This window comes from Dyadobacter sp. HNCC25DJ183, assembly GCF_056895175.1.
Window position 1 is genome coordinate 1 of the sequence record NZ_JBXHAP010000006.1, and the last position, 57,671, is coordinate 57,671.

50 protein-coding genes (1 of these 50 running past the window's edge) are annotated in these 57,671 nt (G+C 46.9%); 31 read left to right on the plus strand and 19 right to left on the minus strand.

The window, feature by feature from the left end; translation table 11 throughout:
• Positions 1 to 136: 136 nt before the first annotated feature.
• From AC1XTG_RS15735 to AC1XTG_RS15745, 3 genes are read right to left on the minus strand one after another with little or no spacing between them, the layout of a single operon-like run.
• Positions 137 to 3,571, minus strand: a complete 3,435-nt coding sequence (locus tag AC1XTG_RS15735) for a DUF7133 domain-containing protein (protein WP_484842600.1) — start codon at positions 3,569 to 3,571, stop codon at positions 137 to 139.
• Positions 3,572 to 3,608: 37 nt separating this feature from the next.
• Positions 3,609 to 3,947 carry a HigA family addiction module antitoxin gene (locus tag AC1XTG_RS15740; RefSeq protein WP_484842601.1) on the minus strand — a complete coding sequence of 113 codons (339 nt, stop codon included), beginning with the start codon at positions 3,945 to 3,947 and terminating at the stop codon, positions 3,609 to 3,611.
• 6 nt (positions 3,948 to 3,953) lie between these two features.
• Positions 3,954 to 4,232 (minus strand): type II toxin-antitoxin system RelE/ParE family toxin, encoded by a 279-nt coding sequence (locus AC1XTG_RS15745; RefSeq protein ID WP_484842602.1) that lies wholly within the window; start codon positions 4,230 to 4,232, stop codon positions 3,954 to 3,956.
• Between the two features lie 163 nt (positions 4,233 to 4,395).
• On the opposite strand from AC1XTG_RS15745, the gene AC1XTG_RS15750 reads away from it, so the two are divergent.
• Both AC1XTG_RS15750 and AC1XTG_RS15755 read left to right on the plus strand, forming a co-directional pair.
• A complete protein-coding gene (locus AC1XTG_RS15750; protein ID WP_484842603.1) occupies positions 4,396 to 5,700 on the plus strand; it encodes a hemolysin family protein in 1,305 nt (434 codons plus the stop codon).
• 17 nt (positions 5,701 to 5,717) lie between these two features.
• Positions 5,718 to 6,128, plus strand: coding sequence for a hypothetical protein (locus AC1XTG_RS15755; protein ID WP_484842604.1), 411 nt, complete (start codon positions 5,718 to 5,720; stop codon positions 6,126 to 6,128).
• Here the strand turns inward: AC1XTG_RS15755 and AC1XTG_RS15760 are convergent, their stop codons facing one another.
• The 8 genes from AC1XTG_RS15760 to atpA form a co-directional block, all read right to left on the minus strand.
• On the minus strand, positions 6,129 to 6,818 hold the full coding sequence (locus AC1XTG_RS15760; protein WP_484842605.1) for an SDR family NAD(P)-dependent oxidoreductase: 690 nt from the start codon (positions 6,816 to 6,818) through the stop codon (positions 6,129 to 6,131). It lies immediately after the preceding gene.
• Positions 6,819 to 6,840: 22 nt separating this feature from the next.
• On the minus strand, positions 6,841 to 7,704 hold the full coding sequence (gene galU / locus AC1XTG_RS15765; RefSeq protein WP_056280752.1) for a UTP--glucose-1-phosphate uridylyltransferase GalU: 864 nt from the start codon (positions 7,702 to 7,704) through the stop codon (positions 6,841 to 6,843).
• A 159-nt stretch (positions 7,705 to 7,863) separates the two neighbouring features.
• Positions 7,864 to 8,859 carry a mevalonate kinase family protein gene (locus tag AC1XTG_RS15770; protein WP_484842874.1) on the minus strand — a complete coding sequence of 332 codons (996 nt, stop codon included), beginning with the start codon at positions 8,857 to 8,859 and terminating at the stop codon, positions 7,864 to 7,866.
• A gap of 176 nt (positions 8,860 to 9,035) precedes the next feature.
• The gene (locus AC1XTG_RS15775; RefSeq protein ID WP_056280754.1) at positions 9,036 to 9,563 is read right to left on the minus strand and encodes a YceI family protein; all 528 of its coding nucleotides are present in this window, start codon (positions 9,561 to 9,563) and stop codon (positions 9,036 to 9,038) included.
• 125 nt (positions 9,564 to 9,688) lie between these two features.
• Positions 9,689 to 10,420, minus strand: coding sequence for an outer membrane lipoprotein-sorting protein (locus tag AC1XTG_RS15780; RefSeq protein ID WP_484842606.1), 732 nt, complete (start codon positions 10,418 to 10,420; stop codon positions 9,689 to 9,691).
• An 87-nt stretch (positions 10,421 to 10,507) separates the two neighbouring features.
• Complete coding sequence (locus tag AC1XTG_RS15785) at positions 10,508 to 10,744, minus strand: DUF433 domain-containing protein (protein ID WP_484842607.1); 237 nt, start codon at positions 10,742 to 10,744, stop codon at positions 10,508 to 10,510.
• 110 nt (positions 10,745 to 10,854) lie between these two features.
• Positions 10,855 to 11,739 carry an ATP synthase F1 subunit gamma gene (gene atpG, locus AC1XTG_RS15790; RefSeq protein WP_056280758.1) on the minus strand — a complete coding sequence of 295 codons (885 nt, stop codon included), beginning with the start codon at positions 11,737 to 11,739 and terminating at the stop codon, positions 10,855 to 10,857.
• 85 nt (positions 11,740 to 11,824) lie between these two features.
• Positions 11,825 to 13,402, minus strand: coding sequence for a F0F1 ATP synthase subunit alpha (atpA, locus tag AC1XTG_RS15795; protein WP_484842608.1), 1,578 nt, complete (start codon positions 13,400 to 13,402; stop codon positions 11,825 to 11,827).
• Positions 13,403 to 13,704: 302 nt separating this feature from the next.
• Between atpA and bamJ the strand changes: the two genes are divergently transcribed.
• The 5 genes from bamJ (at position 13,705) to AC1XTG_RS15820 (ending at position 18,862) form a co-directional block, all read left to right on the plus strand.
• Positions 13,705 to 14,463 (plus strand): BamJ family beta-barrel-assembly machinery protein, encoded by a 759-nt coding sequence (bamJ, locus tag AC1XTG_RS15800; RefSeq protein WP_484842609.1) that lies wholly within the window; start codon positions 13,705 to 13,707, stop codon positions 14,461 to 14,463.
• A 14-nt stretch (positions 14,464 to 14,477) separates the two neighbouring features.
• Complete coding sequence (locus AC1XTG_RS15805; protein WP_484842610.1) at positions 14,478 to 16,601, plus strand: carboxy terminal-processing peptidase; 2,124 nt, start codon at positions 14,478 to 14,480, stop codon at positions 16,599 to 16,601.
• Between the two features lie 154 nt (positions 16,602 to 16,755).
• A complete protein-coding gene (locus tag AC1XTG_RS15810) occupies positions 16,756 to 17,535 on the plus strand; it encodes a 3-hydroxyacyl-CoA dehydrogenase (RefSeq protein ID WP_484842611.1) in 780 nt (259 codons plus the stop codon).
• Positions 17,536 to 18,032: 497 nt separating this feature from the next.
• A complete protein-coding gene (locus AC1XTG_RS15815; protein ID WP_157474572.1) occupies positions 18,033 to 18,191 on the plus strand; it encodes a hypothetical protein in 159 nt (52 codons plus the stop codon).
• 131 nt (positions 18,192 to 18,322) lie between these two features.
• Positions 18,323 to 18,862 carry a 5' nucleotidase, NT5C type gene (locus tag AC1XTG_RS15820; RefSeq protein ID WP_056280771.1) on the plus strand — a complete coding sequence of 180 codons (540 nt, stop codon included), beginning with the start codon at positions 18,323 to 18,325 and terminating at the stop codon, positions 18,860 to 18,862.
• A gap of 12 nt (positions 18,863 to 18,874) precedes the next feature.
• On the opposite strand, the gene uvrB is transcribed toward AC1XTG_RS15820, so the two are convergent.
• Complete coding sequence (uvrB, locus tag AC1XTG_RS15825; protein WP_484842612.1) at positions 18,875 to 20,893, minus strand: excinuclease ABC subunit UvrB; 2,019 nt, start codon at positions 20,891 to 20,893, stop codon at positions 18,875 to 18,877.
• Positions 20,894 to 20,969: 76 nt separating this feature from the next.
• Positions 20,970 to 21,821 carry a cupin-like domain-containing protein gene (locus AC1XTG_RS15830; RefSeq protein WP_484842613.1) on the minus strand — a complete coding sequence of 284 codons (852 nt, stop codon included), beginning with the start codon at positions 21,819 to 21,821 and terminating at the stop codon, positions 20,970 to 20,972.
• 208 nt (positions 21,822 to 22,029) lie between these two features.
• On the opposite strand from AC1XTG_RS15830, the gene AC1XTG_RS15835 reads away from it, so the two are divergent.
• The 7 genes from AC1XTG_RS15835 (at position 22,030) to AC1XTG_RS15865 (ending at position 28,679) form a co-directional block, all read left to right on the plus strand.
• On the plus strand, positions 22,030 to 22,839 hold the full coding sequence (locus AC1XTG_RS15835; RefSeq protein WP_484842614.1) for a DUF6597 domain-containing transcriptional factor: 810 nt from the start codon (positions 22,030 to 22,032) through the stop codon (positions 22,837 to 22,839).
• A 67-nt stretch (positions 22,840 to 22,906) separates the two neighbouring features.
• Positions 22,907 to 23,293, plus strand: a complete 387-nt coding sequence (locus AC1XTG_RS15840; protein ID WP_484842615.1) for a VOC family protein — start codon at positions 22,907 to 22,909, stop codon at positions 23,291 to 23,293.
• Positions 23,294 to 23,362: 69 nt separating this feature from the next.
• Positions 23,363 to 23,701, plus strand: a complete 339-nt coding sequence (locus tag AC1XTG_RS15845) for an avidin-fold protein (RefSeq protein ID WP_484842616.1) — start codon at positions 23,363 to 23,365, stop codon at positions 23,699 to 23,701.
• Positions 23,702 to 23,722: 21 nt separating this feature from the next.
• Positions 23,723 to 24,259 (plus strand): YceI family protein, encoded by a 537-nt coding sequence (locus tag AC1XTG_RS15850; protein ID WP_484842617.1) that lies wholly within the window; start codon positions 23,723 to 23,725, stop codon positions 24,257 to 24,259.
• A gap of 132 nt (positions 24,260 to 24,391) precedes the next feature.
• Complete coding sequence (locus AC1XTG_RS15855; protein WP_484842618.1) at positions 24,392 to 26,659, plus strand: TonB-dependent receptor; 2,268 nt, start codon at positions 24,392 to 24,394, stop codon at positions 26,657 to 26,659.
• A 30-nt stretch (positions 26,660 to 26,689) separates the two neighbouring features.
• Complete coding sequence (locus AC1XTG_RS15860) at positions 26,690 to 28,084, plus strand: HmuY family protein (protein WP_056280784.1); 1,395 nt, start codon at positions 26,690 to 26,692, stop codon at positions 28,082 to 28,084.
• 19 nt (positions 28,085 to 28,103) lie between these two features.
• Positions 28,104 to 28,679, plus strand: a complete 576-nt coding sequence (locus AC1XTG_RS15865) for an HmuY family protein (protein ID WP_484842619.1) — start codon at positions 28,104 to 28,106, stop codon at positions 28,677 to 28,679.
• Here AC1XTG_RS15865 and AC1XTG_RS15870 read toward each other — a convergent pair whose 3' ends face one another.
• Both AC1XTG_RS15870 and AC1XTG_RS15875 read right to left on the minus strand, forming a co-directional pair.
• Positions 28,680 to 29,303: a YdeI/OmpD-associated family protein gene (locus tag AC1XTG_RS15870; protein WP_484842620.1), complete on the minus strand. Its 624-nt coding sequence runs from the start codon at positions 29,301 to 29,303 to the stop codon at positions 28,680 to 28,682.
• A gap of 19 nt (positions 29,304 to 29,322) precedes the next feature.
• Complete coding sequence (locus tag AC1XTG_RS15875) at positions 29,323 to 29,916, minus strand: GNAT family N-acetyltransferase (RefSeq protein ID WP_056280789.1); 594 nt, start codon at positions 29,914 to 29,916, stop codon at positions 29,323 to 29,325.
• A 315-nt stretch (positions 29,917 to 30,231) separates the two neighbouring features.
• On the opposite strand from AC1XTG_RS15875, the gene AC1XTG_RS15880 reads away from it, so the two are divergent.
• The 4 genes from AC1XTG_RS15880 (at position 30,232) to AC1XTG_RS15895 (ending at position 36,662) form a co-directional block, all read left to right on the plus strand.
• The gene (locus tag AC1XTG_RS15880; RefSeq protein ID WP_056280790.1) at positions 30,232 to 30,654 is read left to right on the plus strand and encodes a hypothetical protein; all 423 of its coding nucleotides are present in this window, start codon (positions 30,232 to 30,234) and stop codon (positions 30,652 to 30,654) included.
• A 162-nt stretch (positions 30,655 to 30,816) separates the two neighbouring features.
• Positions 30,817 to 31,965 (plus strand): efflux RND transporter periplasmic adaptor subunit, encoded by a 1,149-nt coding sequence (locus tag AC1XTG_RS15885; RefSeq protein WP_056280792.1) that lies wholly within the window; start codon positions 30,817 to 30,819, stop codon positions 31,963 to 31,965.
• Between the two features lie 30 nt (positions 31,966 to 31,995).
• Positions 31,996 to 35,151, plus strand: a complete 3,156-nt coding sequence (locus tag AC1XTG_RS15890; RefSeq protein WP_484842621.1) for an efflux RND transporter permease subunit — start codon at positions 31,996 to 31,998, stop codon at positions 35,149 to 35,151.
• 65 nt (positions 35,152 to 35,216) lie between these two features.
• Complete coding sequence (locus tag AC1XTG_RS15895) at positions 35,217 to 36,662, plus strand: efflux transporter outer membrane subunit (RefSeq protein WP_484842622.1); 1,446 nt, start codon at positions 35,217 to 35,219, stop codon at positions 36,660 to 36,662.
• Between the two features lie 76 nt (positions 36,663 to 36,738).
• Here AC1XTG_RS15895 and ileS read toward each other — a convergent pair whose 3' ends face one another.
• Positions 36,739 to 40,185 (minus strand): isoleucine--tRNA ligase, encoded by a 3,447-nt coding sequence (ileS, locus tag AC1XTG_RS15900; RefSeq protein ID WP_484842623.1) that lies wholly within the window; start codon positions 40,183 to 40,185, stop codon positions 36,739 to 36,741.
• 177 nt (positions 40,186 to 40,362) lie between these two features.
• On the opposite strand from ileS, the gene AC1XTG_RS15905 reads away from it, so the two are divergent.
• Entirely contained in the window at positions 40,363 to 41,529 is a 1,167-nt protein-coding gene (locus AC1XTG_RS15905; RefSeq protein ID WP_056280797.1) for a PepSY-associated TM helix domain-containing protein, read from the plus strand.
• Here the strand turns inward: AC1XTG_RS15905 and AC1XTG_RS15910 are convergent, their stop codons facing one another.
• Positions 41,530 to 42,345, minus strand: coding sequence for a glycoside hydrolase family 16 protein (locus tag AC1XTG_RS15910; protein ID WP_056280800.1), 816 nt, complete (start codon positions 42,343 to 42,345; stop codon positions 41,530 to 41,532).
• Positions 42,346 to 42,487: 142 nt separating this feature from the next.
• Between AC1XTG_RS15910 and AC1XTG_RS15915 the strand changes: the two genes are divergently transcribed.
• From AC1XTG_RS15915 to AC1XTG_RS15950, 8 genes are all read left to right on the plus strand, one after another.
• Positions 42,488 to 43,501 (plus strand): bile acid:sodium symporter family protein, encoded by a 1,014-nt coding sequence (locus AC1XTG_RS15915; protein ID WP_056280802.1) that lies wholly within the window; start codon positions 42,488 to 42,490, stop codon positions 43,499 to 43,501.
• An 11-nt stretch (positions 43,502 to 43,512) separates the two neighbouring features.
• A complete protein-coding gene (locus AC1XTG_RS15920) occupies positions 43,513 to 44,142 on the plus strand; it encodes a DUF4230 domain-containing protein (RefSeq protein ID WP_484842624.1) in 630 nt (209 codons plus the stop codon).
• Positions 44,143 to 44,165: 23 nt separating this feature from the next.
• Entirely contained in the window at positions 44,166 to 45,542 is a 1,377-nt protein-coding gene (locus AC1XTG_RS15925) for a glutamine synthetase family protein (protein ID WP_056280806.1), read from the plus strand.
• A 29-nt stretch (positions 45,543 to 45,571) separates the two neighbouring features.
• On the plus strand, positions 45,572 to 46,033 hold the full coding sequence (gene tnpA, locus AC1XTG_RS15930; protein WP_056280808.1) for an IS200/IS605 family transposase: 462 nt from the start codon (positions 45,572 to 45,574) through the stop codon (positions 46,031 to 46,033).
• Between the two features lie 854 nt (positions 46,034 to 46,887).
• On the plus strand, positions 46,888 to 47,661 hold the full coding sequence (locus AC1XTG_RS15935; RefSeq protein ID WP_484842625.1) for a glucose 1-dehydrogenase: 774 nt from the start codon (positions 46,888 to 46,890) through the stop codon (positions 47,659 to 47,661).
• A 123-nt stretch (positions 47,662 to 47,784) separates the two neighbouring features.
• On the plus strand, positions 47,785 to 49,173 hold the full coding sequence (locus AC1XTG_RS15940; protein ID WP_484842626.1) for an aldehyde dehydrogenase family protein: 1,389 nt from the start codon (positions 47,785 to 47,787) through the stop codon (positions 49,171 to 49,173).
• A 5-nt stretch (positions 49,174 to 49,178) separates the two neighbouring features.
• Positions 49,179 to 49,880: a glutamine amidotransferase-related protein gene (locus tag AC1XTG_RS15945; protein WP_484842627.1), complete on the plus strand. Its 702-nt coding sequence runs from the start codon at positions 49,179 to 49,181 to the stop codon at positions 49,878 to 49,880.
• Between the two features lie 57 nt (positions 49,881 to 49,937).
• Positions 49,938 to 50,453: a phosphoribosyltransferase family protein gene (locus AC1XTG_RS15950; RefSeq protein ID WP_484842628.1), complete on the plus strand. Its 516-nt coding sequence runs from the start codon at positions 49,938 to 49,940 to the stop codon at positions 50,451 to 50,453.
• Between the two features lie 154 nt (positions 50,454 to 50,607).
• On the opposite strand, the gene AC1XTG_RS15955 is transcribed toward AC1XTG_RS15950, so the two are convergent.
• Positions 50,608 to 52,554, minus strand: coding sequence for a KUP/HAK/KT family potassium transporter (locus AC1XTG_RS15955; RefSeq protein ID WP_484842629.1), 1,947 nt, complete (start codon positions 52,552 to 52,554; stop codon positions 50,608 to 50,610).
• A gap of 86 nt (positions 52,555 to 52,640) precedes the next feature.
• Positions 52,641 to 53,990 (minus strand): Nramp family divalent metal transporter, encoded by a 1,350-nt coding sequence (locus tag AC1XTG_RS15960; RefSeq protein WP_409012508.1) that lies wholly within the window; start codon positions 53,988 to 53,990, stop codon positions 52,641 to 52,643.
• Positions 53,991 to 54,144: 154 nt separating this feature from the next.
• Between AC1XTG_RS15960 and AC1XTG_RS15965 the strand changes: the two genes are divergently transcribed.
• The 4 genes from AC1XTG_RS15965 to AC1XTG_RS15980 all read left to right on the plus strand — a co-directional run.
• Positions 54,145 to 54,807 carry a metal-dependent transcriptional regulator gene (locus AC1XTG_RS15965; RefSeq protein WP_056280822.1) on the plus strand — a complete coding sequence of 221 codons (663 nt, stop codon included), beginning with the start codon at positions 54,145 to 54,147 and terminating at the stop codon, positions 54,805 to 54,807.
• A gap of 13 nt (positions 54,808 to 54,820) precedes the next feature.
• A complete protein-coding gene (locus tag AC1XTG_RS15970; protein ID WP_056280824.1) occupies positions 54,821 to 55,903 on the plus strand; it encodes an LptF/LptG family permease in 1,083 nt (360 codons plus the stop codon).
• A gap of 2 nt (positions 55,904 to 55,905) precedes the next feature.
• Positions 55,906 to 56,829 (plus strand): DMT family transporter, encoded by a 924-nt coding sequence (locus AC1XTG_RS15975; protein WP_484842630.1) that lies wholly within the window; start codon positions 55,906 to 55,908, stop codon positions 56,827 to 56,829.
• A gap of 85 nt (positions 56,830 to 56,914) precedes the next feature.
• Positions 56,915 to 57,671, plus strand: the 5' portion of a protein-coding gene (locus tag AC1XTG_RS15980; protein ID WP_484842631.1) for a glycosyltransferase family 2 protein. 194 nt of this gene lie beyond the right edge of the window; 757 of the gene's 951 nt are visible here — the first part of the coding sequence; it begins with the start codon at positions 56,915 to 56,917; its stop codon lies off the right edge, out of view.

Sequence of the window (57,671 nt, forward strand, 5' to 3'; positions counted from 1 at the left end):
GCGTTCGCCGAACATAACTTTCTTCTGTTTCCATATCGATGCGTTTTTTCTGTATCGATATTTCAGGACGAGACATATGAAAGAAAAAGACTGCCTGATTCGTTTCAGGCAGCCTCTTTTGCTTTATTCAACTCCTTTATCTCTTCAATCCCGACAAAAATTCAACTACATCGCGGATTTCCCTTTTTGACATAATTGTTCCCATTGGCGGCATGCTTGAAGGTACATTCTCCCTTTTTGCGATACGCGCCGTGGCAATTTTGAGCGGCTCGGCTTCGGAAGTTTTCAGTATCAGTTCATGCTCATTTTCCTGCGCAAGTACGCCTGCAGCTGTTGTACCATCCTTCAAAGTCAGGATTACCATTCCGTAACCTGGTGATAAACGCGCACTCGGCTCGATCAACGCCTGCAATATCTGCTCGCGTGAAAGTACGTTTCCGATGTTCGAAAGAGATGGCCCAACTTCGCCACCTTGTCCGCCGATCGAGTGGCAGCGCACGCATTCTGCGGCTGAGCTTGTCAGGAAGTACCGACGGCCCAGCTGCGCATTTCCGCCAAATAGTGCATCCTGGTAATCGGCAACGGTAGCACCTTTGGAACGCATTGGAGCCAGTTTCGAAATCAATGCGGTCGATTTTGTTGAGTCAATGGCCTCTCCAAGATCAAGCGCGAGACTTGGCGGAAGTTTCTTGGCTTCCATTCTGCCGATCAGATCATTCAGGATTGTTTCGGTTTTAGCGACTGGCAGGCTGCCCAGTACTTTCAGCATCTGCTGTTGCTCTCTCAAGCTGCCTTTTTCAAAGATCTGGTTTGAAATGTCAGTCAATGTTTCCTTTGACATATTCACACTTCCTACCATTCCCAATGCAGCAGTACGAACATCGGCGTCAGCATCTGACATTCCTTTTTTCATTACCGCGTCCATTCCTGTATAATTCAGCTTATTCAATGCAACCAGCATTGCCGCGCGCACCTTTGAATCCTTATTCTCATTCAGGATTTTGACCAAACTTTCATTGCTGTCAGAAATGTTCAGGTTTGTCAGGATCTGCGAAGTAGCAATTAATATAGTCGGGTCGCTTTCCTGCAATAGGTCAGCAATGATCGGCTGTATTTTGGCTTTAATAGCAGCGGGATCTCGGGTGATAACGCCCCGGTAACGTCCGTCCACACGGTCCATTACTGACGGACTTGCCCAGCTACCCAATGTTGCCAGCGCTTCTGCCCTTATTTCCTTGTCAACATCTTTTCTTTTCGTAAATGCGATCAGATCGTTCAGTTGAGCCTCTCCGCCTACTCTTAGTGCGGCATTGATCGCGCGGCGAAGCAGCGGCTCAGACTTAAATCTTTTCTCGTTTAAAGTACCTGCAAGCGCCGGCAATGCACCCGGGATAGAAAGATCATCATTGATCGCGCGCGCTGCCTCTGCTACGATGTACTCATCCTTATCCTGCAGGAAAATACTGATACCATCATTTTTCATCCTGCGAAGTACCAGTACCGCAGCAGTACGCACCGATTTTTCAGGATTGTTGGCTAATGCAAGGATCGGCTGGACTTCTCCAATGCGCGATAATGCAAGCACAGCAGCGTGGCGCAGGTACACATCTTCATCATTGTTAGCCTTGGTCATGCTGATCAGTGGCGCAACTCCGTCTTTGTACTTGATCCTTCCGATCGCCTGCGCAGCATAAAACTGTACACGCGGGTTTTTACTCGACAGCATTGGTACCAGCATCGGGCCGGCTTCCGCAATGCGTGCATCGCCCAGTACTTTGGCTGCCTGTACGGTAACCTCTTCGTCAGAATCTTTCAGTAATGTCATCAATACATTGGCGTAAGATTTGTCCTCTCTTGCCAATTGCCCCATCCCCCAAATCCCGTGAATGCGGCCAAACTGGTTTTCTTTTTGTGCAATTGCTTTGTTCAAGACCGCCGCACCTTTCGCGCCGCGTGAAGCCAGCTCGAACTGCGACTTCTGCCTGATCCGCATATCCTGATTTGACAACAGCTTCAATAACATATCGTCATTTTGCTGTGCATAATCAAGCTGCATGAATTTCTTGGTCTCTGCGCGAAGTGCTTTCAGGTCGTTCTTTTCTTCTGTTACATCCAGTTTCCAGACGCGCCCGTAATTTTTGGTATCCCATCCATTGATCCAGTCGGCCACGTACAAGGCGCCATCAGGACCGAAACGAATGCCGGTTGGAAGAATACCCGACAAGATATTTTTCTCTCCATTCAGCACGAAAGATGCGCCTTTTGGTTTGAGTCCGAAAGCCCAGATCGGCGAGCGGGCCGGATTACCTACGAATTCTACAAGGAAAAACTTGTTCTTCCATTCGGAGCCGAGCGCAGTTCCCGGGTTGTATTGCATTCCTGTTGGTCCATTGTGGAAATTCTGGATAGGAGGGATAATGTAAGCCGCCTGACCTTCCCAGCGTGGTTTGAAGAGTTGTTCGTCCATCCACACTTTATAGCTGTTGTTTTTCGGATCGGTATACTTTCCGTACTGCCAGTTGGAGCGCCAACCTGCATCAGATCCTTCCACTACGTGCACCAAACGCTCGCTTTCGCCCGGGTGGTCACCGTCGTTGTCCGAGCTAATCAGGTTACCATATTCGTCAAATACAAATTCATGCGTATTTCTCAAACCGTGTGCAAAAACTTCAAAGTCACTTCCATCCGGATTGGAACGTGCAATGATACCTGAGTTAGGATGCTCGTGTTTTACACCTTCTTTGGTCGTAATGTTGGCACCGATATCACCAATGTTCCAGTAGATCTTTCCGTCTGGCCCCTCAATCGGATTGGACATACCGTGACCACCGAAACCGATATGTACCCCGTATCCGTGACTGATTGAAGTCTTTTCATCGAGGACACCGTCGCCGTTTGTATCCCTTAATCTCCAAAGATCAGGCGCGATAGCAACGAATGCATCTTTGGCGCGGATCAGCACACCGCCTGCCACGTCTGACACTTCTTCAAAAAAGTCGTCAAGAATGCGCGTTGATTTGTCGGCAATACCGTCATTGTCCGTATCCTGAATTTTCCAGACCTCGTCTTTTTCAACTGCAAGATCTTTCCAATCGTGAGATCCGTCGCCATTCAGGTCTTTCAGCCAGCTGTTTTCCTTGCTTTTATCGGGTGCAAAAGTACTGCGTAAAAACGCGCGGCGCTCTTCTACAGTTTGCAACCCAATGGAAGCGGTCATCCAGTTCTGGTGACCGCGGATATCGAATTCTGAGTTCTTCTGGCGGTTGGTACGGTTGAGGTATACTGCACCCCAATCGTCAACTGCAATCGCAACCGGGTCGGGAGCGAGGGAATCGGAAGCCCAGAGATCCAGTTTCAGTCCGTCTCCGAGCTTCACCGAGGTTTTTTCACGAATTTCTTTGGCTCTGGCCTTTCCCGTTGCCGCATCTTCTTTCACAACTACTGCTGTGCTGTTGGTCTTGGTAGTTTTACCGAAAGATCCGGAAGGCGACATTTTCATACACGAAACCACCACAACAGTAGTCCCGGCCAGGAGTAGTAAAGGTTTTTTTAGTTTGATTTTAGAGATCATTGAGCTTGGTTCATTAACTATTATTCTTGATTTTCTTTTATGATGCTGACCGAAACTGTTCTCTGCTGCGAGGCAAAAAGTGTTTTATATCTGCACGGTTTATTTTCTTTTCTGCATGCCAAAGTTCATAATCTCTTTGAAGCTTCAACCAAAATTCAGGAGCGGAGCCAAATGCTTCCGATAAGCGTACAGCCATTTCGGAACTAACTCCCTGATGCTCATTTAAGATATTTGAGAGCGTTTTTGCTGTTATACCAAGCCCTTCTGCAATCTGGCGAATCGTGAGATCACGTCCAGTCTCTTGCTTAATTCCTTCAATTACATCCCTTATCATTGAGCCCGGATGTGGGGGCATCATACCGCGTTTCATCATCATTTTAACTTAGTGGTAATCGAGATAATCTACTTCCGAAGCATTTCCATCTTCAAACCGAAAAATAATCCTCCAATTACCGTTGATTCTTACAGACCAGTAATTTCGTAAAGAGCCCTTCAACGGATGCAATGCCCAGCCTACAACATCCATGTCTTCGATCGAGCTGGCTTCATCTAGTCGGTACAAAATTCTTCTTATCCGTTCAATGTGGTGTGCTTGCAACTTGGCAGGATTATCGCTTTCAAAGAATAATCGCAAACCTTTATGCCTGAAATGAATGATCATGCTTTGTTCAAAAGTAACACATAAGGTTATGTGTTACAATCAAAAGAAAAAGATCGAAAAGGATTCTGCTCACTTTGCATGCGGGCACCTTCAATTTCTCAATGGAACAATTTTTTGTTAACATGCGGGATAAACGAACATAGAAACGTCTACTCCAAAATTAATGGCTATACAGGTTTTAATAACGTTGGTGCTTGTGCTTCTCAATGGGTTTTTTGTTGCAGCTGAGTTTGCAATAGTCAAGATCCGGGCTTCCCAGTTGGAGCAAAAGGCACAGGAGGGAAATAAAATGGCGATTTTGTCTAAACAAATCGTAGCCAACCTCGACGGTTACCTGGCCGCTACCCAGTTCGGGATTACCCTGGCAAGTCTTGGATTGGGCTGGATAGGGGAGCCTGTCGTCTCCAAAATCCTGATCGGCGCCATGGAGCTTGTCGGTATCTCACTGGATCCTGTGCTCGCACACCAGATCGCATTGCCTACTGCATTTGCTATTATCACCGTACTTCACATTGTTTTCGGCGAGCTTGCGCCTAAGTCCATCGCCATTCAGAGACCCGAGGCAACTACATTGGTTTTGTCGTATCCATTGCACGTATTCTTTTTGATTTTCAGACCGATCGTCTGGATGCTGAACGGCATTGCCAACTTTATCCTGAAAACAATCGGTATCACACCATCCCATGGAAGCGACGTGCATAGCAGCGACGAACTCCGGTATCTGGTTCAGCAGCAGAAAGAAAGTGGAATGATCGAAGCTGCCGATTACGATCTGATCAAGAATGCATTCGATTTTTCAGAGCGGCTGGCGCGGCAGGTTATGATTCCGCGTCCGCAGATCGTAGGCGTTGATATCAACGATTTTGATGAAGAAAAGCTGGAAAAGATCATTGAAGAAGGTTACTCAAGAATTCCCGTTTATGAAGATACCCTCGATCAGATCGTGGGCGTGCTGCATTTAAAAGATCTGCTGTTGAAAATGCGGCAGGGAAAGGATATCGTACTCCAGGAGCTGGTAAGACCAATTTCCACCGTACATGGTTCAAAACCGATTGGTGCATTACTTCGGGATTTTCAGGTTAACCGCCAGCAAATGGCCGCTATTGTTAATGAATATGGCGGGATCGACGGGATTATCACAATGGAAGATATACTGGAAGAACTGGTCGGCGAAATCCAGGATGAATACGATAACGAAACGCCGATCATCAAAAATGAGGGTGATAAGAGCTTCATTGTACTCGGTTCTATTTCCATTGAAGACCTGAACGAACGTTTGCCGCACGATTTGTCAAAAGGAAGTGAATACGAGACTTTGGCAGGTTATCTGATCTGGAAATTTGGCAGGATACCTTCTGTCAGCGAGAAATTCAAGACCCGCAATTATGAATTTACTGTCCTAAAAAAACAGCGGAGTACGATTACGCAGGTGAAAATTGCATTGCTGGATAATCAAAGTGTCATTTGATATACTAACCTGAAACTATGAAAAGCTACGTACTTATTGTTTGTGTCCTTCTTGCCGCAATATTGTATGTCCCGAAAGCAAATGCGCAGAAGTCTAAGAAGGGGGATAGTTTCCCAACATACGAGCAAATCCGGGGAGACCGGCGCGAGATATTTGACCACGTTGCTCCAGTGCAGGTGGTGGATCAGAATGTTGCCGGAGAAACAGGAAAGCTGCACGTTCCGGTTACATTGCGGCGCTTTGATGCATTTGGCTACCCGCCCGACAGCACGATCTATTACTTAAACGGGAGAAAGATCAAAAGCCAGAAAGCGGCAGAGGCGGAGCTTAGGGAAAAAGCCGGGAATGTGGAGCGGGTCTTGATCGGTGAAGTTGACAAAAAAGGAATGCGTGTGATCGAGATTGATTACGAGCTTAAAAAAGAGTAATCAAGCCTGATGGTATAGTTTTAACACCGTTTCCTTCATTTTACTTCCGGTTTCGCTCAGGATAAATGCGATACTTTCCGCCATATCTTCGGGAGAGATCCACTTTGTAAAGTCAGAACCAGGCATTGCTTCCCGGTTATCGGGCGTGTCAATGATACTTGGAACAACGACCGAAGCGGAGATATTGCTTTTCTTGCTTTCTGCATTGATCACATCCGCCGTTTGAAAAAGCAACGATTTTGATAAAGAATAAGCAAAACTGCCTGCGCCCTGATCAGGTACAAGCGCCGGCCGGGCACCGACCAGAATGAACTGTCCTCCGCCATTTTCCTCAAAATGCGCTTTAAGAGGTTTAATCAGGTTGAATGCAGTCAGGAAATTCATGCTGATCATCTTCTCGATATCCTGCACTGTGGTCGTTTCCAGTTTTCCGGGAGCAAATCCGCCGGCCAGTAAAACGGCTGCATAGATCCTGCCAGCTTTCGCTATTGCATTTGCAGCAAATGCTTCTGCCTGTTCAGGCTTAGTGAGATCAGCTTCGTAAGTTGAAACAAAAGCCGGATCAAAGTCGCCGGCTTTTGTTGTATTTCTCAAATTGATATGCAAACCATAACCCAGACTGATCAGTTTCCCGGCAACTACTTTGCCCAGATTGCCAGTTGCTCCGCTTACAATGATTTGTTTTCCCATAATCAATCAGAATAGTTCTGGTTTATTTTTCAAGAATGCGGATCAGGAATTCGCGGAAAGGTTCTGCAAACTCTTTTCTTTTCAATGCAAATTCAACCGTTGTTTTGAGATAATCCAGCTTGTCACCGATATCGTGGCGCTTGCCTTCAATGTGGTGCGCATAAATATTTTCACGCTTCAAAAGTAGCAGCAGTGAGTCTGTAAGCTGAATTTCGTTGTTCTTTCCTTTGGGAGTTTGCTCAATGGTATTAAAAATTTCAGGAGTCAGAATGTACCGGCCTGCAATCGCCAGGTTCGAAGGAGCAGATTCGATCGCAGGTTTCTCAACCAGCGTAGAAAGCTCCATGATGGAGTCGCTTAACGTTTTTCCGCCTACAATTCCGTACCGGTTAACCTTATTGGCCGGTACCTGTTCCACTGCGATTACCGAACCTCCGTATTGCTCGTAAGTGTCCATCAGCTGCTGCGTGACAGGAATAACCGAATCCATGATCGTATCCCCAAGCAAAACCGCAAACGGTTCATTGCCCACGTGGTGACGTGCATAATAAATTGCATCGCCCAAGCCATTTGCTTCCTTTTGGCGGACAAAATGCACATTTGCCATATCTGCCAATCGGCGCATTTCATTAAACCAAAGCAGGTCTTCTTTTTCTTCCAGCCTCGTTTCCAGCTCTACGTTCCGGTCAAAATGGTCTTCGATGGCCCGCTTACCCTTTCCCGAAATGATCAGAATATCTTCTATACCGGAATCAACAGCCTCTTGAACTACATATTGGATGGTCGGGATGTCGATAATGGGAAGCATTTCCTTCGGCATCGATTTGGTAGCTGGTAAAAACCGGGTTCCAAGTCCGGCAGCAGGTATTACGGCTTTGCGAATCATATGTTGGCTTTCGGCCGTCGGCTTTCGGCTTCCGGCTTTTTTAAGTGATAAGTATCTGCCTATGCAGGCGTATTTTCTATGAAATTATAAGTAAAGAGCTTCGAACCAGATATTCTTAGCTGATAGCTGATAGCTGATAGCTGATAGCTGATAGCTGATTTAAACTACAAACGGCTTAATGACACGCGCATTATGCTTTTTTAATTGTACAAAAAGCTGGTTGAGCATATCGTCGTCGCGGTAAATGCCAATGATTGTGCCTCCGGATCCGGCAAATTTAGCTGACGCGCCACAAGCTCTGGCCGCATTGATCAGCCTTTTATTTGAGTCGGGTACATTGTAAATCTGACAGCGAAGATCAAAGTTTTCATTCATCAACTGGTGCAGGTCATCGGCCCTGCCTTCCAGCAAAGCTTGTCGTCCCTGTTCAGCTTTTCCGGCAATCTGCCCCAGGATATCGATAACGTGCGCTTCTCCGCGGTCGAATCTTGTGCGGACATCGCTGTGTACCTTGCCCGAAACCTTGCTGAGATTGGTGTTATAGGCGACATAAAGTTTGGGCAGGAGTTCCGGATTAATGCGTTCATAAAGTCCGTGGCCATTTTGTTCGATCATTGTTTTGTCGAAATCCATATACACACAACCTTCGTAACATTGGATAACCCGATCCTGCAACCCGGCGGTAATGCCCAGTTCTTCGGTTTCGGTGACCATAACAAGCTGCGGCAGGATTTCCAGTGGGATTTCAACCTTATAGAACTGCATCAAAGCGCGGAAAAGCGCAACGACAATCGCGCTGGAACCCGACATCCCCACCTGTCTCGGAATGGATGAGCGGTAGCGCACTGTGAAGTTCCTGTTCGGCAGCCTGATTCCCTGCTCTTCGCAGTAATCGCCAAATTTCTTGATGCCTGCTTTGATTAATGGAATACCACCATTATAACCCAGCATACTTACTGTGTCACGCAGGTGGAAAATGCTACGGAATGTGCTCAGATCCTGCGGCTGGGCTTCTATATGTAGTTCCGGAGATTCGTAGAGCGAAATGGAGGCACCGAAGTTCCTGACCGAAATGGAAATCGTTTTTCCGAAAAAACCGTCAGATGGATTGCCCAGTAGCCCTGCCCGGGCGTAAGCGCGTGTCTCAATGATCAAGGTGAAGTCTTTTTTTGCCAAAAGTAATAACTTATTGACGATACAAAGACGTTTTACCCCTATACGAAATTTGCATTGTGGTAAAATCCGTGTCTGGTTATCTCAACAGGCTGAAATAAAAAAGCGGGACAAATAAATGTCCACGCTTGTTGAAGAGACTGGTTTACTGATATATCTTATTGCTTAACTACCTGGATGTTAGCGATCAATTTAACTTCATCACCAACAACCACGCCGCCAGCTTCTGTGACTGCACTCCATTCCAGGCCAAATTCCTTACGGTTGATTTTGCCTGTTACTTCAAAACCGGATTTATTATTTCCGTAAAAGTCTGTCATGTTACCACCGTACTCTACCGCGAATTCAAAAGGTTTGGTAATCCCTTTTACAGACAGATCTCCTTTAAGTGTGTAGCTCTCAGATCCTGTTTTGGCAAGTTTGCCGGTAAAGGAAAGTTTAGGGTGTTTTTCCGATTCGAAAAAATCACCTGACTTCAAGTGCTCGTCGCGCTGCGCCTGGTTGGTGTCAACGCTCGCAGTATCTGCTGAAAAGTTAACGGTCGCTCCGTCAAAGTCTTCGGTCTCAGTTTCCACTGATCCTTCAAAGGTTCTGAAATAACCTGTAACTGTTGAAATTACAAGGTGTTTTACCTTAAACTGAATTTCTGAATGTGTTGGGTCAATCACCCATTTTGTGGTAGCCATAACAGTAATGTTTTTGATGTATGTAATAACATTTAATGTATATACATGTAAATATGAATAATAGTTTCAAACACACAAAAAAATCCCGAACAATGTCCGGGATTTTTTTGTGATGTCTTACCAGGTTACTTCGGCATTTCGAAAATCGCGGGGTCAATTTTTGGGTTCACTTCTAGAGTCTTGATGTGCAATGCCATCTTAGTGCCAGGCATTGCGGATGTTGAAACCTCCGAAGTAAAGGGGTAGTATATTCCATCCACTTGCCGGAAGTCAGACTGCATGTTTTCAGACTCAATATCCTGGCCGTTAATATTCGTCTTCGCCACAATTTTCAGGATGTAAAATGTGTCTTTGGAGATATAGTTAACTCTTTTTACACCATTTTTCAAGGTCATCGTCACCTTGTATACCTTCGCACTAGCTAAATCTTCCTCTCCATCCAATGTCAGCTGGTAGCCTTTCTGTTTGTAGTTATATAAACCTGTAATATCAGTTTCCGAAGCCATTGACTTCACGGCTTCTTCGGGCAATGCAGTTGGTTTTGTCTCGCCTGTCATCGGGTTAATCGCCCAGCCGGTATTTCCATTAATGGCCTGCACAATAGTAGAACCTTGTACCACAGTCTCGCTTCTGAAAGCCTGGTTCTGAACGATAGTGGTATTGATAGGTACTTTCATGTTCATCACATCCATTTCGGCCGTGATTTTCATGCTTTGCAATTTGGACAGCTTATCCTCACCACCCATTGCATTAATGTGTTTCGAAACAATTTCATCTACATTCTGCGCCTGAACACTCGTAAAAATGCCAGAGAGAATCAGGAGCATGAATATGGTTTTAACTAGTCTGTTGGTCATGATTTAAATGGTTTGTTGTTAATGAAATGCAGAGATCCCTTCCGAGACTTATGTAACCTGCTTTTTGTCTCCCCTTAGACTATCATATCACGCAGCTACCGGATAGCTTGCAAAGGATCGTCCCGCCATTTGTGCGGCAAATTGGAGACATGCATCTATATCCTCGTTCTCCAGCGAAGGGAATTCATATAGAATAACGTCTCTACTATCGCCCGCAGCCAAATGTTCCAATACTGTCTGCACAGTAATTCTCTTGCTGCGGATTGTAGGTTTACCATTGCACAAATCCGGATTCACAGTAATCCTGTTGATTAAATCGACCATATTCCTGTCATTTTTCTTAGGTATAGCGAGGTATATTTACAAATATAGCAACAAAAAAACGAGCGAACAGTGCTTGTTCGCTCGTTTGAATTGGTGCAGTTTACTGCTATTTAGTTCTTCAATGCTTCGGCACCACCTACGATTTCAAGGATTTCCTTGGTAATCGCCGCCTGGCGGGTACGGTTGTAAACCAGTCTGAGATCTTTCAGAAGCTCCTGCGCATTTTCAGTTGCTTTGTCCATTGCCGTCATCCTTGCGCCCTGTTCAGAAGCGTTTGATTCCAAAACAGCACGGTACAGCTGGATTTTCAATGACTTTGGAATAAGCTCGGTTAAAATCTCTTCCTCAGTAGGTTCGAAGATATAGTTAACCTCAGCTTTTGTCGTTTTAGCGCTTTTATCTTCATTTGGGATCGGCAGGTACCTGTCTGCGTGAATGATCTGCGTTGCTACGTTTTTAAATTCATTGTACACAAGGTCCACTGCATCAAAGCGTCCGTCGGTGAATGCTTTCATGATCTCCTCGGCCGCCAGTTTTACGTTAGTAAAGCTTAGTCTTCCAAAAAGGTCTGTGTAACCAATATTAACAAGAAGTCCGCGACGGCTCAGCGATTCAGCGCCTTTCTTGCCAATTGCGAAAATCTCAACATTTCCTTTGCGTGCCTGCTCGGCATACCTCTGCTCGATCAGCGCAAGTGTTGCTTTGATGATGTTGGTGTTGAATGCACCGCACAGTCCGCGATCGGAGGTGATCACTACAATCAAAACCTTCTCCACCGGACGTACTGTTTTCAATGGGCTATCCCCGGAACTTTCGGCTCCGGCAGAAACAGTTGCGAGCATTTCACTCAGTTTCTGGGCATAAGGACGCATTTGTAAGATACCATCCTGAGCCCTGCGCAGTTTTGCCGCAGCAACCATCTTCATTGCTTTGGTGATCTGCTGCGTAGAGTTAACCGACACAATGCGGCTACGTACTTCTTTTAAGCTTGCCATTATTTGGAAGTTTAAAACATATCCGGTCGATGCCGGGGGTTGATATTTGGAAAAGGGAGCAGAGATCCTGCTCCCTTTTCAAGACTTAGTGATATTTAACAGCAACTTCTCTGGCTACTTTTTCGATCACGTCAGTAACGCTGTTGTCCAGCTTACCTGCACGCAATGCAGCAAGTGCCTCTTTGTGCTGGCCGCTAAGAACAGTGAGGAAGTCTGTCTCAAACTCTTTCACTTTGTTCACGTCCACTGAATCCAGCAATCCTTTTGTAGAAGCATATACGGTAGCAACCTGCATTTCAACAGGAACTGGTGCATATTGAGGCTGTTTCAAAACTTCCTGGTTACGACGACCACGGTCGATCGCAAGCTTGGTAGCAGCATCAAGGTCAGATCCGAATTTCGCAAAAGCTTCAAGCTCGCGGAACTGCGCCTGGTCCAGTTTAAGGGTACCAGATACTTTCTTCATTGATTTGATCTGAGCATTACCACCCACACGTGATACCGAGATACCTACGTTGATCGCAGGACGGATACCAGAGTTGAACAGGTTGGATTCAAGGAAGATCTGCCCGTCAGTAATCGAAATTACGTTGGTAGGAATGTAAGCAGAAACGTCACCAGCCTGTGTTTCGATAATTGGAAGGGCTGTGAGTGAACCACCACCTTTTACCACATTTTTCAATGAAGGAGGAAGGTCGTTCATGTTTCTAGCGATGCTGTCATCAGCGATGATTTTTGCAGCACGTTCCAAAAGGCGGCTATGCAGATAGAATACGTCTCCTGGATAAGCTTCACGGCCCGGAGGACGACGAAGCAGCAGGGAAACTTCGCGGTAAGCTACCGCTTGTTTTGAAAGGTCATCGTAAATAACCAAAGCAGGACGACCTGTATCACGGAAATATTCACCAATCGCAGCACCTGTAAATGGCGCATAAAATTGCATTGGCGAAGGATCAGAAGCACCGGCTGCGACGATTACGGTGTAATCCATTGCACCATACTTGCGAAGTGTAGCTTCAATTCCTTTGATAGTGGAAGCTTTCTGACCGCAGGCTACGTAAATACAGTAAACCGGCTCGCCTTTGTCGAAGTATTCTTTTTGATTGATAATCGTATCGATTGCCACAGCTGTTTTACCAGTCTGACGGTCACCGATAATCAGCTCGCGCTGACCGCGGCCGATGGGGATCATCGCGTCGATCGCTTTGATACCTGTCTGCAGAGGCTCAGTTACCGGCTGACGGTAAATAACACCAGGCGCTTTACGCTCGATAGGCATTTCGTAAACTTCCCCCAGAATAGGGCCGTTTCCGTCAATAGGTTCAGCGAGGGTATTTACAACACGGCCTATGATTCCGTCACCCACTTTTACAGAGGCGATTTCTTTCGTACGCTTTACTGTTGCACCTTCCTTAATGTCGCTGAAATCTCCAAGCAATACGGCGCCGACATTATCTTCTTCCAGGTTAAGAGCCAAGGCTTTCAGCCCTGTTTCGAACACAAGCAGCTCACCTGCCTGTACCTGAGAGAGACCATAAATACGGGCAACACCGTCACCAACCTGAAGAACTGTCCCTACTTCTTCGAGCTCTGCTTCTGATCTGGCGCCTGCGAGTTGTTCGCGCAGGATAGCCGAAACTTCATCCGGTCTAACAGATACCATAGTATAATTGACTTATTTAGAGTATAGTAGTAAGTTTTTGAAAACTGCCGCAAAGGTAGTGTTTAATTTTGGTAAAAACAGTATGTTCTGAATAGTATAATTAAGGAGAAAGTACGGTCCCATAAAATTAGATTATTCCAAGTATCACCCCTGAATGCCCTTTTAGACGCCATTTACCGTTTGTAAGCTATAAGGAACATTTTTAAAACTTTTTTAGGTACTAATTGTGTTTTTGTTGTAATTGAATTCGTTAATACCACTTACATCTGAAAAGTTTATTTTATCGTCCATCAATCAGTAAAATGTACAAATTAGAAAAAACCATTTTGGCAGCGTTGTTATTAGGCGCATTTGTAACAACGGAAGGCAACACACAGACTATCAAGAAAACGACCAAACCAGCTGCGGCTGTAAAGAAGGCGCCGGCAGCACCAGCAAAAGCAGTAACAACGCCTTTAGTACTCAAAACTCAGATGGATTCTTTGTCAGCGGCAATTGGAGTAAGCTTTGCCAATTCGCTGTCCTCGCAGGGAGTGTTAGGCATCAATACCGAGGTACTTACGAGAACAATCAATGCAGCGCTCAAAGGTAGCAAAACTACGTTCTCACCTGAGGATGCCAATGCATTTATAGGAAGCTATTTTCAAAAAATGATGGAAGAAAAAGGAGCAGTTGTTCGGATTGAGGGAGAAAAATTCCTGGCAGAAAACAAGAAAAGAACAGGTGTGACAACCACTGAAAGCGGGTTGCAATTTGAAGTGATCAAAACCGGCGACGGTCCTAAACCTGCTGCAACTGATAAAGTAAAAACGCATTACCACGGAACTCTGACCAATGGAACGGTTTTTGACAGTTCAGTGGACAGGGGAGAACCCGTTGAGTTTCCGGTAAATGGCGTGATAAAAGGGTGGACGGAAGCACTTCAATTAATGCCGGTCGGTTCAAAATGGAAGCTATACATTCCTTATCAGCTTGCGTACGGAGAGCGGGCCGCGGGACCTCAGATACCAGCTTATTCAGCATTGGTTTTCGAGGTCGAATTATTAGAAATAATTAAATAGGAAAACGTGCGATAATGAGAAAGTACTTAATCACTCTTATACCGGTTGTGTTGCTTGGATGGCAGCGGGGCCCTGTTCAGGATCATACGGCAACAGTACCTGCTGTTGGAACGTCATCAATGGAAGATGACATCAAGCCAATCCCTGCTCAATACAAGGCGGAGGAGTTGACTACACGTATTTTATCAAGTTATCATTATAGAAAAACCAAGCTGAACGATTCGTTATCCGAGGCGATTTTCGACAAGTATATCGACGGAATCGACCATGGTAAGCTGTATTACCTGGCCGAGGATATGAAGCAATTCGAGCAGTATAAAGATCAGTTTGATGATTATCTGCAGAAGAGAGAGCTGGATGTCCCCTTCCAGATCTATAACGTTTTCAGAAAGCGCTACAAGGAAAGAAGCGAGTATATCCAGAATTTGCTAGGTCAGGCGAAACCATTTGATTTTACAACAGACGAATCAATGGACACTGATCGTGAAAAAGCAACCTGGGCAAAAAGTACTGACGATCTGAATGACACTTGGAGAAAATACCTGAAAAGCGAGGCACTTGACCTTAAACTCTCCGGAAAAGCGGATACTGCAGTAATTACCACCCTGCGTGATCGGTACAAAAACCGCGACCGCGCATTGGGCCGTATCCGTACCGAGCAGGTTTTTCAGATGTATATGAATGCGTATGCAGAGTCAATGGATCCGCATACAAGCTACATGGCGCCTACCTCTGCGGATCGTTTCAAGCAGGAAATGAGCCAGTCACTTGAAGGTATCGGTGCACTGCTTGGAGAAGAAGATAATTACATCAAGATCAAAGATGTAATTCCTGGCGGACCAGCATTCAAAGGAAAGCAGCTTAAGAAAGAGGATAAAATTGTGGCGGTAGCGCAGGGGGATGAGGGTAAAATGGTGGATATCATCGGCTGGTTCGTTGATGACGCTGTGAAGCTTATCAAAGGGCCGAAATCTACCGTGGTTCGTCTGCAGGTAATCTCCGCCGACGCATTGCCAGGAACTCCTCCCAAAGAATACCGTCTTGTTCGTGAGAAAATTAAACTGGAAGAGCAACGCGCCAAGAGCGAAATCGTTTCGATTAACAACGCGAACAAAACTTTCAAGATCGGTGTGATCGACATTCCATTGTTCTACCGCGATTTTGAAGGCGCTCAACACAGAGAAAAGGAATTTTCAAGCACCACGCGTGACGTACAAAAGCTGATTACCGAGTTGCAGGCTTCTAATGTAGATGGTATCGTAATCGACTTGCGTAATAATGGTGGTGGCTCGTTGACAGAGGCTGTTTCTCTTACTGGCTTATTTATCAACAGAGGGCCCGTTGTTCAGGTGAAAGAAGGTCAGGGCGAGATCGAGGTTCAGTCAGATAATGATCCTGCTATTGCTTACGATGGACCAATGGCGGTAATGGTAAACCGGTTTAGTGCTTCTGCTTCTGAAATCTTTGCCGCAGCTATTCAGGATTACAAACGCGGAATTATTGTTGGTGAGCAGACTTATGGTAAAGGAACGGTTCAAACTTTGATCGATCTTAACCAATGGGTACCAAAAGAAACTGACCAGCTGGGTCAGGTTAAATTGACGGTTGCTAAGTTTTACCGAATCAATGGAAGCAGCACGCAGCTAAAAGGCGTTATGCCAGACCTGGAATTACCAACCGCATTTAAAGAAAATGAATACGGTGAAGGTTCTCAGCCAAGTGCATTACCATGGGACCAGATTCCATCATCGAAATACGAGGTTACCAATAGCGTTAATCCGAAGATGATCGAGCAGCTGCGTGATAAGTACAAGCACCGGTTGAAAACGGATGATGAATTGAAAACGCTTGCAAAAACGTTGCAGGAGTTCAAGGAAGCTCGCGAAAACAAAGTGGTATCACTGCAGGAATCGAAACGTAAAATCGAAAGAGACGAAGCTGAGAAAAAAAGAGCGGCAATGAAACAGCTGGGAGAAGATGCAACTGACGGAGACGAAGATGAAGACCCGAAAGCGGTAGAAGCTCCGAAAGAGGCGAAAAAGAAAAAAGACATATATCTGACCGAAACCGGTCGCATGCTGGCTGATCTGATCGTGATATCAAAAGAGCCAAGCCTCGCAGGCGCTAAAAAGAAGTAAAAAGTACCATTCCATGAACTGAGAAGAGGGCGATTCCATACGGAGTTGCCCTCTTCGTTTTTAAGGTATAATGAGAAAAATTCTTAGATTCGTACTTCTCACAAGCATGTGATAGAAGCAGTTAATGCGCTTGGCAAGACTAAATGGAATAAGCATGCAGCTCAAAGACACAACAGCATTGGTTACCGGCGGCGCCTCCGGACTAGGAGAAGCGACAGTACGCTTATTCGTACAGGCAGGTGCTAATGTGGTGATCCTGGATCTCAATGAAGCGGCCGGACAAAGCCTCGAAGCGGCATTCGCCGGTCAGGTTGTGTTTGTAAAAACGGACGTTTCCAGTGAAAGCGAAGTGCAGAATGCGTTGGACTTAGCGCTGGGAAGATTTGGTAACATTCACATAGTTGTCAATTGTGCGGGTGTTGCTCCCGCCCGAAAGATCGTCGGCAAAAATGACGGTGTTTACGGACCGCATTCCCTGGAAATTTTTGAAAAAACAATTCGCACCAACCTCATTGGTACCTTCAATGTGATGCGCCTGGCTGCATTTGTTATGGAGAAAAATGAGCCGAATGAAGAAGGCGAACGCGGCGTTATTATCAATACAGCGTCTGTTGCGGCTTATGATGGACAAATGGCGCAGGTAGCTTATGCGGCAAGTAAAGGCGGCATTGTCAGTATGACATTGCCGGTAGCACGTGATCTTGCCAGGTCGGGGATTCGCGTCATGGCGATTGCTCCGGGCCTTTTTGAAACGCCTCTGATGCTCGGATTACCGGAGGAAGCCAGGCTTTCGCTTGGACAGCAGATTCCATTTCCATCCCGTCTCGGAAGGCCATCGGAATATGCGTTGCTAGCTAAATCAATCGTTGAGAATCCAATGCTCAATGGAGAAGTAATCCGCCTCGACGGGGCGATCAGAATGGCGGCCAAATAATGCAGGCACTTTTCAACATATTAACTACGCGGCCAACACTTTTAAAGTGGCTCTTTCTGGTGGTTTTATCTACCGGGAGCTCCCTCTTTCGGGATGCAGCATACAGCGGTGCTTTCCGCACAGAGCAGGTATATACAGCGGAAGCGCGGCAAACTGCTGGTATAACCATCAGCCTTTTCCGCTCAGCTACTTCTGTTAGAGCTTCCGTAAAAGCAGGAATAAACAGGTTTAGCTTAGCTTTCTTATTTCAATTTGCAAGAGCAACAAACACGCGGTACAAGCTGCTTGCTGTTATCTTTTTGTCCATTCTCTACAAACTCCGGCAGATCAACTCGCAGCTATACTGCCGAATTCTCCACCTGCCGGTTCCGGTTTTTTCCAGATCCTGAACAATCTGTATTGTTCTGTTGCTACGCCTGGCATTCTCGCCAGCGCGTACACATTTATGCCGTTTTCAGTTTTGGAAACGGTAAGTATCCATTTATAAAATCTGGGGAATGAATGCGGGAAAATATTTTAGCAGCGCAAGAAAATGGTTGCGCCGACTGGCTATGGCCTATATGCTTGGTTTTGCGAATGCAATCAATCAGGAGACAAAAATGATGGACGATCCATTCTTTAAAACAGAGCAGGTATTACCGGATGACAAAGATTAGCCGGATGTAAATCGCAGCGCCCGGATCAGAATGGTAGCAAGTTCGGGCGCTCAATTTTATCACCTGAGTTGCAGAATTGTTTAATAGTACCTGCACCTTATGTACTTTTGGACAAGAAACATAGCTTATAAATGAACAGGAAATCGATTGCAGTAGATATGGACAATGTCCTCGTTGACATTGAAATTAATTGGATTAACGCTTACGAGAAGGCTTTTGGAGTAAGAGTAAGCCGGGAAGCAATGCTCGGTATCCCCGAAGATCAGGCATTTCCCGATCCGGTAGCTGCCTGGGGTTTGCTGTACCAACCTGGATTTTTCCGTAACGCTCCGGTGATCGCGGGCGCTCAGGAGGCTATCCTGAAATTGCAGGAAAACTATGAGATTTACATCGTATCTGCCGCGATGGAGTTCCCGAATTCACTTCTTGAAAAACACGATTGGCTGGGTGAACATTTTCCGTCCATTCATTGGAGAAACATTGTTTTTTGCGGTGATAAAAGCGTGATCAACACTGATTACCTGATCGACGATCATTTGAAAAACCTAGACTTCTGCAAGGGAACGCCGATCCTTTTCTCGGCATCACATAATGCGGGTATCGATAAACATCGCCGGGTAAACAGCTGGGCGGAAGTATTGGAGTTGTTTGAAGAGGAGAATGCTAAATAGAATCTAGCATTCTCATTGTTCTTCTTTTACCTTTTCTTTGAGCTGTAACAACTCGTCGCGCAGCCTGGCAGCTTCCAGGAAGTCCATGTCTTTGGCTGCAGCTTCCATTTTTCGCTGGGTTTCTGCGATGAGTTTTTGCAGATCGTTTTTACCCATATACTGTACCACCGGATCAGCTGCGATCCTAATTTCCTGCGGTTCTACGTACACTTTCCGCACTTTGGAATCAGCCACCGAGGTTTGCTCCATAATCGCTTCTTTCGATTTTAGGATCGTTTTTGGTACAATGCCATTCTCAAAGTTGTACTCCATCTGAATGGCGCGGCGACGGTTTGTCTCATCGATCGCAAGCTGCATCGACCCGGTCATTACATCAGCATACATAATTACCTTCCCGCGGTCATTACGCGCCGCGCGGCCGATCGTCTGGATCATAGAGCGCGTATCACGCAGGAATCCTTCCTTATCCGCGTCCATAATGGCTACGAGTGATACTTCCGGTAAATCCAGACCTTCGCGCAAGAGGTTTACGCCCACAAGTACATCAAATATACCCAGCCGAAGCTCCCTCAAAATCTCAACCCGGTCCAGCGCTTTTACCTCCGAGTGGATGTACCGGCATTTGATACCAACGCGGTCCAGGTATTTGCTTAACTCCTCGGCCATTCTTTTCGTCAGCGTGGTCACCAGAACGCGATCGCCCATTTTGATCCGCTCAGTAATTTCTTCGAGCAGATTATCGATCTGGTTCAGACTTGGTCTGACCTCGATTTCCGGATCCAGTAGTCCGGTAGGGCGGATAATCTGTTCCACCACTACACCTTCCGATTTCCTGAGCTCATAATCTGCCGGCGTGGCACTTACGAAAATCGTTTGCGGTGTCATATCTTCAAACTCCTGGAATGTAAGCGGCCGGTTGTCCAGTGCAGAAGGAAGCCTGAAACCGTATTCTACCAAAGCCTCTTTCCTGGACCGGTCGCCGCCCCACATCGCGCGGATCTGCGGCATCGTCACGTGGCTTTCGTCCACTACCATTAAAAAATCGTCAGGGAAATAATCAAGCAGGCAGAATGGCCGCTGGCCTGGCAGTCGCCTGTCGAAATAGCGCGAGTAATTCTCGATACCCGAGCAGTAACCCAGCTCGCGCATCATTTCCATATCAAATTCAGTACGTTCCTTCACGCGCTCCGCTTCTGCCAGTCTGCCTTCTTTGGTGAAGAACTGAATTTGCTGCACAAGATCATTCTGTATTTCTGAAATCGACTGCGTAAGTACATCGCGGCCCGTTACAAACAGGTTGGCAGGAAATATGGCCACTGCTTTTTCTGACGAGATCTTTTTTCCTGTTTCCGGCTCAATGCGCTGGATCTCCTCAATTTCATCTCCAAAAAAGATAAAGCGATAAGCAAAATCAGCATACCCCGGATAAACGTCAACAGTATCGCCTTTGACGCGGAAATTACCCCGGTTGAATTCCAGTTCGGTCCTGCTGTAAAGGATTTCCACCAGTCTGAACAAAAACTGGTTCCTGCTAACAATATCGCCCAGCTTTGCACTCACAATGCTCTTCTTGTATTCGTGCGGGTTACCGGCACCATAAATGCAAGAAACCGACGCCACGACAATAACATCGCGTCGACCGCTCATCAATGAAGAAACCGTATGCAGCCGCAGCTTTTCGATTTCCTGATTGATCATCAGGTCCTTTTCTATATACGTATTGGTAGTGGATATAAAAGCTTCCGGCTGGTAGTAGTCGTAATAACTGATAAAGTACTCGACTGCATTATTGGGGAAAAACTGCTTGAATTCGCCGTAAAGCTGTGCTGCCAGGGTTTTATTGTGGCTGAGCACCAGGGTAGGTTTGTTGACGCGGGCTACTACATTGGCAACCGTAAATGTCTTGCCCGAGCCGGTTACCCCAAGTAATGTTTGTGCTGGTTCACCAGCTTGTAATCCTTGAACAAGTTGTTCGATTGCGTCGGGCTGATCACCCGTAGGTTGGTATTGGGAAGTGAGTTCGAAGTTCATAACGCATATTAGGCCGTACCGGAAATAACGCATTTCAAAGATAGATTAGTTTCTTTGAAATGCGTCCGGAACTGCCTTATGCTTGTCTTAGAACACTTTCAGCGTTTTCAACAGCCTTTTTCTCTTTCCAGTGCTGCCATTCAAGGCCCAGCAGCTTGGTCATACTTTTATCCACAAACGTGTGACGAACCAGGTTCATGCCGCCTTTCACAGCCGTGAAAATGGAGTTGTTGGCTCTCAATGCAAGACTGAAACCACCGTCGACATAACGGATATAATGCCACCACAATGAAGGAATAAAGATCGTTTCGCCGTGGTACAATGTAGTTTCATGGCCCACTGCGCCTTTCAATGCAGGAAAACGCTCGTAGTCCGGATTAAGCGGATCCACTTTGCTCATTACTGTAAATGGGTGGTGGTATAACCTGCGGCTTTCTTCGGGAGAAAACAGAATTAGCTGCTTGCGCGTCTGGAATTGCGTCAGGAATACATTGGAGCAGTCCATATCGTAATGCAGACTGGTAATGGATCCCTCACCTCCGAAGAATACAAACTTGTAGGACTTTAAAAATCCGTCCATGATCGTCGGAAAACGGATATCGTTTGCCAGCTCAGGGATTTTTTTAAAAATATCAAAAAGGAAAATACGAAGGTCAGTCGGCCCTTTCTCGATCAACGAGAGATACTCGCCAAACTTCATTGTTTTCGCAATCTGGAAATATTTATCTGCATCGTGAAGATGGTTGTCAACCAGGGGAACATCCAGATTACCGTGATTCTCTCTCAACCACTCAAATGTCCATTTCTGAACTGCCGGCCAATCTTTTGCCAAATCCGTAAAAACCACCGGCTTGCTTGGTTTCAGGTAATTTTCGATAAATTCCTCGCGTGTTAACCCACTACGCTTTTCTATTGGCACTAATTTCATACAGAAACTGAGTAAATAGGTAATCAATTAGACTATAATACTGTAAACTCAACGTTTTCAGCGGCCTTGCCGATACATTTTACCTTATCTTACGCCCGGTCAAATGTATTAAAGAGAATTCAAAAATATAAATTTCGATTCATTTAATAATCATATTCTTTATTCTATATAGAATTTATAGACTAATAAGATCAAAGGCCCGGCTTCCATGCGTTACTATACCATTTTACCCCCTCCCGACCTGGCCGCCTATATCAGGTGTTTCTGGGTATTGGAACATGAAGTGAGTGCCTGCAAGCCGTATTTTCATAAAACAATGGCCGATGGCTGTGCCGAGCTGATCTTTCATTACAAGGGCAGGTTCGACGAAATAAGTCAGTCCGGCGAGGCGGCGCTTTCTTTCACATCCGGGTTAAGCGGGCCTTCCTCGCAGTTCCGCAGGTTTCGTATAGGCGAAAGTTTCGGAATATTCGGAGTGTACCTGTTTCCATATGCATTGCAGGGTTTATTCAAAATCCCGGCCTGCGAGCTGGTCAATGAAATGCCTGACCTGCGAGCGCTGCTGGGTAAAAAGGGGGAGGAGCTGGAAGAACAAATGATGCTTGCGGAAAACAACCAGGTAAGGGTTGCTATTATGTGCCGGTTCCTGAGGAGGTGTTTGCTTAAAAGCGCACAACCGGAACCTGCTGCATTCGCGATGATCAACCAGGTAATCCAAAATAACGGGCTTACCAGCGTGGCCGGGCTTGCGGCACAAAACAGTTTGTCGACGAGGCAGCTTGAACGTAAGTTCAAGACATTTTCAGGTTTCAGCCCGAAGCTTTTTTCGCGTATTGTACGCTTTCATACCGCGATGAATGCATATGGCGACAAGAGCAAATCTCTGACCGAAATTGCCTACGAAGCCGGCTATTATGATCAGTCGCATTTCATTCACGAGTTCAAAGCATTTTCGGGAGAGCATCCGGGCAGCTATTTTTCGGGAAATTCAGAAGCGACAGAGTACCGCGACGCTTGATGTCGTGTTTTTCCAATTTCCTGTTTTGGTACTGACCTAGTTTTGTCCTAAACATAAACCAATAATCATGAGCACTGTAAAAATTCCAAACGGCCACCAGGCAGTGATGCCTTATCTAATGCTGGACAAAGCCATTCGTTTCAAAGATTTTGTCACCCAGGTTTTAGGTGGCGAAATTGTGTCTACCCATTTTCAGGAAGACGAGCCAGCTCTGATCAAGCATGCCGAAGTGCGGATAGGAGAGAGTACCATTATGTTTTGCGACAGTCGCGGTGAGTGGCCTGCCCAGCCGGCTAACTTGTTTGTGTACGTTGAAAATGCGGATGATACGTACCGGAAAGCGCTTGAATCGGGTGCAACGAGCATGATGGAACCCGCAGATCAGGATTATGGAAGAAGCTGCGGCGTAACAGATCCGTGCGGAAATGTGTGGTGGATTACTTCTGTGATCTGAGCGCGCATCTTTTGCCTTAAAGCTGTCTTTATCGCTATATTGAGCCGCGGTAAGACAGCTTCCTTTTTTATGATCAATTACGATAACAGGGTTTTTATCCCACTTTCCAATACTGAAAACGGCGAGGTGGATCTGAGTATGCAGTTTGTTTACAAGCAAACCGGCAACATTGTTACTTCCACGTACGCAGGCGGCAGAATTATCAGCGGGCACCTGATCGCATTGGTGGACGAAGCCGGTCACCTGGATATGCGCTACCACCAGGTAAATGATAAAGGCGAGATTACAACAGGGATTTGCAAATCAACCCCCGAGCAACTGCCGAACGGAAAATTGCGTATGCATGAAAAATGGCAATGGACTTCCGGTGACCTCTCTTTCGGGGAATCGCTTCTGCAAGAATTATAATGCCTTAAACCTGTCTGTATCATGCGCGCTTTGAAGATCTGGTCACTTGTTTTATTACTTACTGCATTGTTCACCAATCTGCATGCGCAGCCTTCCAGAATTGTATCCGGAAGCACAAAATTCAGTGTCAGGTACATACTTGGTACCTGCAACGGGAATTTCGCCGCTCCGACAGGAACAGCAGTTTTCAATGATAAAAGCCCGGAGAATGCCGCATTTGACATTAAGATTGCAGCCAGCACCTTTGATACAAAGAATAATTCGCGCGACAAGGATATGAAAAGCGAGAAGTATTTTCATGTTGAAAAGTATCCAGATATCCATTTCAAATCGTCCCGCGTCGGTAAAAAGGAGGGCGGCTATCAGGCTACCGGTACCCTCACAATCCGCGATGTTTCCAAAACAGTTACCCTCCCGTTTGACGCAAAAAAGAATGCCGACGGTAGCTACAATCTTACCAGCACATTCGAGGTGAACCGGCTCGACTACAAAATCGGTGAAAAGGACTGGAAGCTAAAAGATATCGTTACCGTCACATTGCAGGCAGTCGCCAGATAAAGCAACTTCTCTAAAATGTAAGCTTCATTTCAGGAGCTGTAAATGCGCCCGCGTAATTATTTTTCTCATTAATTGTATTTAGTCTAAATAATACATTTTATTTGTATTAATAATTAGTCTAAATAAGCTCCGATGAGATCAATCTTTACTGTCTTGTGCTTGCTGGTCAGCATCGCCTATACCTGGGCGCAGGTGGGAAATGGCGTGATCGAGGGCAAACTGATCTTAAAAGACGGGCTTCCGGCTTCATCTGTAAGCCTGTTTCTGAAAGAGACCAGCTATGGTACCCAGTCAGACAGTACAGGTTTTTTCAGTTTGAAGGCGCCGGCAGGCAGCTACCAGCTTGTGGTAAAAAGCATTGGAAAAGCGGAAAGAGCGATCAAAGTGCAGATTGAAGCGGGTAAGACCATTCAGCTCTCCGACATACAAGTAGCAGAAAGCCCGCTTGCATTAATGGAAATGGTCGTAACAGGTCAGTCTGAACCCCAATCACTCAGAAACTCGGTTTATCAGGTTCGTACCATTAACAGCGAGCGGATCAGAATGCGCGGGGCTACCAGCTTGCAGGCTGTTCTGAATACGGAGCTGGGAATCCGGTTTTCAAATGACCTTACCCTCGGCACCAGCGATATTCAGTTAATGGGCATGTCCGGACAAAATGTGAAGATCCTGCTCGACGGGATCCCGATGGTGGACCGGGGCAGTACACGGGAAAGTCTGGGGCAGATTGATATCAACAGCATCGAACGTATAGAGATCGTCGAAGGGCCGATGTCGGTCATGTACGGTACCGATGCGCTCGCCGGGGTTATCAACCTGATTACCAAAAAGCAACACTCCGGTTCCAATATGATCGTAAGTGCGCGTTTGCAGGAAGAAACAGCCGGCAAAGAATACGATCCGCTTACGGAGAAAGGTACTCACAATCAAAGTCTTGTACTGACCTGGCAGAACCAGAACCTGCAATTTTCAGGCAATGTGACGCGGAATAATTTCGGCGGTTGGCAGGGGAATGCAGTCGGGCGTGAAAAAGAATGGATGCCCAAGGAGCAGATGCTTTATACGGCAGGGAGCAGGTACCAGGGCAGCAAATGGAATGTTTGGTACCGGTTCAATGGAACGGACGAGACAATCCGGTATTTCGGCAGACGAAATGTCGAATTAACGGCTGTTGACAAGGATTATATCAGCAAACGCTGGTTTCATCAGGTACAATCCGAATATAAGGTAAGTGAAAAGCTCAACCTCAATGCGGTGGTGTCTTACACCGACTACTCCCGCAGGACGCTCACTACCAACGTCGATGCAAATGACCGGCGCACTTTGTCGCTTGACGCAGGCGCTCAGGATAAGTCTGTATTCACGACCACATTCTTCCGTGGAACTGCTTTTTATAAAGTATCCGACGGATTTTCGGTGCTCGCCGGGGTTGATTTCTCAAACAACGCAAGTTCCGGCGCGAGGATTTCAGGTTCCCCGACTATCGGAGAATATGCTTTGTTTATAGCCCCCGAGGTGAAGATAGGAGAGGTACTCCGGCTTACGCCCGGATTGCGCTTTCTTAAAAATTCTGTTTACGACGCGCCGCCGGTTATTCCTTCGCTGAATGGAAAGTTGACAATCTCAAAAAACCTCGATTACCGTTTCGGCTACGCCCGCGGCTTCCGTTCTCCTGCACTGCGTGAGCTGTATTTTGATTTTGTAGATGCATCCCATCAAATTTTTGGAAATACGAATCTCAAAGCGGAATACTCTGACAGCTTCAATTCATTTCTGGTCTGGCAGGCTGCTAGCAAAGCGCATCTCCGCGTAACGTCAACAATAGGCGGTTTTTACAACATTTTTCACGACCAGATTGGCTTTGCCACTGACCCGAAGGATGCCAGCAAGACCACTTATCTCAACATCCATCTGTTTAAAACCACCGGCTTTACGATTGACAATAAACTATTTACCAAACACATTCAGGCAAGTATCGGAGCGAGTTATGTGGGAAGATACAACCAGTTTTCTGCCGATCCGGAGCTTTACGGTGAACTGCCGCAGTTTGAATGGTCGCCTGAAATCAATGCGAACCTGCTGTACACTTTTACCAAAATCCGTGCGGGGATCAACCTTTTTTACAAGTACACCGGCAAGCTCCCCAACTACGAGTCAGCTGATTTGATCAGCGTCAACCTGGCTGAAACGGCAGGCTATCACATGGCGGACATTACTATCAACAAAGCTTTCGGCAAATACGTGAACCTGCTCGGAGGCGTGAAAAACCTGCTCGGGGTAACCACACTCAACAATACCTCAACAGATACGGGCAACGCGCATAGCACCGGCGGGGCAGTGCCTATGTCTTATGGACGCTCGTGGTTTCTCGGATTGAATTTTCAGTGGTCAAAAAATTAACATATACCCTTTTACATAACTCCAACCAAAATGAAGAAAATAGTTAAGTCCCTGTTGCTGATCGCCTTTCTGGGAAGCTTTAATGCATGTAATGATGACGAGCCGCCACTTCCTGATAATGTAGCCGGTTTTGAAAGTGCTGAAAAAGGGTTTGAAGGAGAGGAGACCGAGATCAGGATCACGCTTTCGCGTGCCGTGGACGTAGTTACGCCGGTCACAGTTTCAGTTACGCCCACACAGCTTACGTATGGTAATGAATTTACGACCACTCCGGCCGAAGTCAACAATGCAATTTCCCTGTCGGTACCTGCCGGGCAGTCTGCGGTATCTTTTAAAGTGACCAAAAAAGCGGGCATTCTGCTGGACGGTGATGAGCATATTGCATTCAGGATCACCTCAGTAGGAGCACCTGCATTGGCAGGCACTGCTACCGATCTCAAACTTAGCTTCAAGGCAATTGTTTCCGAAGGTACCAGTATTCAGCTCAACGGGATTGCCGACGATGAACCGGGAAGCAGCGCGGCTAATGCTGTATTCCTCGATCTGAGCAGCAATACCCAAACCGCGGTGCTGCGCGACAGCTGGGATCTTGGTTTTTACAGCGGCACTGATTTCCGCGTGATCATCAATGGAACAAATGGCGCTTCTGCATTAATGGTTAACAAATCGGATATCAATGCAGTTACAGCCGGTGATTTTGTTGCGGATTCGCTGGCAGTTGGTCAGGGAAAGGGCAAGCTAACGCTGGTTGACGATGCCAAAGGCGATTTGACCAAAACTGTAATCAAAGAAATTTCAGCTACTGATGCGGACAATAAAGTGTACATCCTCAACCGAAAAGGCGGTACTGCGAACGTACTTCCCGCTGACCAACTCTACAAAATCCGCATTGTACGAAAAGGAACGGGCTATTCTGTCCAATATGCCAAATTGAATGAGACCACATTTAAAACGATTGATGTAAACAAGGACGCGACTTCCAACTTCGAATATGTATCTCTTGGAAAAGGCGCTGCGGTCGAAGTCGAGCCCGCGAAAGATAAGTGGGATTTACGATGGGGATATAGCATGTACTATACCAATTTCGGCACCGGCCTGATTCCCTATGGATTTTCAGACCTGGTTTTCACAAACAAACATGCGAACGTAGAAGCTGCCGAGGTACTCACTGCCACTGCGACCTACGATGCATTTGCCGAAAGTAACCTCGCGGGAATTACCTTTTCCAAAGATGCTGACGCGATCGGTTCCAAATGGCGGGTAACTTCCGGCGGGCCTGAGGGCGTGAAAACAGATCGTTTTTACCTGATCAAAGACCCGGCAGGAAATATCTACAAACTCCGGTTTGTGAACTTCCATCCAAACGATGGCGGTGTGCGCGGAAAACCGAAGCTGGAATACAAGCTGGTTAAAAAGGGAGCTTAATCAATTCAAATCGTTAGCTATGAAAATGCTTTTAATATCAATATCCATTCTTGTTTCCGTATTCCAGATGAAGGTAACAAAGCCGGCAGAGCCCATTGTTGCAGGTAATGCAGCAGCAATAGTGGTGGTCAAAGACCTTGACGCAAATGCTAAGCCTTACGTTTATTTCAGCTTTGCGAGCGGAAAAGATGTGCCCGCGAGCGAAGCCAAAACCAGGAACTGGGACATTGCTTTCAGCAAAACGACCATCGCCATTAACGGAGGAACCAGCGGCCCGGGAGAAGGCGGCGCAATGGTGGTGGAAAAACCATTTACGTCATTGACCGAGGCACCCAAAGAAGGTTACAAGTCCGACAGTGAGGCGGGATATGCAATACACGGCGGCAGCGGTAATTCGTGGTACAAATACGATATGGGCGTGCACGCGATCCTGCCGATTGTCGGGAGGACGATCCTGCTGAAAACGGCTGAGGGTAAGTATGCCAAAATCGAGATTATCAGCTACTATAAAGGGGCGCCGGAAGAAGTACCGACAGAAGAGTCCAGTTACTATACTTTCAGGTATGTACTGGCTGATGCTAATGGTAAGTTCTAGCTATTTGCGCTCGTATTTCCAATTTCTTGATTTACCTTCCCCTATCCACTCAATAGCAGTTTCGACGCGCTTCATGCGCGTCGTTTCTGTTTTTGCCTCTTCCAGCCACATCACATATTCCTTTTTGCCGGACTGGCTGAATGCATTGAAGTAAGTTTTTGCCTGGGGGTTTTCTTCCAAAGCTTCCAGCAGGTAGTCAGGTATCACCAGCTCCTTTTTCTCTTTCACTACTCCGCCGGCATTTTTGATCTTGACACCTTTGTCAATCAGCTCCATTGCTTCTGTAACAAACCCGGTCAAATGCGCTTCCGCAGGCAAGCTTTCCAGGCTGGTAATGCGACCGAGATGTCCCATTGAAGTTTTTTCAGTATCAGAGGCAAGTAATCCGTTCGGATCGGACAGGCGGGTGGCGAGCCAGAAGCTGAATGCGCAATGCTGTTTAAAGGAAGCCATACTGCACAATATGCTCCCATTGTATTCGAAATGGGGGAAGCTCCATTTCATGGTTTCTTTTACATCCGGGCAAGCCGCGTGCACAATGCTGCGCAGGTATTCCAGTATCGGGATTGCAAAAGGCGCAGACTTGACGATGTAGGCGTCGATGCGGGGATCTGTGTGGTTCATTCTTTTTAATGCGTGTTAGTTAATCCACCCAGCCAACCGCGAAAGCGGCAATCAATGCGATCACGAGCAGCGCGAGCAGCAGATAAAGTACTCTTTTCAGTACATTATTTTTCCGGGGTATATAAATGAATTTGTATTTGACCTCGTCGATATCCTCTATGGTTTCCACGTTTTTCATTCCTGCTTTTTCCAGAACGCGAACAGAAGCCGCATTGTCTACATTTACGAATGCGATCACATTGGCTGCGTGGAGGTGGTTTTTTGCAAAATGGATCAGGCCAGAGGCAATTTCAGTCGCAATTCCTTTGCCCCAATGTTCAAATCGTATCCGGTAACCGATCTCAATATCAGGTCCGCTTTTGTCCAGCTTCGCTACTCCGATGAGCTCGGCCGACTCGGGTATTTCAATCAGGTACCTGCCCAGGTAGGTGTCGGGCCCGTATTCGCCGACAATCGTCCGGAGCATTTCATCCGACTGAATGCGATTGAGCGCATAACCTGTCACAAACTTCATCACCGCGTCATTGTTGCTGAGCAGGTAGTACTTTTCACTATCCGCAGCAGTCAGTTTGGTAAGCACAAAACGCCCGATCCTGATTGGCCTCACATCCATAAAACGGCATTATTTTCAACGTCCGGACACCATTGCACAGGCTTGTTCAGGCACTTTTGGAACTTGGATAAGAAATTTTGTGGAATCATGAAAAGTTGATGAAAATTTTGGAGAAAACCAGTTTTAACATACTTTTTATTCTAAAACAAATTTGTTAACACTCATTAACAAGGATGAAAATTTGGTTTCTACATTTGAATTGTTACATTTGACCTATTACGTACTGATATTAACATTCCGTATTCATTGTTCCAATTAATCTTGAATTCATTATAAAAGTATGAATTTTTTAATGTACTGATTACAATCAGCATCATGATAAAAAGAGCTTTTGTATTGTTTTTCTGCCTTGCGCACTTCCTTGTTTCTCCTGTACTGGCGGAACAATCGGGCTCGGTGTGCAAACTGGAACTTGGTACCAGCAACTTCTCCATTCATATCGGTTTATCGGCCGAAGAAGACGATAACTTCGTCATTGAGGACGATACTTTGCCCAAAAATCAGGCAATTGTCAGGGCTGATGAGTTTGAATGGAAAGAGAGTTTAGCGGACCTGTTACGCCACCGGCATTCTACTTACAGGTTCATTACGATTGTTGCCCAGCAGGCTACCCTCGAATATCACATTACCCAGATCTCCAAGGTTGTCCGGGAGTCTGTTACATTGCCTTCCATTGCCAAAGGTACCCTTGTGCTACCTGGCTACTACGGTTTTCTTCACCGTCTCTGCCCGTTCTGACGTCTCTTTTCAGCTCCCTATAATTTCCGTTTGATACACAACGGACAGGATCACCGCGTGGCTTCCGGCCGCCTGGTCCTGTGATCATTTACTATGTGCCCTGCCGGGCGCCTGGCTATTTCTATTCACCCCAACCACATTACCACCATTTCAACTACTCTCATGAAAAATTTAAAATGGCCGCTTTTCCTGTTTATCAGCGCATTTGCATTTGGCTGTGCATCGAAAAGTGAAACCACTTCGGGAATGAGCGACAGCGTTCGGACCATTCCGGTAACCGAACTGAAACCACAGAAAACAGACCTGCACCGCGAATACGTCGGTGATATACACGCAGTCAGAAACGTTGAGATATATGCCCGCGTAAAGGGATACCTGGAAGAAGTATATGTTGACGAAGGCAAGGAAGTGAGAAAAGGACAGATACTTTTCCGGATCAACAATGAAGAATATGAAGCCCAGCTGGCTAAGGCAAAAGCGAATCTGCAGAGCGCCATCGCAGAAGCAAAAGGCGCTGAGCTGGAAATGAAGCGGGTTAAGGTATTGGTGGATAAAAACGTAGTCGCTAAATCTGAAATGGAAGTGGCAGAAGCCAAGCTGGCTGCTGCACATGCCCGGATTGAAGAGGCGCGTTCCGAAAAATCCAATGCATCAATCCAGCTGGCCAGGACCGAGATTAAAGCGCCTTTCGACGGGATTATTGATAGGATACCGCATAAAATGGGCAGCCTGATCGACGAAGGGACACTTTTGACCACGTTATCGGACACAAAGGCTGTTTTCGCCTATTTCAATGTATCTGAAAACGAATACCTCGAATATGTGCGTGCAAGAGGCGCTACCAACAAAGGCGCGATCGTTGAGCTCGAACTTGCCGACGGATCTTTCTTCAAACACAAAGGGACTATTGAAACAATGGAAGGTGCCTTTGATGAAGGTACAGGCTCCATTGCGTTCCGCGCGCGTTTTTCAAACCCCGACAAGCTTTTGAAGCACGGTTCGACAGGTACCATCAGGCTCACTAACACGGTTGAGAATGCAATCCTGATCCCTCAGAAAGCGGCATTTGAAATTCAGGATAAGAACTTTGTCTATGTTCTGGGGAAAGACAATAAAATCAAGACGCGAAGCTTCGTGCCGAAATCAAGGCTCGCAGGCTATTATGTTGTAAAGTCAGGACTGGAATCAGGTGAAACGATTGTGTGCGAAGGACTTCAGGGATTGAAGGACGGAGCGACGATCAATCCGAAAACCATTACAATGGACAGCCTCAAAACAGGGGCAAGCAAGATCGAGCTTACAGCCCGGTAGGATCTATTTGTTTCACCTGAATTAACAATCATGTTTCAAAAATTCATAGAGAGACCAGTGCTGTCACTGGTTATCTCCATTTTTATAACCCTTCTCGGGCTTTTAGCATTTACAAGCCTCCCTGTTTCGCAGTTTCCAGATATTGTGCCGCCTTCGGTGGTGGTAACTGCGACTTACACCGGTGCTAACTCCGAGGTTTGCGTGGATGCAGTAGCAGTACCGCTCGAAAAAGCGATCAACGGTGTGCCTGGCATGACTTACATGACCAGTGTATCCGGTAACGACGGTGTTACCACCATTACCATTTCATTTAATGTGGGAGTAGATCCCGACCTCGCTGCTGTAAACGTTCAGAACCGGGTACAAACTGTTATTGACGAGCTTCCCGAAGAAGTAATCAAGGCCGGTGTGACTACGGAGAAAGAGGTGAACAGTATGCTGATGTACCTGGACATTATGAGTTCAGATACATCCATTGCAGAGGATTTCGTGTACAACTTCGCGGATATAAACATTCTTAAAGAGCTGAAAAGGATTGACGGTGTGGGCCGTGCTCAGATTATGGGCAGCAAGGATTATTCGATGCGCGTTTGGCTCAAACCCGACAGGATGAACAGCTACAATGTGTCTGCCGATGAAGTCGTACAGGCGATCCGCGACCAGAACGTAGTTGCCGCTCCCGGGAAAACCGGTGTAGCGTCGGGTCGTGAGCAGCAGGTTTTACAGTATGTTTTAAAATATACCGGGAAACTTTTCGAACCTGAGCAGTACGAGAATATTGTACTGAGGTCAAATCCGGACGGTTCGATGCTGAAATTGAAGGATGTCGCCGACATTGAATTTGGTACGCTGGAATATGATATGGCCTCCAAATCCAATGGAAAACCGTCTGCTTCGATTATGATCAAGCAGCGGCCCGGCTCCAATGCGCAGGAGGTAATCCAGAACATTAAAGACAAGGTTGCCGAGCTGAAAACGACCACTTTCCCGCCGGGAATGGACTACTTTGTTTCGTACGACGTTTCGCGGTTCCTCGACGCTTCTATCCACGAGGTTGTACGCACACTGATCGAGGCATTTATCCTCGTAATCATCATCGTATACCTGTTTTTACAGGATTTCAGATCGACTATCATTCCTGCATTGGCAGTGCCTGTTGCACTGGTAGGTACCTTCGCTTTCATGCAGCTGTTCGGGTTTTCGATCAATTTGCTGACGCTGTTTGCATTGGTACTGGCAATCGGTATTGTGGTAGATAATGCCATTGTCGTCGTCGAGGCAGTGCATGCAAAAATGGCTGAAAAGCATCTGGATGCACGCGAGGCGACGATTGAATCCATGAAAGAAATGAGCGGCGCTATCATCGCGATTACACTGGTAATGTCTGCGGTGTTTGTCCCTGTTGCATTTATGTCAGGTCCTGTCGGCATATTTTACCGGCAGTTCTCCATTACGCTGGCTATTTCCATTGTGATATCGGGTATAAACGCATTGACGCTTACTCCGGCACTTTGTGCATTGATGCTGAAAAACACGCACGGTCAGCCTTCGAAGAACACGCTTCTTGACCGCTTCTTCCGTGGTTTCAACAACGGTTATAATGGCATTTCAAACAAGTACCGTAACCTGCTTTCGGTAATTGTAGGCAGAAGAATGATCACGATCGGGCTGCTGCTTGCATTTTGCATCGGTACCTACGGAATCAATACAATACTGCCGACCGGCTTTATCCCGACAGAAGATCAGGGTGTGATTAACGTGAATGTAACCACACCGGTGGCGGCTACTGTGGAGCGTACCGAGGCTGTTTTGGATGAAATTCAAAAAGTAGCACAGTCGCTTGAACCCGTAGAATCTGTGTCTTCACTTTCGGGATACAGTCTGATCACGGAATCAGCAGGTTCGTCTTACGGAATGGCGATGATCAACCTGAAACCCTGGGACCAGCGTACAGCTTCCGTTAAGGAGGTTATCGCGCAAATGGAGCAGAAAACAAAGCATATCACGGATGCAGACATTCAGTTTTTCCCGCCGCCTACCGTTCCCGGTTTTGGTAACTCAAGCGGATTTGAGCTGCGGGTCCAGGATCGTACGGGAAGCGACGACCTTCAAAAAACAGCTGAGATAACCAACCAGTTTGTGAAGGATTTGATGGCCGCGCCCGAGATCGCCAGTGCATTCAGCAGCTTTGATGCAAGCTTTCCTCAATATATGATCCACGTGGATGCAGATATTGCCTCTAAAAAGGGAGTGTCTGTGGATAAGGCGATGAGCACACTGCAGACGCTGATAGGAAGCCTTTATGCCTCCAACTTCATTCGTTTTGGTCAAATGTACAAGGTGATGGTGCAAGCCGATCCAAGTTTCCGTCGCAGTCCGGAAGATATCCTGAAACTATACGTCAAGAACAACCGGGGAGAAATGGTACCGTTCTCGACATTCATCCGCCTGGAAAGAGTTTACGGACCTGAGCTCCTGACGCGCTACAATATGTACACTTCGGCGATGATCAATGGAGACGCAGCGCCGGGATACAGTAGCGGCGATGCGATCAAAGCCGTGGAAAGAGTAGCAGCAACCAGCCTGCCGAAAGGATTTACATACGATTGGTCGGGTATGACGCGTGAAGAAATCCTTTCCGGGAATCAGGCGATTTACATTTTCGGTATCTGTCTGATCTTCGTTTACCTGCTGCTGGCTGCCCAGTACGAAAGCTTCCTGCTTCCATTGCCTGTAATACTTTCATTGCCTACGGGCGTTTTCGGTGCATTCCTGGCTTTGAAGTTGATGGGATTGGAAAACAACATTTACGCGCAGGTTTCGCTCGTCATGCTGATCGGTCTCCTAGGTAAAAACGCGATTCTGATCGTTGAGTACGCGATTATCAGGCAAAAAGAAGGGCGCTCCGTGATCGACGCAGTACTCGAAGGCGCCACCGAAAGGCTTCGTCCCATCCTGATGACCTCATTTGCATTTGTAGCCGGTTTGATCCCGCTCGTGGTAGCATCAGGTGCAGGGGCCATCGGTAACCGTTCCATTGGTACTGCCGCAGCAGGTGGTATGCTCATCGGTACGGTGTTCGGGGTCATTATTATCCCCGGATTGTACGTGCTCTTTGCAAGCATGGTCAAGCCCAAAAAGACTAAAAAGGTAAGTTCAGACCACGAGGAGCCGGTTCTTGGCTAACGAAAAACAGACGTCGGCAGCCGGCATTACGCTGGCTGCCTTTTCATACATTTTACAAAATATTAATGAAAACCTCCCATAGGCTACATTCCGTGTTGCTGATAGTCAGCACACTATTGATATTATCAGGATGCAAGCTCACCAAACCCGTAGAGCAGGCAGCCAAAATCGGCACGCCGCAGCACTTTGCCGACCAGACGGATTCTACCGGCATTGCGGCTATTCAATGGAAATCCTTTTTCAAAGACCAGCATCTGATCGCATTGATCGATACTGCATTGCAGGGCAACCTGGATCTGCAGATGGCATCTCAGCGCATTGAAATGGTGCGTACCAATATCCTGATCGCCCAGGGTGCATTACTCCCTTCCGTTTCGGCAGAAGTGACGGGCGGCGGGCGGAAGTTCGGTGATTATACGATGGACGGAGTCGGTAACTATGATACCAATTTCTCGGGGAACATCGATGCAGACCGTAAAATCCCATTGCCTTTCCTGCCTGACTACTTTGTGGGACTGCGCAGTTCCTGGGAAATTGATATCTGGGGTAAATTGCGCGCTCAGAAAAAGGCTGCATACCACAGGCTGCTTTCCACAGAAAAGGCGCGCCACGCTATTGTTACAGGCTTAATAGCCCAAATCGCGAGCTCCTACTATGAGCTCGTTGCACTCGATACCGAGCTGGATATTATCCGTAAAAACATCAACCTGCAACAAACTGCGGTGGAAACGGTGAAGATCCAGAAAGAAGCCGGCCGGGCCAATGAGCTGGGGGTACGTCAGCTTACGGCACAGCTTCTGAATACACAAAGTCTCGAATTTGAAGTGCAGCAGAAGATCATACAGGAAGAAAACAATCTGAACCTGCTGCTCGGTCGCTTTCCGCAACCGATTGTGCGTGGCAATGCGCTGGATCAGGCTTTTCCTGCAACGATCAGCGCGGGTATCCCTGCTACAATGCTGAGAAGAAGGCCGGATATTCAGCAGGCACAACTCGACCTGCTCGCCAACTATTCAGAGCAGCAAGCCGCCCAGCTGGCTTTTTTACCCTCACTGAATATTACCGCATTCCTGGGTTTCAGTTCATTCAAGAGCAATTTGCTGTTCTCCCCGGGTTCGCTGGCTTACAGCGCCTTGGGCGGACTGGCTGCACCGCTGGTTAACAGAAAGGCATTGAAAGCCGGACAAAGAAGGGCAGAAGCTGCGAGCAGGGAAGCCTTGCTGGCTTATAATAAGTCGGTGTTAACGGGTTTTCAGGAAGTAAGTACCAGCTTGAAAAAGATAGAGAATACGAGAAAAATCAGTGATCTGAAGCGACAGGAGGTGGAGGTGCTGCAACAATCCATTGTCACTTCAAAAGATCTCTTCCAGACCGGATATGCATCTTACCTGGAAGTGATCACAGCGCAAAGAAGTGCGCTGGAAGCCGAATTGAACCTTATCAATGTTCAAAAAGAGCAATTTCTTGCATTGATCGAGCTGTACCGCTCGCTAGGCGGCGGTTGGGAATAGTTGGTTAAAAAGTAAGGCTATCGATGCTGCCATCGATAGCCTTACTTTTTGTATTAAACTGATCTTATTACTACATTCACGAAGCAACTTCAATCTTGACCTTCAGCAGGAATTCATCCATTTCAATCTCGCTGGCTTCTCCGTTCAGGTCTCCAACCAAATTCAGGTCGAGTGCCTGTACTTCCTGGCAAATGTATTCCTTATTAGCAGTTACCGCGCTTGCCAGCAATGCATCGTTGTTTTGCAATGTAATGCGGATCTTGTCAGTGACTTCAAAACCGCTGTCTTTGCGCAGGTTTTGAACACGGTTTACGAAATCCCGCGCGATACCTTCCAAACGAAGTTCATCGGTTACGGTAATATCCAGTGCAACCGTGAGGCCGCCTTCGCTCGCTACCAGCCAGCCCGGCACATCTTCTGCTATAATTTCAACGTCAGTCAATGCAATGTCGAGCGGGCCGCTTGCGCCTTGTAGCGTAATGCCGGAGTTGCTCTCGATAGTCTTGATCTCTGTCTCGTTCATCGCCGAAATCGCCGCAGCTACTTCCTTCATTTTTGGCCCGAATTTGGGACCAAGTGTTTTAAAGTTTGGCTTGATCTTCTTTTTGAGGATACCGCTGTCGTCATGCACAAACTCGATGGTTTTTACATTCACTTCCGTGAGGATAATGCCCGATACCTGCTCAATCTGGCTCTTTGTCTTTTCACTCAAAACCGGGATCAGTATTTTCGAAAGCGGCTGACGAACTTTCAGCTTATGTCCTTTCCGGATGGAATGCACCAGTGAGCTGATCCGCTGCGCAAGCTCCATTGATTCTTCCAGGTCGGTATCCACATACTCAGCTTCGATTTTTGGCCAGTAAGTCAGGTGAACTGAATCATACTTGTAAGCAGAATCGTGCTGCACTGCAAGTTCGCGGTCTCCGTCCGTCAGGCTTTTGTATAACCATTCTCCGAAGAATGGGGCAATTGGTGACATTAACTGCGAAACAGTGACCAAACAATGCTGCAAAGTTTCGTACGCAGCCAGCTTGTCGTCGGTCAGTCCCGTTCCCTGCTCCTGCGATGGGTTCCAGAAGCGGCGACGGTTTAGACGGATATACCAGTTGGACAGCTGATCTGTTACAAAATCCTGCACCAGACGCCCCGCTTTTGTCGGGTTATAATCATCAAACTGCGCGCCTACTTCTTTGATCAGCGTATTCAGTTTGGATAAAATCCAGCGGTCTAGCTCCGTTCTTTTCTCAATCGGAACAGAATTAGCCTCGTGGAACTCGTATCCGTCCAGGTTGGCGTACAATGCAAAGAAGTTGTAGGTATTGACCAACGTTCCGAAGAATTTCCGCTGTACTTCGCCAATTCCATCGATATTGAATTTCAGGTTATCCCAGGGTTCTGCATTGGTGATCATGTACCAGCGCGTCGCGTCAGGACCATATTGAGCCAGCGTCGAGAATGGATCAACTGCATTTCCGAGGCGCTTGGACATTTTATTTCCATTTTTGTCCAAAACCAAACCAGTCGAAACTACATTCTTGAATGCAACAGAATCGAAGAGCATTACAGCAATCGCGTGCAGGGTAAAGAACCAGCCGCGTGTCTGGTCCACACCTTCTGAGATAAAGTCGGCAGGATAGCTCTTGTCGAATATCTCCTGATTGTCAAAGGGATAATGCCACTGCGCATAAGGCATCGCGCCTGAATCAAACCAAACATCAATCAGATCCGGCTCGCGGTGCATGACGTGGCCTTGCTTCGAAACCAGTACCACATTGTCCACATACGGTCTGTGTAAATCAGCCTCGCCGTTTTCCAGTTTCAGCAGGTATTCGGAGTTATGCCACGCTTGTTCTTTGGTTAAATGGCCTGAAATAGCCGCTTCTTCCAGCAGATCTTTCAACTCTGCTACTGATCCCACACACACTTCATCGCCGTAATCGTTCCGCCAGATCGGCAGGGGAGTACCCCAGTACCGGGAGCGCGACAGGTTCCAGTCAACCAGGTTTTCTAGCCAGTTACCGAAGCGGCCGGTACCGGTGCTTTCAGGTTTCCAGTTGATCGTTTTATTGAGTTCAACCAAACGGTCTTTCAATGCCGTTGTACGGATGAACCAGCTATCGAGCGGGTAGTAGAGCACGGGTTTGTCAGTCCGCCAGCAATGCGGATAAGGGTGCTCGTACTTCTCCACTTTGAATGCTTTTCCTTCTTCTTTGAGCCTGATCGCGATCAACACGTCAGTAGCCCTGAACTCAGGATCATTCTGCTCTTCTTCGGAGTAATATTCAGGCTTGACAAAACGGCCAGCGTAATCTGTAATTTCTTTAACAAAACGGCCTGTACGATCTACAATAGGTACTTCCTTGCCATTTTCATCCTTTACCATGATCGCCGGAATTCCATTGGCCTGCGCCACCCGGAAGTCGTCAGCACCGAAAGTAGGTGAGGTATGTACTACACCAGTACCATCTTCGGTAGTCACAAAATCGCCCAGGATCACGCGGAATGCTGGTTTATCATTTGGGCCGACGGTTGGCTGGATGTACGGCATTAATTGTTCGTACTCAATGCCTTCGAGGTCTTTTCCTTTGAATTCTTTCAGGATAGTCCACGGAAGTTGCTTTTTGTCACTGGCTGCGTATCCTTCGAAATCACCGTTCTGACTTTTTTCGCTGAAATATTTTCCAATCAAATCCTTCGCAAGCACCACTGTCGCAGGCTCGTGGGTGTATGGATTGAAGGTTTTTACCAAAACATAGGTAATGTTACCGCCCACAGTCAATGCAGAGTTCGCTGGTAATGTCCAGGGTGTGGTGGTCCATGCGAGGATCCGGATATCCTGGTCAGCCGCGTCGGCGAATACCGGCCACTTACCGGCCTCTTTCACCTTGAACATCGCCACAATGGTGGTATCCTTTACATCCTTATAAGTACCCGGCATGTTCAGCTCATGCGAAGAAAGGCCTGTGCCAGCTGCGGGTGAATAAGGTTGAATGGTGTAACCTTTGTAAAGCAAGCCTTTGTCATACAGCTTTTTGAGCAAATTCCAGAGGCTCTCGATGTACTCGCTTTTATAGGTAATATAAGGATCGTCCAGATCCACCCAGTAGCCCATCTTTTCAGTCAGATCATTCCATTGATCTGTGAACTTCATGACCGTCTGGCGGCATCTTTCATTATATTCTTCAACAGAAATCGTTTTTCCGATATCTTCTTTGGTAATCCCAAGCTCCTTTTCGACTTGTAATTCGACAGGCAAACCGTGAGTATCCCAGCCGCCTTTGCGTTTTACCTGAAATCCCTGCAATGTTTTGTACCGGCAAAAAATATCCTTGATCGCCCGCGCCATGACGTGGTGAATGCCCGGCGTTCCATTCGCGGAAGGCGGTCCTTCAAAAAAAGTAAAAGTAGGTGCGCCTTCGCGGGTGTTTACAGACGCTTCGAAGATCTCCCGGTCTTTCCAGAATTTCAGTACTTCGTCACCGATTTGCGGATAACTCAGATTTTTATATTCGTTGTATTTCATATAAGCTGTTAGCGTCCGGCCGCGGCCCTGGCTGTTCAAGTAAATGGCATTATAATAACCCTCTACGGATTTTAAGAGTGCAAAATTACTACTTTTTTTCTGCTAAAAGGATGCTGCATTTGGAATGAAACCTTACATTCGTATCTTGATTCAGTCTAATTAAGATCGCAGGCTTCCATGAAAAAACTGTTAGGCAAACTTCACCTTTACCTGGGCCTTGTTTCGGGGGCGCTTGTTTTTGTGATTTCGGTTACGGGATGCATTCTTGCATTTGAGCAGGAAATCAAGAGTTTTACCCAGCCTTACATGTTTATTGACTTGCCGAAGCAGGGCAAGCTGCTATCTCCTTCGGTGCTGGCGGCTGAGGCCGAAAAGTTTCTTCCCGGCAAGAAGGCAAATGGCGTGCTTTATGATGTTCCTGGAAGAAATGCGCAGGTAGGCTTCTACAATCTGGATCCTGAATATTATTATGTCGTTTATCTCAACCCTTTTACCGGAAAAGTAGCGAAGGTTTGGAATGAAGACGGTGACTTTTTCCACTTTATACTTCACGGGCATTACTATTTGTGGCTGCCCGAAAAAATCGGCCAGCCTGTTGTGGCATCGGCTACTTTGGTCTTTTTCGTGATGATGATCACCGGACTGGTGCTTTGGTGGCCCAAAAACAAGGCGGCTTCAAAGCAACGGTTTTCTGTTAAATGGAATGCGGCCTGGCGCCGGAAAAACTACGATCTGCACAATGTGCTGGGTTTTTACATTATGTCAATCGGCGTGATCCTTTCATTGACCGGGCTGGTCTGGGGGTTCCAATGGTTTTCTCAGGCAGTTTACACCGCTACGGGTGGCGAAGGTTCTGATGTTTACTATAACCCTGCTTCCGATACACTTGCAGTTTCCAGGGTAGGCGCGCCAGTGCAGGCTGTGGACCATGCCTGGAACAGGCTGCGGGCACAATATCCCAAATACTCCAGCCTGAACATTTCGATTCCGCACCTGAGGTCGGAGTCCATTTTCTCTTATGTGAATTTCCGCGAGGGTACTTATTATAATGTGGATTACCATTATTTTGACCAGCATACCCTGAAAGAAATCAAAGCGACAGGGCCTTATTCAGGCAACTATAAAGATGCCAATTTCGGGGAAACACTGCGCCGGATGAACTACGATATCCACGTAGGCGCCATTTTGGGGCTGCCGGGCAAAATACTGGTGTTCTTCGCGAGCCTGATCTGTGCATCGCTGCCGGTCACCGGATTTCTGATCTGGTGGGGCAGAAGAAATAAGGCTCCGAAACCTGTGAAACGGAGCCTGAAAAGGATTAAGCCCGACCTGGTAAGCAGGTAATTACTTCTGCTGATAAACCCGCACATAGTCAATCTCGTACCTGGCAGGGAACTCTGTGCCTGCGGGATCGCCTCCATTGTCACCTCCGATCGCCATTCCGACCAGAATATAATGCGGCTGATGAAAAGGTGAAACCTGCTTATTGGCGAGGTTCATTTTCGGGTCGGTATCCTGAGAAGCCAGCAATATGTCGTCAACATACAGCTTGATCGATTTTTCGTCCCAGTCCATTCGCCAGGTGTGGAATTTGTTTGACCAATCAGGATCATTGAATTCCTTCACAGGCTTCCTGACAGAGTTCCAAACGGGCTTGTACCTTTCTTTGGAGCCCCACGCAATGTTTGCCAGCAACATACCGCGGTAATATTCCATGATATCGATCTCGCCATTGTCAGGCCACTCGCCAGTTGTTCCGAGTGTCCAGAAAGCGGGCCACAAACCGGCTCTGGTGTCTATTTTGGCACGCATTTCAAATCTCCCGTACTGAAAGCTTTGCTTGCCCCGGGTAATCAGACTGGCGGAGGTATATTCAGAAACTTCGCGGCTTTCGTTCCATTTCTTGCTTCCTGCCTTGTAAGCCGGATTTTTCACCTGTTCTTTTTTGGCCTCAATGATCAGGTAACCGCCTTTACAATAAGCATTCTGCGCCTGGTAGAATTGCAGCTCGTGGTTTCTCACAAACCCTTCTTCCGCTTTCCAGTTTTTGTCGTCTGGCGCGCCTTCACTGTCAAATTCATCGGCCCAAACCAGCTTCCATTGGGCAAAACAAGGAGCGGCTAACAAGAGGAAAATAGCGCTGAGAAGTATATTTTTCATATTTGGATTGAGTTTGGAACCAGTATTGCTGGTTTGGGCGTAAATCTAATAAGCAGAAGCGGGATTTTGTTTAATCAACTTTTATCCTTCTTTTGCGGGCAGCGCAGGAAGTCCGGAGAAATCCGGAGATGAATAACCAACTATGAGTAAAATACTTTCAACAGCTAAAAAGGCGGGATTAGATGGTTTCATGCTCGCATTGCTCAGCATGATATTCCTTGCCTGGCTCTGGCCGGCGCCGGGGATGAAAGATAGTCCGGTACCACTTTCGGATATCTCCACGTATGCAGTCTCCATTATTTTCTTTTTTTACGGACTCAGGTTAAGTCCCGACAAGCTGAGGGAGGGGCTGACGAACTGGCGGCTGCATATCATGGTGCATTTATCCACTTTTGTCCTTTTTCCATTAGTTGCACTGGCGTGTCGCCCGTTGTTCGCAAGTGACGAAAGCCGCACGCTCTGGCTGGGTATCTTCTTTCTTACTTCCCTGCCTTCTACGGTTTCGTCTTCTGTGGTAATGGTTTCCATTGCAAGAGGAAATATTCCCGCGGCAATTTTCAATGCAAGTATTTCAAGTCTGATCGGTGTTTTTGTCACCCCGCTCTGGATGGGAATGGTAATGGATACCGGCCCTGGACATTTTGATCTGTTTTCGGTAGTAGGAAAGCTCGCATTGCAAGTATTATTACCGGTATTCGCGGGTATCCTGCTTAACAAACGATGGGGACATTTTGCCGAAAAGAACAAAACATACATTCGTTATTTCGACCAGTCCTCTATTTTGCTGATCGTGTACACTTCATTTTGCGAATCTTTCGGGGAACACCTGTTTAGTTCGCTTGGATTGAAAGAAATCGTATTTTTAGGAATGGGAATGCTGGCGCTGTTCTTCGCGATCTATTTCCTGCTGACATTCATCAGTAGTCTGCTGAGGTTTAACCGGGAAGACAGGGTTACTGCTGTTTTTTGCGGGTCAAAAAAGTCGCTGGTGCAAGGCGCGGTAATGTCCAAAGTGCTGTTTGCGGGTCCTCAGGCTGGTATTATGCTGCTCCCGATCATGATCTATCATGCATTGCAGCTGATCGCCGCCAGCATTATCGCTCAAAAAATGGCGAAAGAAGCTGAGGATCAGGACAGGTTAGAAGTTTCGAGATAAAACAGAATTCAATGCGATTGTTATCCTGGGTAGTGCGTTTGTTGGTTTTGGTCCTGCTGATAGCCGGAATTCAATCGTTGTGGTCCAATTTCCGCTCCGGTAATTGGGCACCTGACTGGTTTGGGTTTGGAATGGAAGATCAGACAGAGACTACGCACACGATTGTTTTGCAGGAGATCAGCGCAATGGGAAAGCTGGAACTGGTGAAGTATAACTTCAAAGATGTGGTCGAGCGGGAGGTAGTGAAAACCTGGCTTCCGAATGCAAAAGCAGTATTAATCGTGCAGGGGGAGGCAATTGGTTGCATAGACCTGACGCAGGTGGAGATCGCGGATATTTCTTCCGAAGACGAAACGCTGGTCGTCAATATGCCGGAACCTGAACTTTGTGTTTTCAAGATCGACCATAGCAAGTCCAAAATCTACAATACCGAATTTGCATTCAGTGAAGAGGGAAAGCTGGTGGAAGAAGCATATAAGGAAGCCGAAAAACAGATCCTGAAATCGGCGCAGGATATGGGTATTTTGGAACAAACCAAAGAAAATGCCCGCAAGATACTGACCCCGGTTCTTGAAAAGGCTTCGGGTAAAAAGGTAGTATTGAAATTTCCGATGAGTGTCAAGATTGATAAATTACGCTAGCTGATTCCCTTAACCCCTTTTCAATGGAAAAACGAGGATTTCTTACAATAGAAGAACTGAGGAAAAGAATTGGTGAGGGCTTGATAGAGACGGTTATAGTTGGTTTTACAGACCATTATGGGCGGTTAATGGGAAAGCGCGTCGACGCGGAGTATTTCCTGGACTCCATGCTGGAAGACGGTACCCACGCCTGCAATTACCTGCTTACCACAGACGTGGCCATGGAGCCGGTGCCGGGTTATCAGTATGCCAATTGGGAGCTGGGTTATGGCGATTTTCACCTCGTACCCGATTTCAATACCCTGCGCATCGCCGACTGGCTGGAAAAAACTGCGCTGGTAATCTGTGACGTGTACAATGAAAAGTCCCACATTCCTGAATCAATAGCACCGAGATCCGTTCTCAAAAAACAGCTGGACCAGCTCGCAGGAGACGGAATGCAGTGTTTCGCGGCTTCCGAGCTCGAATATTATCTGTTGGAAAATACTTATAAACAAGCTTTTCAGCAGGGTTATCAGAACCTGTCGCCAGCGGGGTATTACCTGGAAGACTATCATATTTTGCAGGGAACACGGAATGAAAAATTCACTTCAGTTGTAAGAAGGCACCTTAAAAATTCGGGCATTCCGGTGGAAACCTCCAAAGGAGAGTGGGGTCTCGGCCAGCACGAACTGAATGTGAAATATGCGGATGTACTTTCCATGGCCGACAACCACGTGGTATATAAGCAATGCATGAAGGAAGTCGCTGATGCAATGGGGCTTTCGGTAACGTTCATGGCCAAATTTGCAACAGACCAGGCCGGATCTAGCAGCCATATTCACATGAGTTTGTGGCAGGATGGAGAGAATGCATTTGCAGGAGATCAGGAGTTTGGCCCGGTAAAAGGATCTGACTTGTTCCGCTGGTTTCTCGGCGGCTGGATAAAGCACGTACCGGATGTGATGCCATTTTACGCACCAACAATCAATTCATATAAACGTTTTGTAGACGGATCCTGGGCGCCGACGCGCCTGGCTTGGAGCTATGATAACCGGACAGCCGGGTTCAGAGTGGTAGGGAGCGGGAAGAGTTTGCGTATCGAGTGCCGCATTCCGGGTGCCGATTGCAATCCTTATCTGGCATTCGCCGCCTCTCTGGCTTCGGGCTTGGCCGGGATCAAAAACAAGGTAGAGCCACCGGAGTGTTTTGTCGGCGATATTTATGCTGCTGCGCATTTACCGCGGGTACCCTATACTTTGGCAGAAGCAGTAAATATGTTCGAGCACAGCGAATTTGCCAAAAATGCTTTCGGACAAGAAGTAGTGGCACATTACACGCATTTCTTTCGCACGGAACAAAGAGCATACGATACTTCGGTCACAGACTGGGAACGAAAGCGCTACTTCGAGCAGATATAGTTTTCGATATTTAACACACACTTCATTTAATGGCAGATACCTTTTCACAGATTTACCTGCATTTTGTTTTTAGCGTTAAAAACAGGCAGAGCTTAATACCCCAGGAACATAAGGAAGAGTTGCACAAATACCTGACGGGACTGGTACAGAGTCGTAAGGCAAAAATGCTGGCTGTGCATTGTATGCCTGATCACGTGCATATTTTTGTAGGTTTCAAGCCAGTGATTTCCATCTCTGACTTTGTGAAAGAAATCAAGGTAGAGAGCAACGAGTTTATCAACGCGAAAGGCTGGTCAAAGTTTAAGTTTGCGTGGCAGGAAGGCTTTGGTGTTTTTTCGTATTCCCATTCACATATCGATTCGGTAGTGAAGTATATTTTGAACCAGGAGGAACATCATCGTGAAAAGCCTTTCCAGGAGGAGTACAAGGCATTTTTAGAAAAGTTTCAGATCTCGTTTAAGAGCGAGTATTTGTTTGAATTTTTTGATTGAATACCAAGTTCAGTTTTCCGCATACATGCAAATCAATTGATCCGTAAATTGAGTAAACGATGTTGCGTGGATAATGAAAAGGTGCAGAAGTGTTCTTTTATCAATAAACAAGATGCTCCCCGGTGCATTCTCAGCCCCAGCGGGGCTTCCTGTTTATAGAAAACGGTAGTCCGGTTGATGTTTGGGCTCCCGCGGAGCCTCCTAACATATCGAATGCAAGATAGACAGGAGGCTCCGCAGGAGCCTAGGGCTTGATTGTCACGGGGGGCTTTTCTATAAACAGGGGGCTCCCTCTGGAGCCTCTTATGACTTGTAGCGGAACATTTTATAAACAGGGGCCTCCTCTGGAGTCTTATTCGACTTTTGGAGGAATGTTTCTGTAAGCCCGGTGCTCCACGAGCACTTGCAGCCCCAGCGGGGCTTCCTGTTTATAGAAGGCAGATTTGCCGTTGATGTTTTGGGCTCCGGCGGAGCCTCCTAACATGTCAATGCGGGATAGACAGGAGGCTCCGCAGGAGCCTAGGGCTTGATTGTCACGGGGGCTCTTCTATAAACAGGGGGCTCCTCTGGAGCCTCTTAAGACTTGTAGCGGAATATTTTATATAAAGGGGGCTCCTCTGGAGCCTTATTCGACTTTTGGAGAAATGTTTCTGTAAACCCGGTGCTCCACGAGCACTTGCAGCCTCAGAGAGGCTTCCTGTTTATAGAAAACGAATTTGTCGTTGATGTTTTGGGCTCCGCAGGAGCCTCCTGACAACAAACAATATGGAACATACCCAACTTCTACCGCGATCGATATAACATATTTTGCACTCAATTACTTAAAGATTATACATCCATAAATACACAAACCAATGCGTTTAGAAGGTAAAGTTGCCCTTATCACAGGCGGAAGCGGCGGAATTGGCCGTGAGACTGCCATTTTGTTTGCCAAAGAGGGTGCCCAGATCGTGGTTACCGATGTAAATGACCAGGCCGGGCAGGAAACTGCCGATGCGATCGTAAGTGCAGGGGGAGAAGCCTTTTTCCTTCATTCCGATGTATCCAAAGCCGCAGACTGCGAGGCGGCAGTGGCTTTCGCAGAAGAGAAATTCGGTAAGCTGAACATTATCTTCAACAACGCGGGGATTATGCACAGTGATGACGACAATGCGGTTACGACAGAGGAATCTGTGTGGGACTTAACGATGAACATCAATGCAAAAGGTGTATTTTTGGGTTGTAAATATGGAATTCCGGCTTTGCAACGCGCAGGTGGCGGATCAATTATTAACACTGCATCTTTTGTCGCCATTCTGGGCGCAGCTACTCCGCAGGTTGCTTACACGGCAAGTAAAGGCGCTGTGCTTGCATTGACTCGCGAGCTGGCGATTATTCACGCACGGGAAAATATCCGCGTGAATGCATTGTGTCCGGGACCGCTTCGTACAGAGCTTTTGATGAAATTTCTGAATACTGAAGAGAAGAAACAGCGCCGCCTCGTACATATCCCGATGGGAAGGTTTGGGGAGGCAAAAGAAATGGCCTACGCCGCATTGTTCCTGGCCTCCGACGAATCCTCATTTGTCACCGGTACTGACTTTCTGGTAGATGGTGGGATCACATCCGCTTACGTAACTCCTGTTTGAAAAAAGGAGGAAAGGGAGGATGGAGGAAGGGGAGGAAGTGAAAAGCTATATACCAGCTATTTTTCAATTCTTCTTTCTTCCATTCTCCATCCTCCCTTTCCTCCATCCTCCCTTTTTAAAAAAATGATTCAAAAAACGATAAGTCCGATTGATGGTTCTGTGTATGTGGAGCGTACATTGGCCGATGATGCTGCTGTTGAGAAGGCCCTGGAAACCGCGGTGGCGGCACAGAAGTCCTGGCGTAAAACTTCACTGGAACAACGTGCCGCGATTTGTTTGAAAGCGGTTGAATATTTCCTTGATAATGCCGACGAAATTGGATTGGAACTCACCTGGCAAATGGGCCGGCCGATCAGGTACACAGCCAATGAGATCAGAAAAGGTTTTCAGGAACGTGCCAGGTACATGATTTCTGTTGCCGAAACTGCATTGGCTGACGTTGAGGTGGAGCAATTGCCCGGATTTAAAAGATTTATCCGTCGTGATCCGCTGGGTATCGTGTTTGTGGTGGCGCCCTGGAACTATCCTTATCTCACTTCGGTCAACTCTGTCATTCCGGCAATTATGTCGGGGAATGCGGTGATCCTCAAACATGCGCAGCAAACGCCGCTTTGCGCTGAACGTTATGCGGCCGCATTCGAGTATGCAGGATTACCGGCAGGTGTTTTTCAATTTTTGCATTTAAGTCACAGGCAGGTTGCGCAAGTGATTGGGGATAGTCGCATTGACTACGTCGCATTTACCGGGTCGGTTGAAGGCGGACAAGCAGTACAACGCGCTATCAACGAAAGGTTTATCGTAGGCGGACTTGAATTAGGCGGGAAAGATCCTGCCTATGTACGTGCTGATGCAAATCTGGCCGATGCTGTTGAAAACCTGGTCGACGGTTCATTCTTTAACTCCGGCCAATCTTGTTGTGGCATTGAGCGCATTTATGTGCACCAGGATGTATATGATGAATTTGTGAGTGAATTTGTAAAACTGACAAAAACCTACACGCTGGGAAACCCTACTGAGCAGGAAACTACATTGGGGCCAATGGTGCGGACTGCAGCTGCGGATTATGCGCAAAAGCAGGTTGAAGACGCGATCGCGCAGGGAGCTACTCCGCTGATTGATAATAGTTTATTTTCCTCTCATCAAAAAGGAACACCTTACTTTGCGCCGCAGGTGCTGGTGAATGTGGATCATTCCATGGAGATCATGACAGAGGAAACCTTCGCTCCGGTTGTCGGGATTATGCCGGTAAGTGGTGATGAAGAGGCGATCAGGTTGATGAATGACAGCCAGTACGGACTAACAGCATCTATCTGGACAACCGATATGGATGCCGCGCTGGCGATAGGGGAGCAGGTAGAGACTGGTACCTGGTTTATGAACCGCTGCGACTACCTTGATCCTGCATTGGCGTGGACAGGCGTGAAAAACTCTGGTCGCGGCTGTACATTATCTAAAATCGGCTACGAAGCTTTGAGCCGGCCGAAATCATTTCATTTAAAGATCAACAGCTGAGTAAAATGAAAGTAGGCTTGCTGGAATGCGACCACGTCAGGGACGATCTGACGCACATTGCCGGCGATTACCGGCAAATGTTTCCTGCGTTGTTCTCGCAGATTGCGCCGCATTGGGAGTTTGTTTTCTACGATGTTTGCAATGGAATTTTCCCTGCTTCCGTTCACGAATGCGATCTGTACATTTCCACGGGTTCCAAATCCTCCGTTTACGATCAGGAAGACTGGATATCTCTGTTGAAAGTCTTCGTAAATGACCTTTATAAATCGGAGAAAAAGTACGTGGGGATATGCTTTGGACATCAGATGCTTGCGGAGGCACTGGGCGGGAAAGTAGTAAAAGGAAGTCCGGGCTGGTGCGTGGGGGTGCATTCATTTTCATTGATCCAAAATGAAGAATGGATGAAGCCCGAAATGGAAGATGTTAATCTCCTGATGATGTGCCAGGATCAGGTGGTACAAATGCCGCCAGACAGCACTTTGTTAGCCAAAACAGCGGATTGCCCGGTAGGTATGTTCCAGGTAGGTCCGCATATGCTGGGCATACAGGCTCATCCCGAGTTTCCCGTACCTTACAACCGGGCATTGATGGAGCTGCGTGTGGAACGTATCGGGCAGGCGAAAGTGGATGCAGGTATTGCCAGCCTTGCATTCCCTACGCATGAATTAACAATTGCAACGTGGATAAAGAATTTTGCGATGCTATGAACTAGCCTGCTCTATGCTTAATTTTACCTGACATTCCTGTTACGAATCCTATTTTCAATGACAAACAGTACCAATAGTGCCCGCCAGATACTAAGCTCTCATCAGACAAATCAAAAGATCAGGAGAATTGCTTTTGAGATTTATGAACATAATTTCGAAGAACCCGGCGTGATCCTGGCGGGAATCGCGGGCGAAGGGTATGCATTTGCAAGTCGCCTCGCTGCTGAGCTGTCTGCTATATCTCCATTAAAAATAGATCTGATAGAGTTGCGGTTTGATAAACACCTGCATCACCAAAGCCCCGTTCTTTTTGACAAAGAAATTGACATTGAAAACCAGGTAATTATTCTGGTCGACGATGTATTGAATACCGGTCGCACGCTTGCATTTGCATTGGAGCCTTTCCTGAAAGTACCGATGAAAAAGGTTCAGGTAGCCGTGATCGTGGACCGCAGCCATCATTTATTTCCCGTACACGCCGATTACGTAGGTTACTCACTTAGTACCACATTAATGGAGCACGTGGAAGTTGTATTAAGTAAGGCAGGAGAAGAAGGGGTATTTTTGAAATAGCTTTCGGCTTTCGGCAATCGGCTTTCGGCTTTAAGGTACTTCTAACTCTTGAGTAATCTTTATATTGCTCAGAGTAGATAAAGTGACTTTGCTTTTTCATACAAGCCGACAGCCGACAGCCGACAGCCGACAGCCGACAGCCGACAGCCGACGTCTAAGTATACACTCTCCTCAGCTTCACGTTTTCCAATGGTCTGATAATCAGTGGTACTTTCTCGATTTTTACCGAGCTGCTGTCCAGACCGAACCATTTGTCTTCGGGGGTAGTGAAATCTTTGACGAAGAAGTAGGTTTTCATAACCAGCTGCTCGAATAGCGGCAGGTCGTTTTCGAATGAGAGGAATCTCTCCAGTACAACAAAGCGGAAGTCGCCCGTAATATTCTGCTTACTTAGTGATTCGTAGCGGCTGGTAATATCCACTTCCTTGTTCATTACCATATCTTCCACCACTTTCCGGAAAAACATGTTGATACGCTGATCAACCCTGAATCCCAACCTGAAATTGATCTTGATTACATTGTCATTGTTGTCATCGTCGGACAACACCTTGTATTCCATTGTGTACGGATCATCGGTAATATCCACGTGGATAAACCAATATACATCAGCCCTTTTGGGTCTTTTCTGGAAAATGGAGTAGATGACTTTTGTTTCAATTTCCGTAGCACGGGATGCATTGGTCATAAAAACGAGGTGAGTAGTGTATTTCGGAATACTGATATCGCGGCTCAACTCATGCAATGCAGGTAGGTATTTTTCAAGCTTGGTGTATTCAGTAAGCCGGAGCTTAATGTAAAATGCCCTGAGCCAGACGGTCATCAAACCAGCTACTAGCGTGCCTATCATAATTGTAAACCAGCCTCCATGCGTAAATTTCAGCAGGTTTGCGCCGAGGAACATTCCCTCAATGAAAAGATACAGCAGCATAAATACGATCACAATCCACATGTTTACTCTCTTGATGTAGAGGTAATAGGAGAAGAGGATCGTGGTCATGATCATGGTAAGCGTGATCGCCAGTCCGTACGCCGCTTCCATATTCGAAGACTGCCGGAAGTACAGCACTACTCCCGTGCAGCCCAGCCACAAAAGCCAGTTGATACTCGGCACGTAAAGCTGGCCTTTCTGGTCACTCGGATAGTTAAGCCTTACTTTTGGCCAAAAATTCAACCTGATCGCCTCGGATATCAATGTAAAAGAACCTGTGATAACGGCCTGGCTAGCGATAATCGCAGATAGTGTCGCAATTACCACTCCCGGCAGCAGCCACCATTCGGGCATGATTTCGTAAAAGGGCTTCCGCGCATTCAGGAGGTTACCCATTTCGGTGATCAGCCAGGCACCCTGCCCAAAGTAGTTGAGCAGTAAGCATATTTTTACAAAAATCCAGCTTACCCGTATATTCTCCCTGCCACAATGCCCAAGATCGGAATACAATGCTTCTGCACCGGTTGTACAAAGGAAAACGGCGCCGAGTATCCAAAAACCGCCGGGATGTTTGGTGATCAGATCGAAACCGTAAATGGGGTTTACGGCTTTCAGGATCTCGGGATGTTCCATAATCTGGAATAATCCCAGCACGCCCAGCATAACAAACCAGGTGATCATCAGTGGCCCGAATGCACGGCCCACCACCTTTGTTCCAAAAGCCTGAATAATAAAAATCAGCGTGAGAATGCCAATTACAATGGGTATAGTCTGAATATTCGGGTAAATCAGCTGCAAACCTTCTACGGCCGAGGATACCGAGATAGGCGGTGTAATAATACCGTCGGCCAGCAGCGTACTCCCCCCGATAATAGCCGGGACAGTGAGCCACTTCGCATGTTTGCGCACAAGGGCGTACAATGCAAAAATCCCACCCTCGCCACGGTTATCTGCGCGCAGGATCAGGATTACGTATTTGACGGTTGTTTGAAGTGTGAGCGTCCAGAAAATGCAGGATATTGCTCCGTAGATAATTTCTTCAGTTATCCTTTCATTCAGGATAATGGCCTGCATTACATAGAGCGGCGAGGTGCCGATATCTCCGTAAATAATACCAAATGCAACCAGCACACCAGCCGCTGTTACCTTATCAATTTTGTGCTTTGATTCCATTCATTTTGCTGAAAAAACAGCGAAAGTTAGGAAACGGCTTGCAAAGAAGATATTGTCAAAGTCAAATTTAATTTAGTTACAAAAAATCAACCCAGAAATGTGTTGAAAAGCAGGTAGCCATTTAGCAAAATGATGATCAAAGTAATCGCCCAGCTTATTACGGTGAGGATCTTCGAATTTGCAAATTTCCCCATAATAGACGATTTCGAAGTGAAGAAAACCAGCGGCACTACGGCAAAGCTCAGTTGAAGCGAGAGGATCACCTGGCTGAACACGAGCAGTTCGGCGGTACCTCTTTCACCGTAAAGGGAGGATACGATCAGTGCGGGGATAATGGCAATTCCGCGGGTAATCAATCTTCTCAACCAGGGTTTCAGGCGAATGTTAAGAAACCCTTCCATTACAATTTGTCCTGCCAGCGTACCGGTAAGTGTGGAACTCTGCCCGGATGCAAGAAGCGCCAATGCGAAGAAGATACTTGCCAGGCTGACCCCTAAAACCGGGTCAAGCAAATGGTAGGCGTCGGTAATATCAGCTATTTCAAAGTGTCCGTTGGCATGAAATGCAGTGGCCGCGAGGATCAGAATGGAGCCGTTGATGAAAAAAGCAAGACCCAGGGAAACCGTCGAGTCGATCGTAGCGAATTTGATAGCAGAACGTTTGCCGGCTTCGTCCCGCTTGAATGCGCGGGTTTGCACAATACTCGAATGCAGGTATAGGTTGTGCGGCATAACGGTTGCGCCCAAAATCCCGATTGCGATATAAAGCATTCCCGGGTTGGTAACAATCTCGGTTTTAGGGATCAATCCGCCCAGCATGCCCGCCACAGAAGGTTGTGAAACAAACATTTCATACATAAAGCTCAATAAAATAATCCCCATCAAGCCGGCGACAATGCTCTCTATAATTCGAAAACCCTTTTGTTGAAAATACAAAACAAGCAGTACATCCAGTGCAGTGAAGACCACGCCCACAGGCAGCGGCAGACCAAAAAGAAGGTTTAATGCAATGGCTGAGCCGATTACTTCTGCGAGGTCCGTAGCGGCAATGGCGACTTCAGATAATACCCACAGTACAAAGGAAACAGGGCGGGAGTAATAATCCCGGCAAGCCTGGGCAAGGTCCCGGCCCGCCGCAATTCCCAGTTTGAGCGATAAATGTTGCAACAGCATCGCAAAAAGGTTGGAGATCAGGATCACGGAAAGTAATGTATAGCCAAATCTCGAACCGCCTTCAATGTCCGTCGCCCAGTTGCCCGGGTCGATATAGCCCACTGCTACCATCAGGCCGGGGCCGGTAAACGCCATCATTTTTTTCCAGAAACCAGCTCCTTCCGGAACTGCTATACTGGAATGTACCTCTGACAGTGATGCCAGCTGGTTCTTATTATCAAGCGCCTCTTTGCGTAGAAATTCTTTCACTTTTAGACCGTCCATCATTTTAGCTGCAACCGAAACAGTAATGAATATTACGAAACCAAATATAAGAAAAATCTCAAAAAAAATTTAGGCTAGGCTAAATTTTTTATTTTCCGCTTTCCAAATCGTACTTTTGCTAATATTCGGATCATAAATCCCTGGTTTCCGCGCAATGCAGAATTCGTTCACAGAAGAAAACTATTTAAAAATCATACACGCGCTTTCCGGCAGGGACGGTGGCGAGGTAAGCACCAATGCGCTTGCCGAAAGCACCGCCACGCGCGCAGCTTCCGTGACAGATATGTTACGTAAACTGGCGGAGAAAGGATTAATCAATTATAAAAAATACCAGGGCGTAACACTCACTGAGCAAGGGGAGAAGGTAGCTATCAAGGTGATCCGCAAACATAGGTTGTGGGAGGTGTTTCTGGTGGAAAAGCTGGGATTTGGCTGGGACGAAGTGCACGACATTGCCGAGGAGCTGGAACATATTCCATCTGAAATTCTGGTTGAAAAGCTGGACAATTTTCTGGGACATCCGCGCTTTGATCCTCACGGAGATCCGATACCCGACGCCAAAGGGAACTTAACTGAGCCTGATTACAAGGTGCTTACTGATGTTCATGTGGGAGAAAAGGTACGTATGATGGGTGTACTGGACCACGCGCCTTCGTTCCTGCAGCACCTGGACCGTTCGGGGATCAAGCTTGGATCTGTAATAGAGGTAAAAGAAATTAATGAGTACGACAAGTCTGCTTCTGTACAAATAGACGGCGGGCAATCGTTGTTTATCAGTCTCGAAGTATCAAAAAACCTATTGGTACAACGCCGATGAGACACTGCCAGCCATGAGATTTAAAATTCTGGATCGTTACCTGATCAAAAACTTCCTGATCACCTACGTTTTCGTAGCGTTTGTCATCGTGCTTATTATCTGCATGATCGATTACACGGAGAAGGTCGACGATTTTCTGGAAAAAAAGGCCCCACTCAGGGAGATCCTGATCGATTACTACCTCAACCTGATACCTTACTGGATCAATTACATCAGTCCGCTGATGGTATTTATCGCCACGGTATTCTTCACGTCGCGCATTGCGGCGCGGACTGAGATCATCGCTATTCTCAGCAGTGGAATAAGTTTCGGGAGAATGCTGCTGCCTTACATGGTGGGCGCGATGATCCTGGGAGTTGTTACCTTTTTACAGGTGGGCTGGATTTTGCCAAAAGCCAATAAAATCAGGAATAGCTTTGAGAAAACGTATGTAAAAGACCAGTTTTATTTCAGCGGGCACAATGTGCATATTACCATTGCACCGGACGTGTATGCCTATCTTGAAAGCTACAATAACAGCAGCAAGACAGGCAACAAGTTCACAATGGAGACCATCAAGGGTAACCAGCTTGTCCAGAAGTTTTATGCCGATAAGATCGTGTGGCAGCCCAAAAAGGGTAAATGGACAATGCAGAACTACCAGGTACGGACGCTGGACAGCCTGGGTGAAAAGCTGAGCCAGGGAATGGAGATAGACACGGCGATCAACCTGTCGCCCAAAGACTTTGAAAGCGACTATAACCTTTTTGAAACATTTACATTACCCGAGCTGAATGCGCACATCGACTTGCTGAAAAGCCGCGGCTCGGACGGACTTGAAGTTTATCTGATCGAAAAATACATTCGTTTTACGCAGCCTTTCGCCATTCTGATCCTTACAGCGATCGGTGTTATCGTTTCGGCGCGGAAGAGCAGGCGAGGAGTTGGCTGGCAGATCGCGCTCGGCTTTATGCTTGCATTTATTTATATACTCTTCTTTCTTTTATCAAAAGGTGTGGCTGAGGCGGGTACCATTAATACGCTGTTCGCTGTTTGGCTGCCAAATATCGTTTTCTCGTGCATTGGGGTGATTTTGTATAAAACATTGCCGAGATAAGTATGTTTACATCTGCCACGCTGCGCTCTTATTTGCACCTGCATTTCCTGGTACTAATCTGGGGATTTACCGCGATTGTAGGTCTGCTGGTCACTATTTCACCCATTGCCCTTGTTTTTTACCGGACACTTTTCGCCTGTCTGGGGTTAGGGGTTATCATTTTATTTAAACAAAAGCGCTTCCGGACAAATCCTGCAGACTTGTTGCGGATGTTTGGGGTAGGGTTTATTTTATCGGCGCATTGGATGCTGTTTTTTGCTTCTGCGCGTGTTTCCACAGCTTCGGTATGTTTGGCCGGAATGGCGACAACCTCTTTGTGGACCAGCATCATAGAGCCTCTGGTGAACAAAAAAAGCATCCGGCCGCTGGAAGTAGGATTGGGGATTCTGGCTTTTGCAGGATTGTATGTGGTATTGCGGTTCGAGTTTGATCACGCGCTCGGGTTAATGCTCGCGCTGGCTTCTGCACTTCTTGCTGCCATGTTTACAGTGGCGAACAGCCGGCTGGTACAGCGCATTGATGCTTATGTGATCACTTTTTACGAGATGGCAGGTGCGACCTTCTTTTCATTGTTGTCGCTGTTTGTTGCAGAAACATTTCACTGGACCGGCGATGCGCCTTACCTGCCTGAATCGGGTGACTGGATCTGGATTTTGTTCCTTGCCTGGATTTGCACAGTTTATGCAAGTACCATGGCCACGCAGCTGATGAAGCAGTTTTCGGCTTACCTCATCAACCTGACTATCAACCTGGAACCGGTTTACGGAATTGCACTGGCATTTCTGTTTTTTGGTGAAAAGGAAAGAATGACGACCGCATTTTACTGGGGTACCCTGCTGATTTTGCTGGCTGTATTGCTGTATCCATTGCTCTCGGGAAGTGTTCTGGACAAAGGCAGCCGGAAGATAAGTGAGGTCAACAAATGAACGATTATAAACGCCCCTGTCCGCGGGAAAGAAGCATATTAACTTATTACTGCTATTTTTGTCGATTCAATCCACACGGTAATATATGAATCCAGCACGACTACTTTTAGTAATACCATGTTACAATGAGGAAGCTATTCTGAATCTTACCTACTCCAAACTGAACATTTATTACAATAGTATCAAGCAGCAGGGCCTTATAGCCGAAGACAGCCGGATCTGTTTTGTCAATGATGGCAGCCGCGACCGAACGTGGAAAATCATTGAAGAGCTCTGTCAGTCAGACCCCAATGTGATCGGTGTTGGATTATCAAGGAATTTCGGCCACCAGAGTGCTATAATGGCTGGCTTGGAGCAACATGTGGACCAATTTGACTGCTTTATCACCATCGACGCCGACTTGCAGGATGATATCAATGCGATTACCGGCATGATAGAAAGGCACCGCGAAGGCGCAATGGTCGTTTACGGTGTGAGGAGCGATCGCAGTTCAGACAGCTGGTTCAAGCGTGTTACTGCTGAAAAATTCTATCTCTTAATGCAGAAAATGGGGGTTCCGGTCATCTTCAATCATGCGGATTTCCGTTTGATGGACCGCAGGGTTTTGCAGGAGCTGGGTAATTTTAAAGAAATCAACCTGTTCCTCCGCGGCATTGTTCCTCTAATCGGTTTCAGAAACGATAAAGTATATTACAGCAGGCTGGAACGCGAAGCTGGCGAGACCAAATATCCCCTGAGCAAAATGCTGCTTTTTGCGTGGAATGGAATTACTTCTTTTTCCACATTCCCAATGCGGCTGGTACTTTACTTCGGGCTTTTCAACTTTTTGATCGCGATGCTCA

Excerpts from the sequence above, each read along its gene's own strand:
- AC1XTG_RS15940 (WP_484842626.1), top strand. The coding sequence starts at position 47,785 with ATGATTCAAAAAACGATAAGTCCGATTGATGGTTCTGTGTATGTGGAG.
- AC1XTG_RS15865 (WP_484842619.1), top strand. The coding sequence starts at position 28,104 with ATGAAAATGCTTTTAATATCAATATCCATTCTTGTTTCCGTATTCCAG.
- AC1XTG_RS15885 (WP_056280792.1), top strand. The coding sequence starts at position 30,817 with ATGAAAAATTTAAAATGGCCGCTTTTCCTGTTTATCAGCGCATTTGCA.
- AC1XTG_RS15855 (WP_484842618.1), top strand. The coding sequence starts at position 24,392 with ATGAGATCAATCTTTACTGTCTTGTGCTTGCTGGTCAGCATCGCCTAT.
- AC1XTG_RS15910 (WP_056280800.1), bottom strand. The coding sequence starts at position 42,345 with ATGAAAAATATACTTCTCAGCGCTATTTTCCTCTTGTTAGCCGCTCCT.
- AC1XTG_RS15785 (WP_484842607.1), bottom strand. The coding sequence starts at position 10,744 with ATGGTCGATTTAATCAACAGGATTACTGTGAATCCGGATTTGTGCAAT.
- AC1XTG_RS15950 (WP_484842628.1), top strand. The coding sequence starts at position 49,938 with ATGACAAACAGTACCAATAGTGCCCGCCAGATACTAAGCTCTCATCAG.
- AC1XTG_RS15735 (WP_484842600.1), bottom strand. The coding sequence starts at position 3,571 with ATGATCTCTAAAATCAAACTAAAAAAACCTTTACTACTCCTGGCCGGG.
- atpG (WP_056280758.1), bottom strand. The coding sequence starts at position 11,739 with ATGGCAAGCTTAAAAGAAGTACGTAGCCGCATTGTGTCGGTTAACTCT.
- AC1XTG_RS15845 (WP_484842616.1), top strand. The coding sequence starts at position 23,363 with ATGATCAATTACGATAACAGGGTTTTTATCCCACTTTCCAATACTGAA.
- AC1XTG_RS15895 (WP_484842622.1), top strand. The coding sequence starts at position 35,217 with ATGAAAACCTCCCATAGGCTACATTCCGTGTTGCTGATAGTCAGCACA.
- uvrB (WP_484842612.1), bottom strand. The coding sequence starts at position 20,893 with ATGAACTTCGAACTCACTTCCCAATACCAACCTACGGGTGATCAGCCC.
- AC1XTG_RS15815 (WP_157474572.1), top strand. The coding sequence starts at position 18,033 with ATGAATGCGGGAAAATATTTTAGCAGCGCAAGAAAATGGTTGCGCCGA.
- galU (WP_056280752.1), bottom strand. The coding sequence starts at position 7,704 with ATGATTCGCAAAGCCGTAATACCTGCTGCCGGACTTGGAACCCGGTTT.
- atpA (WP_484842608.1), bottom strand. The coding sequence starts at position 13,402 with ATGGTATCTGTTAGACCGGATGAAGTTTCGGCTATCCTGCGCGAACAA.
- AC1XTG_RS15975 (WP_484842630.1), top strand. The coding sequence starts at position 55,906 with ATGTTTACATCTGCCACGCTGCGCTCTTATTTGCACCTGCATTTCCTG.
- AC1XTG_RS15970 (WP_056280824.1), top strand. The coding sequence starts at position 54,821 with ATGAGATTTAAAATTCTGGATCGTTACCTGATCAAAAACTTCCTGATC.
- AC1XTG_RS15905 (WP_056280797.1), top strand. The coding sequence starts at position 40,363 with ATGAAAAAACTGTTAGGCAAACTTCACCTTTACCTGGGCCTTGTTTCG.
- AC1XTG_RS15875 (WP_056280789.1), bottom strand. The coding sequence starts at position 29,916 with ATGGATGTGAGGCCAATCAGGATCGGGCGTTTTGTGCTTACCAAACTG.
- AC1XTG_RS15820 (WP_056280771.1), top strand. The coding sequence starts at position 18,323 with ATGAACAGGAAATCGATTGCAGTAGATATGGACAATGTCCTCGTTGAC.
- AC1XTG_RS15960 (WP_409012508.1), bottom strand. The coding sequence starts at position 53,990 with ATGGACGGTCTAAAAGTGAAAGAATTTCTACGCAAAGAGGCGCTTGAT.
- AC1XTG_RS15955 (WP_484842629.1), bottom strand. The coding sequence starts at position 52,554 with ATGGAATCAAAGCACAAAATTGATAAGGTAACAGCGGCTGGTGTGCTG.
- AC1XTG_RS15945 (WP_484842627.1), top strand. The coding sequence starts at position 49,179 with ATGAAAGTAGGCTTGCTGGAATGCGACCACGTCAGGGACGATCTGACG.
- AC1XTG_RS15840 (WP_484842615.1), top strand. The coding sequence starts at position 22,907 with ATGAGCACTGTAAAAATTCCAAACGGCCACCAGGCAGTGATGCCTTAT.
- AC1XTG_RS15880 (WP_056280790.1), top strand. The coding sequence starts at position 30,232 with ATGATAAAAAGAGCTTTTGTATTGTTTTTCTGCCTTGCGCACTTCCTT.
- AC1XTG_RS15740 (WP_484842601.1), bottom strand. The coding sequence starts at position 3,947 with ATGATGATGAAACGCGGTATGATGCCCCCACATCCGGGCTCAATGATA.
- AC1XTG_RS15925 (WP_056280806.1), top strand. The coding sequence starts at position 44,166 with ATGGAAAAACGAGGATTTCTTACAATAGAAGAACTGAGGAAAAGAATT.
- AC1XTG_RS15755 (WP_484842604.1), top strand. The coding sequence starts at position 5,718 with ATGAAAAGCTACGTACTTATTGTTTGTGTCCTTCTTGCCGCAATATTG.
- AC1XTG_RS15870 (WP_484842620.1), bottom strand. The coding sequence starts at position 29,303 with ATGAACCACACAGATCCCCGCATCGACGCCTACATCGTCAAGTCTGCG.
- AC1XTG_RS15830 (WP_484842613.1), bottom strand. The coding sequence starts at position 21,821 with ATGAAATTAGTGCCAATAGAAAAGCGTAGTGGGTTAACACGCGAGGAA.
- AC1XTG_RS15965 (WP_056280822.1), top strand. The coding sequence starts at position 54,145 with ATGCAGAATTCGTTCACAGAAGAAAACTATTTAAAAATCATACACGCG.
- AC1XTG_RS15915 (WP_056280802.1), top strand. The coding sequence starts at position 42,488 with ATGAGTAAAATACTTTCAACAGCTAAAAAGGCGGGATTAGATGGTTTC.
- AC1XTG_RS15760 (WP_484842605.1), bottom strand. The coding sequence starts at position 6,818 with ATGGGAAAACAAATCATTGTAAGCGGAGCAACTGGCAATCTGGGCAAA.
- AC1XTG_RS15835 (WP_484842614.1), top strand. The coding sequence starts at position 22,030 with ATGCGTTACTATACCATTTTACCCCCTCCCGACCTGGCCGCCTATATC.
- AC1XTG_RS15745 (WP_484842602.1), bottom strand. The coding sequence starts at position 4,232 with ATGATCATTCATTTCAGGCATAAAGGTTTGCGATTATTCTTTGAAAGC.
- ileS (WP_484842623.1), bottom strand. The coding sequence starts at position 40,185 with ATGAAATACAACGAATATAAAAATCTGAGTTATCCGCAAATCGGTGAC.
- bamJ (WP_484842609.1), top strand. The coding sequence starts at position 13,705 with ATGTACAAATTAGAAAAAACCATTTTGGCAGCGTTGTTATTAGGCGCA.
- AC1XTG_RS15890 (WP_484842621.1), top strand. The coding sequence starts at position 31,996 with ATGTTTCAAAAATTCATAGAGAGACCAGTGCTGTCACTGGTTATCTCC.
- AC1XTG_RS15810 (WP_484842611.1), top strand. The coding sequence starts at position 16,756 with ATGCAGCTCAAAGACACAACAGCATTGGTTACCGGCGGCGCCTCCGGA.
- AC1XTG_RS15775 (WP_056280754.1), bottom strand. The coding sequence starts at position 9,563 with ATGGCTACCACAAAATGGGTGATTGACCCAACACATTCAGAAATTCAG.
- AC1XTG_RS15750 (WP_484842603.1), top strand. The coding sequence starts at position 4,396 with ATGGCTATACAGGTTTTAATAACGTTGGTGCTTGTGCTTCTCAATGGG.
- AC1XTG_RS15935 (WP_484842625.1), top strand. The coding sequence starts at position 46,888 with ATGCGTTTAGAAGGTAAAGTTGCCCTTATCACAGGCGGAAGCGGCGGA.
- tnpA (WP_056280808.1), top strand. The coding sequence starts at position 45,572 with ATGGCAGATACCTTTTCACAGATTTACCTGCATTTTGTTTTTAGCGTT.
- AC1XTG_RS15805 (WP_484842610.1), top strand. The coding sequence starts at position 14,478 with ATGAGAAAGTACTTAATCACTCTTATACCGGTTGTGTTGCTTGGATGG.
- AC1XTG_RS15920 (WP_484842624.1), top strand. The coding sequence starts at position 43,513 with ATGCGATTGTTATCCTGGGTAGTGCGTTTGTTGGTTTTGGTCCTGCTG.
- AC1XTG_RS15860 (WP_056280784.1), top strand. The coding sequence starts at position 26,690 with ATGAAGAAAATAGTTAAGTCCCTGTTGCTGATCGCCTTTCTGGGAAGC.
- AC1XTG_RS15780 (WP_484842606.1), bottom strand. The coding sequence starts at position 10,420 with ATGACCAACAGACTAGTTAAAACCATATTCATGCTCCTGATTCTCTCT.
- AC1XTG_RS15850 (WP_484842617.1), top strand. The coding sequence starts at position 23,723 with ATGCGCGCTTTGAAGATCTGGTCACTTGTTTTATTACTTACTGCATTG.